Genomic DNA, 57,378 nt, shown 5'->3' with positions numbered 1-57,378 from the left:
GCGACGAAGACAGCCGCCAAGCCAAAGACCAAGGCATCTGCGAAGGCGAAAGCGCCCGCGAAAACGAAAAAGAGCTGACTGTGAGCAAGGCCCCGCGCGAAAGAACGAACACCATGGGCAGACGCCCGGGCAAGATCGGCCGCGCAGACCAAGATGGCGCGGTCGTCGAACCGCTGAACATCGTGCATGGCGCATTGCCGTCTCGCGAAGTCATCCTGCGTTTCATCGCCGATCATCCGCAACAGGCCTCCAAGCGGGAAATCGCCAAGGCTTTCGGGCTGAAGGGCGACAACCGCGTCGAACTCAAGCATCTGCTGCGCGATCTCGAGCAGGAGGGCATGCTGCAGAAGACGCGCAAGTCGCTGATCCGGCCGGGCGCGCTTCCGCCTGTTACCGTTCTCGACATCACCACGCGCGACAAGGACGGCGAACTGATCGGGCGGCCGGCGGAATGGCCGGACGATCAGGGTGTTGCGCCAGCGGTCGCCATCCGCCAGTCGTCACCGGCAGGACGCCAGGGCAAGGGCAAGGCGCCCGTTGCCGGAATGGGCGACCGCGTCGTAGCGAAGATCTTCCCGGCCAAGGACCGAGGCGGCCCCGCCTATACGGCGCGCATCATCAAGATCATCGAAAAGCGCCGCGGCGCGAGCATGGGCGTCTTCCGCACGGCGCCCGGCGGCGCGGGACGGCTGCTGCCGATCGAGAAGCGCGGCGAGGAAATGGTGATCGATCCGGATTATACCGGCGGTGCCAAGGACGGCGACCTGGTCGAAGTCGAGATCGCCCGCCTGGGACGCTTCGGCCTGCCGCGCGCAAAAGTGCTGTCGGTCGTCGGCTCCGTCGGCTCCGAGAAGGCGATCTCGATGATCGCGATCCACGCGCACGGCATCCCGCATGTGTTCCCGCCGGCAGTCATCGACGAGGCCGAGGCTGCGAAGCCCGCGACCATGTCGCATCGCGAGGACTGGCGCGATGTGCCGCTGATCACTATCGACCCGGCCGATGCAAAGGACCACGACGACGCGGTCTATGCCGAGCAGGATCCCTCGCCCGATAATCCCGGCGGCGTGGTCATCACCGTGGCAATCGCCGATGTGTCCTACTATGTGAGGCCCAATTCGGCACTTGACCGCGAAGCGCTGAAGCGCGGCAACTCGGTCTATTTCCCCGACCGGGTGGTGCCGATGCTGCCGGAGCGTATTTCCAACGATCTCTGCTCGTTGAAGGAAGGCGTCGACCGGCCGGCGCTTGCCGTTCGCATGGTCTTCTCGAAGGAAGGCCGAAAGATCGGGCACACGTTTCACCGTGTGATGATGAAGAGTGCCGCGAAGCTCGCCTACAGCCAGGCGCAGGCGGCAATCGACGGCAAGCCGGATGACAAGACCGGGCCGCTGCTGGAACCGATCCTGAGGCCCCTTTGGCAGGCCTATGAGATTATAAGGCGCGGCCGCGACAGGCGTCAGCCGCTCGAGCTCGACATGCCCGAGCGGAAGATCCTGTTGAAACCGGACGGCACCGTCGACCGCGTCTTCGTGCCGCCGCGGCTCGACGCCCACAAACTCATCGAAGAGATGATGATCCAGGCCAACGTCTGTGCCGCCGAAACGCTTGAGAAGAAGCGTCAGATGCTGATCTATCGCATCCACGATGGGCCGACCCTCGCCAAGCAGGAGATCCTGCGGGAATTTCTGGCAACGCTTGGCATTTCGCTTACCAAGGGCGGCAGCGTGCGGGCGAACAGCTTCAACGGCATCCTCGCCAAGGCCGAAAACACACCGCATCAGACCATGGTCAATGAAATGGTGCTCAGGTCGCAGAGCCAGGCGATCTACAGTCCGGAGAACATCGGCCATTTCGGGCTGAACCTCATGAAATATGCCCACTTCACATCGCCGATCCGCCGATACGCGGACCTGATCGTCCATCGCGCGCTGGTCGGCTCGCTCGGTCTTGGCGAAGGCGGCATCACGCCGGAGGAAGAAGCCTCACTTGACGATATCGCCGCCGAAATCTCGACCTTCGAGCGCCGCGCGATGGCGGCGGAGCGTGAAACGGTCGATCGCCTGATCGCCCATCACCTCAGCACGCGCGTCGGCGAAGAATTCGAAGGACGCGTTTCCGGTGTCACGAAATCGGGACTATTTGTCGCTCTCCCTGAATATGGAGCCGATGGCTTCATACCTATATCAACGCTCGGTACGGACTATTTCATCTATGACGAGGCGCATCAGGCGCTGTCGGGTGAAAGGACCGGACTGGGGTACCGTCTCGGGGACGACGTGACCGTAAAGCTCGCTGAAGCGATCCCGCTTGCCGGTGCGCTTCGTTTCGAGATGGTAAGCGAAGGACGCAAGATGCCGACGGCGGTGCGCTCCTTCCACAAGGCTGGCCGCCGCGACAACCGGCAGGCCCGCAACAAGGCCGGGACAAGGCCGCCCAGAGGGCGGCGGTAGAGCATCCTTCCGGGGTGCTCTGCATTTGAAGTGAAGAGCGTCCCTTGTCCGCGCAGCGGGCTGGCGGCGCCCATGCGTGTAGGGACGCAGGAAGGAAGACCATGAGCACCGCCTCCAACGAACAATCGACCCGTTATGGAGAAGCCGAAAAGACCGAACGTCCGCTTGGCCGCTCCATCATGCGCGGCATGCAGAACCGCTGCCCGCATTGCGGCACCGGCAAGCTTTTCAGGGCTTTCCTGAAGCCTGTCGACAATTGCGCCGTCTGCGGCGAGGCGATGTATCACCACCGTTCCGACGACCTGCCGCCTTACCTCACCATCGTCATCGTCGGCCACATCGTCATCGGGGGCTACATGATGACCGACATGGTTTGGCCAATGTCGCTGTGGCTCACCTTCGCCATCTGGACACCCATTACCCTGCTGGCCGCGCTGCTGATAATCCAGCCGATCAAGGGTGGCGTGATTGGCCTGCAATGGGCGCTTCGTCTGCACGGCTTCGGCGGGCACGGCGACGATCACGACGAATACGAGATCCCCGGCCGTCGCCGCTCAATGTAAGCGAACCTTCACGGTCAAGACATATTTCGCATGTAGTGGGCAACGCTTATCGGCGCTGCGGGGTTATCTATGCCTTCAGCGCCGGTCCGGCCAAGTGAATGGTAAAGCGTTTCTAAATGAACATCTTGCCTGATCTATTGCCATCGGCACCGGACTTTCCGTAAACAAAGTCCGTCACTTAGATTTGGTACGCATGTGCCTTTCTATGTGTCACAAAAAACGGGCGATTCGCTTTAGTCACTCAAGGATGAATTAATGTCTCAGCCGAGAAACGGCACAGCGGGCGATGTCGAAGAAATCCATTGGCCGTCGCTGGTTGCCGCGATCTCGTCGATTTCCGCCGTGGGAATCGCAATCGGCCTCGGACTTCCGCTTCTCAGCATCATCCTGGAAAAGCGCGGCATCCCCTCAACGCTCATCGGCCTGAATACCGCCATGGCGGGGGTCGCCGCCATGATCGCAGCACCGATCACGACGAAACTCGCGCATGAATTCGGCGTCGCATCGACCATGCTCTGGGCGGTGGTGATCGCGGCTCTCAGCGCGCTCGGATTTTATTACGCGGAGAATTTCTGGCTCTGGTTTCCACTGCGCTTTGCCTTCCACGGCACGACGACCACCCTCTTCATCCTCTCCGAGTTCTGGATCAACGCGGCCTCGCCCCCTTCAAAACGCGGCTTCGTACTGGGCATCTACGCGACGGTGCTTTCAATCGGTTTCGCCGCCGGCCCCCTGCTCTTCTCCATCCTCGGCAGCGACGGCATAATGCCGTTTCTCGTCGGCGCGATTGCGATCCTGCTTGCAGCGATTCCGATCTTCATCGCCCGGCATGAAAGCCCCATCCTTGACGAGAAGCCGGAGCTGCATTTCATGCGCTACGTCTTCCTAGTGCCGACGGCGACCGCAGCTGTCTTTATTTTCGGCGCCGTCGAGGCGGGTGGGCTTTCGCTCTTTCCGATCTACGCGATACGCGCGAACTTCACCGAAACGCAGGCGGCACTGCTGCTGACGGTCATGGGTGTCGGCAACGTCATCTTTCAGATTCCGGTCGGGCTGCTCTCCGATAAGATTTCCGACAAGCGCCCGCTTCTCGCCGGGATGGCCTTCATGGGCCTTATCGGCTCACTGATGCTTCCGGTCCTCTCCCATAGCTGGATCATGATGGCGCTGGTGCTGCTTTTCTGGGGCGGTTGCGTCGCCGGCCTCTACACCGTAGGCCTCAGCCATCTCGGCTCACGCCTGACAGGCTCCGATCTTGCCGCGGCAAATGCCGCCTTCGTCTTCTGCTACGCCGTCGGCACTGTTGCCGGTCCACAGGTGATCGGTGCGGCAATCGACGTTGCCGGAAACAACGGCTTTGCGTGGTCAATCGCCTGTTTCTTCGGCCTTTATGCCATACTGGCCGGCATAAGGCTGCTTTTCCTCCGAAAGCGGGCTTGACTTTTCGGGCGGGATTCGTAGTTTCGCGCCAGAATTTGCCGTGGAGCCCATCCGGCTTTCCACGGCTTTCATTTTCTTAAAGGCAGGACGACCATGGCCAAGGCTACCACAATTAAGATCAAGCTGCTGTCGACGGCCGACACCGGTTTCTTCTACGTCACGACGAAGAACAGCCGTACGATGACGGACAAGATGACGAAGACCAAGTACGACCCGGTTGCTAAGAAGCACGTCGAGTTCAAGGAAACCAAGATCAAGTAATTCTTGATTTCGGGTTGATTCAAGGAGCGCGCGCCATCCGGTTGCGCGCTTTTTTGTGCCTTGCGCGCCAGTTGCCACCATGTCAGCGCAAACAGAAACGCCGTCCTTCCGCAAGGGGAAGGACGGCGTTTCTGTTGAATTGGGGGCCGGCCAGCAGGCAACGCGGCACGAGGAACCGCTTGAGTTGCGTGCTAGCCGGCCGACCCCACGACCCAGGAGATGCGGCGGACCTGAGCATCATGGGGTATGACGGCGCCTCCAAAAGGAGCGCTTTCTCTATGAGCCGATAATTTGCGCAAAAATGAAAGAAAATCAACAAATTCTTAATCGCCGGAATTCCTAGCATGCTCCTATGGTTAAAAGTCCAACTTCGGGACAGCCGGGTGCTAGCCGATTGATCTCTGCAGCCATAAAATGAAATAGTTTCGGCCAAGAAACCACTCGATATATCGCAGTAGCACTATGGATGCTGACCTTACGTAAGACATCGGACACTTCGATTGCACCAATAGCACCCTCTCCGAAGCTGCCCCTCAAAACGTGCTATTCTTATATGGCAGCGCTGCTGTTCTTATCCCCACTCGCGATATTTCCAGAAATGGCCTCTTATATTTAGAGATCCACTTCCAAGCGGCACTGTCTGAAGACTGGGCCGTTTCTCCGACGCCTTTATTACAAATGTTTAAGGATTAGCGTTTTCCGGTGGAAAACTACTCTTTCGATCCGTTGTGAAGTCGAATTTGATCAGGCGGCAGCAGCAACAACGCGGTTTCGACCGGTGTTCTTTGCTTCGTAAAGAGCAAGATCTGCCTGCTTCATAAGCTGGTCGGGCGTGAGGACGGAAGACAGGCGCGATGAAATGCCGAAGGAGGCGGTGACGTTCAGCGCCTGCTCTGCCGATTTCAGCTGGAAGGGAATGCTCTCGACCGCTGCCCGAAGCCGCTCGGCAACCGCAGCAGCCACTTCAGGCGAGGTATCCGGCATCACGACAACGAATTCCTCGCCGCCATAGCGGCACGCGAGATCGGCGCCGCGCACCGTCGAGCGGATGCGGTTGGCAAATTCCTTGAGCACCTGGTCGCCGGCATCGTGGCCGTGCGTATCGTTGACCTGCTTGAAACGGTCGATGTCGGTAATCAGCACGGAAAGCGGCCGGCCTCGCGCCATCGAACGGCTGAAGAGAAGGTTGAGATGATTGTCGAGATAGCGGCGGTTGTTGAGGCCGGTCAGCGGATCGGTGACTGCAAGCTCGATGGTCTGCTTAACGCTGGCGCGCAGACGGTCGTTGTAACGCTTGCGGCGGATCTGCGTCAGGCTGCGAGCAATGAGCTCATTCGTATCGACCGGGCGGATGATGTAGTCGTTGACCCCGAGATCGAGCGCCCGGATGACCATGTCATCGGCGCCCTGCTCCGTGATGATCAGGATCGGCAGGAAGCGGGTGCGCTCAAGGGAGCGGAACTGCGAGCAGAGCCGCAACGGATCATAGTCGTCGAAATTGGCGTTGACGATCACCAGCTCAAAGGCGTTTTCGGCCGCTTCGAACAATGCTGCCTGCGGATCGGAAATGGCAGTCGCTTCGGCGATCGGCCTCAGCGCCTTGATGATGCGCTCCTGCGAGTTGGCGCGGCTGTCGACCAGCAGAATCTGGCCGGCCTCTTCCGCGCGCCCTTCATTGCCTCGCAGCATGTCTTCGATGCCCATCGTCTGCGCTGTCTCGGCGCGGATGCGCAGTTCATCGCTCAACGTCTTCAGGCGCAGGAGGCTTTTCACGCGGGAAATGAGTTGGAGGTCGTTGACCGGCTTGGTGAGGAAATCGTCGGCGCCCGCCTTCAGGCCGCGCACGCGATCGGCTGGCTGGTCCAGTGCCGTCACCATCACCACCGGAATATGCGATGTTCTGGCGTTCGCCTTCAGCCGCGCGCAAACCTCGAAGCCGTCGAGCCCCGGCATCATCACATCGAGCAGGACGAGGTCGACCTGGTTGCGCTCGCAGATCGCCAGCGCCTCATAGCCATCGGCGGCCGTCAGCACGTCGAAATATTCCGCAAGAAGCCGCGCTTCTAGCAGCTTCACGTTCGCCGGAATATCGTCAACCACCAATATGCGCGCAGTCATAAACGTCTTTCAGATGCGCTAGGCATCGCCGAGATAGGTCTTGATCGTTTCGATGAACTTCGGAACCGAGATGGGCTTGGAGACATAGGCTTCGCAGCCGCCCTGGCGGATGCGCTCCTCGTCGCCCTTCATTGCAAAGGCCGTCACTGCAATCACCGGGATGACGTGCAGCTCGTCGTCTTCCTTCAGCCACTTGGTGACTTCCAGACCGGAAACTTCCGGAAGCTGGATATCCATAAGGATCAGATCAGGTCGGTATTTGCGAGCAAGATCAAGCGCTTCCATGCCATTTCGGGTTTGAATCGTGGTATAGCCGGACGCTTCGATGAGGTCGCGAAAGAGCTTCATGTTGAGCTCGTTATCTTCTACAATCATCACCTGTTTGGGCATGGCACGCTCATCCTTACGTCCCCTTGCTGCCGCCCGCGCCGTGACGGAAAATCTGCGGGCGCGCGATTCAAGGAAACCGATAGCTGCAAACTACCGGTATTTGGTTGAAAAAAAGGTAACTCACCCAGCGAAATGCAAAGCAACTTCAAGACTTCCAAACAATTAGCGAAAGACCCGCAGGAAACCGCCATCGCTGTTCTCGGCTGGCTCGCCAATGAGCCGGACCTGTTCTCGCGTTTTCTAGCGCTGACGGGCGTCGAGCCGGCCCAGGTCCGCAACGCCATCAACGACCCGGGTTTTCTCGCCGGCATGCTCGATTTTCTGATGCAACACGAGCCGACGGCAATGGCTTTCTGCGAAGCGAGCGGCACGACGCCCGAGACCCTCAGTGCCGCATGGCGGCATTTCTCCTCCCCCGGCCTCGATTCGGGAGAATACTGAGCGTGATGGAGGCCGAAACGCTCGATATCACTCACGTGCGGTTGGGCGACCGGCCGCTGATCGTCTGCGATGTCGATGACGTCGTGCTGCAGTTTATCGATCCTTTTCAGCGCTTCCTTCTGAGCGAAGGCCATGAGCTTTTGCCGCGTTCCTTTCGCCTGCATGGCAACATCGTCTCCAGAGATGGCGTTGCGCTGGAGGATATCCATGTCAGCCGGCTGATCGACACCTTCTTCGAACGGCAGGAAAAGTGGCAGTTGCCGCTTTCGCTCGCCGTCGAGACACTCGGCCGGCTCGCCGCCGATGCTGACATCGTTTTCCTCACGGCAATGCCGCCGGTCTATGCCGACCGGCGGCGGCGGCTGCTCGATCGGTTCGGCCTCGCTTACCCACTGCTCGCGACCCGTCAGCCGAAGGGCCCGGTGGTGAAGACCCTGCACGGCACGCGCGCCCTGCCCGTCGTTTTCATCGACGACATGGCTATGAACCTTCATTCGGTGCGCGAACATGTCGAGAGCTGCCTTCTACTTCACATGATGCCGGTTTCCGAAATCCATCGTTTCGCGCCGGCGGCCATGGATGGCATTCCACGCATCGCCACCTGGGACGAAGCCGCGTCCCTGATCGGCCGGCATTTCGACGACGCCAACGCCGCGCGAAGCCTCACTGCTGCAAATCCAGCCGCATGAGCGGCCTTCCGTCCTTTCGCCTCGCCACAGGCGCGAAGCCCGCGGCATCGAAGATCGCCGTCGAACCGATGCAGAGCGTCACCGATTTCGATTGCTTCGTGTGGTCGATGGGACAGCCTTCCAGATAGCGCGCGCCGTTTTGCTTCGCGTGGTCGATGGCGGCCCGCAGCAGATGGTGACTGAGGCCCTTGCCGCGCAACGGCGCCGAAAGAAAGAAGCAGCTGACCGCCCATACCGAGGGGTCCAGAGCGTCGCCATCCTCCAGCGGGCGCGAAACGGTGCGTGGCGAGTTGAACTGCGGAACGTCATGCCGCGGCCCCACCTGCACCCAGGCCACTGGCTGGTCTTCCGCATAGGCGAGAATACCCGGCGGCGGACCGGCGGCGATGCGGGTCTTGATATGCGCCTTCCGCTCATCCGGCCGCATTTTTGTGCGCGCCGCATGCGGCAGCCTGAGGGCCACGCACCAGCAGTCGCAGAAGGCGCCGCGCGGGCCGAAAAGCGTTTCGAAATCTGCCCAGCGCCCGGGCGTCACCGGCTCAAAACGCAGCTCGATATCCAAGGTCAATTCTCTCCCGTCTCTTGAGACTCAAAAGCTTAAAGCGTAATCTGCGGATGTTCAATCTTTGTTCCCACCACGATGATGCTCAAGCCAGACAAGACACCCGGCTTCTGTCGCGACTGCCTTGCCGAGCAGAAGAGCGAAGCGCGCCGTTGCGCGGCCTGCGGCAGCCCTCGCCTCGTCCGGCACAAGGAACTCTATGACCTGACGCTCGCCCATATCGACTGCGACGCCTTCTATGCGGCCGTCGAGAAGCGCGACAATCCGGACCTTGCGGACAAGCCGGTCATCATCGGCGGCGGCAAACGCGGCGTCGTCTCCACCGCCTGCTATGTCGCCCGCATTCACGGCGTTCGCTCCGCCATGCCGATGTTCAAGGCGCTGGAAGCCTGCCCGCAGGCGATCGTCATCCGCCCTGATATGGAGAAGTACGTCAAGGTCGGCCGTGAGGTCCGCGCCCTGATGCAGGAACTGACGCCGCTGGTGCAGCCGCTTTCGATCGACGAGGCCTTCCTCGAGCTCGGCGGCACCCAGCGCCTGCATCACGATCCGCCGGCGCGCACGCTCGCAAAATTCGCGCGCCGCGTCGAAAAGGAGATCGGGATCACGGTTTCCGTCGGGCTTTCCTATTGCAAGTTCCTCGCCAAGGTGGCCTCCGACCTGCAGAAGCCGCGCGGCTTTTCCGTCATTGGTCGTGAAGAGGCCGTCGAGTTTCTGGCGCCGCGGCCGGTCACCATGGTCTGGGGCGTGGGCAAAGCCTTCGCGGCGACGCTCGAAGCAGACGGCATCCGCACGATCGGCCAGCTTCAGACAATGGAGGAACCGGACCTCATGCGTCGCTACGGCAGCATGGGCCAGAGGCTTGCGCGCCTTTCGCGCGGCATCGACGACCGCGAGGTGCACCTCAACGATCCGGCCAAGAGCGTCTCTTCCGAAACGACCTTTTTCGACGACATCTCCCGCTATGACGAACTGGTACCGATCCTGCGCAACCTCTCTGAAACAGTCTCCTGGAGGTTGAAGAAGAGTGGCATCGCCGGGAATACCGTCGTCCTGAAGATGAAGACGGCAGACTTCAAATCCCGTACCCGCAACCGGAAACTGGAAGACCCGACGCAGCTCGCCGACCGGATTTTCCGCACCGGCATCGAACTTCTGGAGAAAGAGACGGACGGAACGAAATTCCGCCTGATCGGCATTGGCGTCACCGACCTTTGCGACCCGGGACGCGCCGACCCGCCGGATCTCATCGACCAGCAATCCACGCGGCGCGCGGCGGCGGAAGCCGCCATGGACAGGCTGCGCGACAAATTCGGCAAGAAAACCGTGGAGACTGGCTATACGTTCGGCGGCGGCAAGCGCGACGGATAGTCTGCCAACCACGCCGCCGGAGCGGCCTCAAAATCACCAATGCGTGAGGACCGCTTTGAGCCACGAATGCTCAAGGCTTCCTTAAACATCGTGCCATACTGTCCCGGACAAGTATTGCGTATTGGTTGGATAACATGTTCTCGCGTTTAGTTTTCGGCCTCGGCTTGCTGTCGGCGACCGCACTCGTGCATCATGCAGCGCTTGCGGCCGACGCTCGCACCCTGCAAATCTTCGTTTCAAAGAACAAACAGTCGCTTACGGTCTATGACGGGGCGGAAGTGGTGGCGACGTCGAAGGTTTCGACCGGCAAGGCTGGGCACACGACGCCGAGCGGCATCTTCTCCGTTCTCGAGAAGCAGAAGTATCACGAGTCCAACCTCTATTCGGACGCTCCCATGCCCTGGATGCAGCGGCTGACCTGGTCCGGCATCGCGCTCCACGAATCGAATTCAGTGCCGCGCTATCCCGCCTCGCACGGCTGCGTGCGCATGCCTGCCGCCTTTGCCCGGGAACTCTATAAGATGACGGACCTGAGCGTGCCGGTCATCATCAGCGATGCCGAAGTTGCGCCGGAGCCGATCGTGCATCCCAATCTTTTCCATCCCGAAGTGCCGGAGCCGCCACTGCTGCTCTCGGATGTGCAACTGCGCCCTGCGATCGGCGACACCGGCGGGAAGTCCGTTCAACTGGCGATGAACACGGTCGGGCCTCAGCCTGTAGCGGCCATCGTGGCACCTGAGAACACCGATCCGATCCGCATTCTGATCACCCGTCGTACGCAGCGCGAGACCGTGCTCGATATTCAGACCTATCTCAACCAGCTGGGCTTTTCGGCAGGCAAACCCGACGGCCTGCTCGGCACGGCGACCATTCAGGCCATCAACCTTTTCAAAGCTTTGCGACCGGCGCTTTTCAGGGGCGACAAGGCCCTCGTCAGCGATACTCTCCTAAGGGAAGTTTATGCTGCGGCAGGCAAAGGCGAACCGCCGAACGGCGTCATCATGGTGCGTCAGGATTTCAAACCCGTGTTCGAGGCGCCGCTGACCATCGAAAATCCGCGGCTCGCACTTGGCACGCATTTTTTCACGCTGCACGCTGTTGATGCCGAGAGCGGCACGGCCAACTGGCTGGGCGTGACGCTCAAGAATGATCTCTACCGGGAGACGATGAAGCGGCTCGGAATTGCAAACCAGGAAAGCTCGATCGTAACGGGCACGCCGATCGCCAACGCGCTGTCGCGCATCTCTCTCCCGGACCAAACGCGCCGGAGGATCGACGGCATGCTGGCAGCCGGTTCGACTTTGACGATCACCGACAGCGGCATCGGCCCCGAGACAGGCGCCGGCACGGATTTCATCACGATCACGCGATAAAGCTGATCTCACAGGTCTTGAACCTGGCGTGTCAGTTCCTGGATTTTGGGAATCAGGATAATCGATCAATGCAGCGGTGGCTTGATCGAAAATGGGAATGCTGACGCATGTACGTCCTGAAGCCCGGCATCAAGAAAAATCCCGAAAAGCGGTGGGCGCTGCCTGACCGTATCTTCTTCGGCTATGGCGCGTGCCATATCCTCGCAGGCGTCTTCCTTCAGTGCCCGCCTCTTGAAGGCTTCCATGCTGAGCGCATCATTCCGCATGAAAGCTTTTGGGGAGGACATATGTATGTGACGAACGGCATCATCGCCTTCGATTACCACGGCTACTCCGGGCGCGAACGGCTCCTGGAACACCATCGGAAGGGCTGGGCTTCTCATAGTCCGGGGTGGGGCTGTGCGATCGAGCGAGTCGATTTCGATCCGCTCAATACGGCCGAGCTCAATCAACGGAAGATGCGCGGGCCCGATCAATATCTGCATGATCCAATCCCCCGGGCACGCAACTTCATTGAGCGTAGAAACCATGCGAGGGATGCGGCGAAGGCGCTCGAAACGACCTTCGCTTGAATTCAAAGCAACTGCGGAAATCTTGAGGAGCTAGACCAGCTCGACATCGATGATACCGGGTGCGGCGCGCAGTGCGGCAGCAATCTCGGGCGTGATGCGGTATTTCTGCGGCAGCTCGACTTCGACCTCGCGCTTGCCCTCTTCCTTGATGACGATGAAGGAAACGAGGCCGTCGCCCTTGGCGTTGAGATGCGCCGCAACGGCGCGCAGCGGGCCCGAATCGCGGACATAGACGCGCAGCGCCTTTTGCATCTGCAGCGACTTTTCCTCGAGTGACTGGATCGTCTGCAAGCGCAGCCCGACGCCCTCCGGCCGCTCTTCGCCGGTGGCCGTGAGCACGAAGGATTTTCCAGGCTCCAGCACATCGCGGTACTGATTCAGCATTTCGGAGAACAGAACGGCTTCGAACTGCCCCGACGAATCCGAGAAGACGATGATGCCCATCTTATTGCCGGTGCGCGTCTTGCGCTCCTGCTTCGAAATGACGGTCCCGGCAAGGCGGGCATTGGTTGCCCCTTGCTTCACCGCGGTCGAGAACTCCGCAAAGGTCTGGACACGCATCTTCTGCAGGATGCTGTTGTAGCTGTCGAGCGGGTGAGCCGTCAGATAAAAGCCCAGCACCTGGAACTCCTTGAGCAGCCGCTCGGACGCGAGCCAGGGCGCAAAGGGCGGCAGCGCAATCTTCTCCGGCCCGGATGACAGCGCACCGCCGAAGATATCTGACTGGCCGCTTAGCTTGTTTTCCTGCGCGCGCTGCGCGTAGCCCATGATGCGATCAAGGCCGGCTGCGAGCTGCGCACGGTCCTGGCCGAAACAATCGAAGGCGCCGGCATAGATCAGGCTTTCCAGCACGCGCCGGTTGACCTGGCGCGGGTCGATGCGCAGGCAGAAATCCTCGATGCTTGCAAACACCGTGTCGCCGCGCACTCCGACAATGTGATCGACGGCATTTTCGCCGACGCCCTTGATGGCTGCGAGCGCAAAGTAGATGCGGTTGTCGCCGGTTTCGAAATGACGGAAGGAGGTCTGGACGGAGGGCGCGATGACTTCGATGCCGAGGCGCTTGGCATCCTGACGGAAGTCGTTGACCTTATCGGTGTTCGACATGTCGAGCGTCATCGACGCGGCCAGGAACTCGACCGGGTAATGCGCCTTCATGTAGGCGGTCTGGTAGGAAACGATGGCGTAGGCGGCGGCGTGCGATTTGTTGAAGCCGTAGTTTGCGAACTTCGCCAGCAGCTCGAAGATGTTGTCGGCCTGCGGCTTCGACACGCCGTTCTTGACGGCACCGTCGACGAAGCGCTCGCGCTGCTGGTCCATCTCGGCCTTGATCTTCTTACCCATGGCGCGGCGCAGAAGATCGGCTTCGCCGAGCGAATAGCCGGACAGGACCTGGGCGATCTGCATCACCTGCTCCTGGTAAACGATGACGCCCTGCGTTTCCTTCAGCAGATAGTCGATCGTCGGATGGATCGACTCGACCTCCTCCTCGCCATGCTTGCGGGCATTGTAGGTCGGGATATTCTCCATCGGGCCCGGGCGGTAGAGCGCCACGAGCGCGATGATGTCCTCGATGCAGTCCGGCTTCATGCCGATCAGCGCCTTACGCATGCCGGCACTTTCAACCTGGAACACGCCGACCGTTTCGCCGCGCGACAGCATCTCGTATGTCTTCGTGTCGTCGAGCGGGATCGAGGCAAGGTCGACATTGATGCCGCGCTTGGCGACGAAATCGACCGCAACCTTCAGCACCGTCAGCGTCTTCAGGCCGAGGAAGTCGAACTTGACGAGACCGGCCTGCTCCACCCACTTCATGTTGAACTGGGTGACCGGCATGTCGGAGCGCGGATCGCGATACATCGGAACCAGCTTCGAGAGCGGACGGTCGCCGATGACGATACCAGCGGCATGCGTCGAAGCGTGGCGGTAAAGGCCTTCGATCTTCTGGGCGATATCGAGAAGCCGCGCTACGACAGGCTCCTTCGCCGCCTCTTCCTGAAGCTTCGGCTCCTCCTCGATCGCCTTGGAGAGCGGCGTCGGATTGGCCGGGTTGTTCGGCACCAGCTTGCAGATCTTGTCGACCTGGCCGTAAGGCATTTCCAGCACGCGGCCGACGTCGCGGAGGGCGGCGCGCGCCTGCAGCGAACCGAAGGTGATGATCTGGGCCACCTGCTCGCGGCCGTATTTCTTCTGAACGTAGCGGATCACCTCTTCGCGGCGGTCCTGGCAGAAGTCGATGTCGAAGTCGGGCATCGAGACGCGTTCCGGATTGAGGAAGCGTTCGAAGAGCAGCGAGAAGCGCAGCGGATCGACATCGGTGATCGTCAGCGCATAGGCGACGAGCGAGCCGGCGCCCGAACCGCGGCCCGGGCCGACCGGAATATCATGCTGCTTCGCCCATTTGATGAAGTCGGCAACGATCAGGAAGTAGCCCGGGAACTTCATGCGCTCGATGACGCTCAGCTCGAACTCGAGCCGCTCCCGGTAATCCTTTTCCTCGTAGCCCGCAGACATGCCGAGCGTCGCAAGGCGCATGTCGAGCCCCTCTTCCGCCTGGCGGCGGAGTTCGAGCGCCTCAGCGCGTTCCGCCTCCTCGGCATCCGCCGTTGCGCCGGTAAAGCGCGGCAGGATCGGCTTGCGGGTCTTCAGAATGAAGGAGCAGCGGCGGGCGATCTCGACCGTGTTTTCCAGCGCTTCCGGCACGTCGGCAAAGAGCTTTGCCATTTCGGCGCGGCTCTTCAGGTAGTGATCGGGCGTCAGGCGGAAGCGGCTGTCGTCGGAAACGATGGAGTTGTGCGCAACGGCCATCAAGGCATCATGGGCATCGTAGTCGTCACGCGTCGGAAAGAATGCCTCGTTGGTTGCCACCAGAGGCAGGTCGTGATCGTAGGCAAGCCCCACGACCCTTTGCTCATGGCGCTTGTCGTAGGTTCCGTGGCGCTGCAGCTCGACATAGAGCCTGTCTGCGAAGAGGCGCTTCAGGGTGAGCAGCCGGCTCTCGGCCTGCGCAGCGTGGCCGTGCTTCAGCGCCATGTCGATGGGACCGCCGAGCGCGCCCGTCAGCGCGACCAATCCCTCGGTGCCGGCCTCCTCCAGCCAGGACGCCCGGATATGGATAGCCTGGTTGTCCTCGCCGCCGAGGTACGCGCGGCTGACGAGATCGACGAGCCGCTCGTAGCCTGCGGCGGTCGCGGCAAGCACGACGATCGACGGTGGCTTGAGCAGCGCCTGCTGACCGCCGCGCTTTTCGGTCTCCAGGCCGTCTTCCATGTCGATCGACAGCTGGCAGCCGATGATCGGCTGCAGCCCCTCCTCCATCGCTTTTTGCGAAAACTCGAGAGCGACGAACAGGTTGTTGGTGTCTGTGATGGCGATCGCCGGCTGGCTGTCGCCGGAGGCCTTGTAGAGGATTTTCTTCAGCGGCAACGCGCCTTCGAGGAGCGAGTAGGCCGAATGGACACGCAGATGGACGAAACCCGGCGTACCGCCGATGATACCGCTCTCTGCATCCGCCATGTCATGCCCTTTCAATCGCTCGAATGAATCGGCTGCATTGTCGAGGTTGCCGGCAGCGATGTCCAGAAGTAGTCCCCTATTCGGACTGTATGACGCTATACAGTCCCCTCAAAAATTACATTGACATCAGAATCAGCGAGAAGCTGGCTACGAACATTGCGATGGAGGTGAATGCTGCGATATCACGGATCAGGTCAGTCATTTGGCTCTCCTTTACTTGTTATGTTTTTACTTTGTTCCGCTATTGTTCTGGTGTCAACAGGAATCTCTTCCGTTTGGTTAACGACGGAAAGCTGGAGAACAAATCATGAAGATTGTAGTTACCATTCTTTGCTGGGCGTTCCTTGGGACTGCCGCCTCGGCTGAAACAATCGATCCCGCACGCATCGTCGATGCCGCCACGGGTGACTGGGATCAGGATGGCCTGCAGGACCTCGCAGTCCTGGCGGCACCGGCGGAAGACGGCGGCGAGATCGGCATCTACATCTATCTTCGAGACCAGGATCATCATCTCCTGCGGCTTGCCGTGAGCGCGCCCGGCAAGATCCGGGGCAGTACCGACGCCGATGGCGTGTTCGGGCAGGAACCGTCTATCAAGGCAGCCGGCAAGTCGTCGATTGCGATCTACTCACAGAACAGCGCGATGGGCCGCGACCGTTGGGATCAGACATTGACGCTTGCCTATCGAGACAAGCAATTCATCGTCGCCGGCTACACCTATACGCATTATGACACGCTCGATCCCAATGCCGGCGGTTCCTGCGATTACAACGCCCTGACCGGAAGCCTGCAGAAGGACGGCAAGAGCGTTAAGGCCGCGCCGAAGACAATCGCCATACATGACTGGACCGACGAGACCGGTCAGGCGATCTGCGGAAAGTAGCCTTGCTGCGCGTCTCTCAGAACTCGACGAGCTTGCCCTCGCTGATGGTCACGCGGCGGTCCATGCGGCGGGCGAGTTCGTGATTGTGCGTGGCGATCAGTGCCGCGAGTCCGGACTGTCGGACGAGCGCCTCGAGGGCGTCAAAGACGTAGCTTGCGGTTTCGGGATCGAGGTTCCCGGTCGGCTCGTCGGCCAAAAGCAGCGCCGGCGCATTGGCGACGGCACGCGCAATCGCGACGCGCTGCTGCTCGCCGCCCGATAGCTCGGCTGGCCGATGAGTGCCGCGATGGCCGATGCGCATATAGTCGAGCAGCTGCGCTGCGCGTTCAGCGGCCTCCTTGCGCGGAAGGCCGGCGATCATCTGCGGCATCATGATGTTTTCGAGCGCCGAGAATTCCGGCAGGAGGTGGTGGAACTGATAGACGAAGCCGATCTCGCTACGGCGGATCGCGGTGCGCTTCTCATCCGACAGTCCTTCGCAGGCATGGCCGTTGATCATGACTTCGCCGGCATCGGGATGTTCCAGCAGCCCGGCCACGTGCAGCAGCGTTGATTTGCCCGTCCCCGATGGGGCAACCAGTGCAACGATCTCGCCGCTATGGAGGGCAAAATCGGCGCCCTTGAGAATGCTAAGCAGCGTTTCGCCCTGGCCATAGTGACGCTCGACGCCGGAAAGCTTGAGAACGACGTTCCGATTCATTGAAATCTGCATTCCTTATTCGTAGCGGAGCGCCTGCACCGGATCGAGCCGAGATGCTCGCCAGGCCGGAAAAATGGTCGCAAGGAAGGAGAGCGTCAGCGCCATGATGACGACGGAAAGCGTTTCACCGAGATTCATCTCCGCCGGCAGCTGGCTGAGGAAATAAAGCTGCGGATCGAAAAGCACCGTGCCCGAGACCCAGGAGAAGAACTCGCGGATCGATTCGATATTGATGCAGACGATCACGCCGAGCAGCACGCCGGCAACGGTGCCGACGATGCCGATCGCAGCACCGGTCATGAAGAAGATGCGCATGATCGAGCCGGAAGTCGCACCCATGGTGCGAAGGATGGCGATATCGCTGCCTTTGTCTTTCACCAGCATGATCAGGCCGGAGATGATGTTCAGCGCCGCAACGAGGACGATCAGCGTCAGGATCATGAACATGACGTTGCGCTCGACCTCAAGGGCGGAAAAGAACGTCTGGTTACGCTGGCGCCAGTCCGTGATCGCGATCTGGCGGCCAGCCGCCGCCTCCACCTTCGGACGGAGATTGTCGATATCATCAGGATTGTTTGCGAAGAGCTCGATCGACTGAACGAGCCCCTCGGCATTGAAATAGAGCTGCGCCTCTTCGAGCGGCATGTAGATGATCGCCGCGTCATATTCCGACATGCCGATCTCGAAGATGCCGGAAACGGTATATGACTTGACGCGCGGATTGATGCCCATCGGCGTCACGTCGCCTTCCGGCGAGATCAGCGTGATCGTATCGCCCGGCTGCAGGCCGAGCTGCGTTGCCATGCCGGAACCGACGAGAACGCCCTGCCCGGAGGCGAAGCCCACCATGTCCCCGGACTTGATGTTATCGGAAACCGTCTTGAGCTTGGTAAGGTCTTCCGCACGAATGCCGCGCACCAGCGCGCCAGTTCCTGCACCCGCCTGCCCTGAGGCCAGCGTCTGCCCCTCGACCAGCGGCAGCGCCATCTTGATGCCCGGCACTGCTGCAAACTTGTCAGTCAACGCCGCATAGTCGTTAAAGGGACCGTCCACCGGCTGGACGATCATATGGCCGTTGATGCCGAGAATGCGCGAGATCAGCTCGGTGCGGAACCCGTTCATCACCGCCATGACGATGATCAGCGTTGCGACGCCGAGCATGATGCCGACGAAGGAAAAGCCGGCGATGACAGAGATGAAGGCCTCCTTGCGGCGGGCGCGCAAGTAGCGCCACGCCACAAGGCGTTCGAAGGCAGAAAATGGGCTGCTTGCCGGACCAAAGCCAGATTTCGAACCCCGCTGGTCCACCGCCGCTTCTGCCATTTCGCCTCCGTTCAGCCTTACGCCAAGAGCTTGTTGATCGCCGCGTCGATGGTCATCGTTTCGCGGGCACCGGTCTTGCGGTCCTTCATTTCCACTTCGCCGTTCGCGACCGCGCGCGGACCGGCGATGATCTGGACGGGCACACCGATCAAATCGGCCGTGGCGAACTTCGTTCCGGCGCGATCGTCGGTATCGTCGTAGAGAACGTCCTTGCCTGCATTCGACAGCGCTGCGTAAATCTTGTCGCAGGCAGCGTCGCAGGCGTCGTCGCCCGCCTTCATGTTGATCACGATCGCATCGAAGGGAGCGACGGAAGCCGGCCAGATGATTCCGTTCTCATCATGCGATGCTTCGATGATGGCGGGAACAAGGCGCGTCGGACCGATCCCGTAAGAACCCATGTGAACGGCGTGTTCCTTGCCGTCCGGACCCTGCACCTTGGCGCCCATCGGCTCGGAGTATTTCGTACCGAAATAGAAGATGTGCCCGACCTCGATGCCGCGAGCGGAGAGACGGTCACCCTCCGGCACCGCGTTGAAAGCGGCTTCGTCATGCATTTCGGACGTTGCAGCGTAGAGCGAGGTCCACTTGTCGAAGACGGCCTTCAGGCCCTCGACGCTGTCGAAGTCCGTATCTGCAGCCGGAATATCGAAATTGACGAAATCCTTGTGGCAGAAGACTTCGGATTCGCCAGTATCCGCTAGGATGATGAACTCGTGGCTCAAGTTGCCGCCGATCGGGCCAGTGTCGGCGCGCATCGGAATGGCGCGCAGGCCCAGGCGGTCGAAGGTACGCAGGTAGGCCGTGAACATCTTGTTGTAGGAATGCTCGGCACCTTCGCGCGTCAGGTCGAAGGAATAGGCATCCTTCATCAGGAATTCGCGCGAGCGCATGGTGCCGAAGCGCGGGCGGATCTCGTCGCGGAACTTCAGCTGGATGTGATAGAGGTTGAGCGGCAGGTTCTTGTAGGACTTGACGTAGGAGCGGAAGATATCCGTCACCATTTCCTCGTTCGTCGGTCCGTAAAGCATCGGCCGGTCCTGCCGGTCCTTGATGCGCAGCATCTCCTTGCCATAGGCGTCATAGCGCCCGCTCTCCTGCCAGAGCTCGGCGGACTGGAGCGTCGGCATCAGAAGCTCGGTGGCGCCCGCGCGGTTCTGCTCCTCGCGGATGATGTTGTTGACCTTGTCGAGAACCCGCTTGCCGAGCGGCAGCCAGGAATAGATGCCCTGAGACTGCTGGCGGATCATTCCGGTTCGCAGCATCAGCCGGTGAGAGACGATTTCCGCCTCCTTGGGGTTTTCCTTAAGGATGGGCATAAAATAGCGGGACAGACGCATGACGGATTCCAGAGCAGTTGGGGATTCCGCATCTCATACGGAATCGACGGCGATCATTGGTATTGGGAGCGTTCATAACCGCTTCGCGGCCGGAAAGAAACCCGCGTTGGGCGCAGGCGCCCTTCCGTAGCCGCAAGTTTACCGTCAAAAGATGCCCCTGTTGGAAAAAGCGGGCTTTTTGAACGGCTTGCGTCAAAATGTCATCAACAGGAATTTTCTTCTCAACTGTAGCAAAAATGCAAAAAAAGCTGGTGACAAAGCCCATTCTTTGAGCTAGCTTTAGCTTACAAAACAGGCAGGGAGTTCAATCCCTGCCGAATTTCGCGGTCAAGTCTTGGGAGGATCAGATCTTAGGCGCGTTCATCGCAGCCCCGGCAACGGTACAGATCACGCGATACTTGAAAACAAGGCTTTCAGCCTTGTTTTTTTTTGGTTTTTTATCAGCCATCACCTGCAGAAAGCCGCTTCTGACGCAACGGTAAGGCCTCATGCCGTTGCGTGAGTTCTCTGCCGCACTTTTGTGACGCGCGTATGACAGGGATTTTTAATTAGAACAACGGCATATGCTCAAAGATCGAGCAAAAGCCCCAATTATTGGAAATGGGGGCCGATCTGCGGGAGGGCATCGAACCCCCAGCCGAAATAAGTCGACGAAACATACCAGGCGACATAGACGACCGCCGAGATGATCGTCGTCAGCGAGAAGGTGAAAAGCGCCCGAAACCGCGTCGGCGCGCTCGGCACGGTGCCGAGAACGACCTCGTTGTCCTCCGCTTGGGTACGCAGGCCGATGGGCAACACCGCAAAGAGCGTGATCCACCACACGATGAAATAGACGGCAAAGCCCTGTAGAAAAATCTGCAGCATTCTTGTGTCCCGAGGCGCGGCTGCGAACATCGCAACAGATGTGTTTATAGAGCGGAATGACGGAGACCTCAAACGGTCTTCCGGTTCTTCTGCTCCGGCGGACCAGCTAGACCTGTTCCAGCTCGATCAGAGTACCAAAGAAATCCTTCGGGTGCAGGAAGAGGACGGGCTTGCCATGGGCACCGGTCTTCGGTTCGCCGCTGCCAAGCACCCTCGCCCCGGCATTCACAAGGTGGTCGCGCGCCGCAAGAATATCCACGACCTCGTAGCAGATGTGGTGCATGCCGCCGGATGGACTCTTTTCCAGGAAGGCGGCGACGGGCGAATTTTCACCGAGCGGCTCCAGCAGTTCCATTTTCGTGTTCGGCAACTCCACGAAGACGACGGTAACGCCATGCTCAGGCAGAGGCAGTGGCGCGGAAACCTTCGCACCGAGCGTATCGCGATAGCTTGCCGTTGCTGCAGCAAGATCGGGAACGACGATGGCGATGTGGTTCACGCGGCCCAGCATCGGATCATACCTTTGTAATGAACGCCGTCACGACCGGCTTCTTGCCCCAGATCTGGTTCGCCGCGGCGCGGACCGCCCGGCGCACTGCCTCCTGCAGCATATTAAGGTCCTTGCGGCGGGCGCGCGGAATGCTTTCTATTGCGCCGACGACGGCGTCAAAGAGCGCGTCTTCCATGTCGTCGCCCTCGTCGTCAAAGACCGGAAGCCCGACCGCAACCAGGTCAGGGTCGCCGATGATGTCAAAGCGGCTGTCGATCACGACGTTGACGGCGACATGGCCGACATAGGAAAGCTTCTTGCGCTCGCCAATGCCCATCTCGTCGAAATCGCCGATAAGCAAGCCGTCCTTGTAAATCCGCCCGTGCGGGGCCTCGTCGATAACTTCGGCCGGACCAGGCGCCAGGCGCAGCATGTCGCCGTTACGCACGCGCGGAACCATGCTGATTCCGGATTGCTCCGCCAGCTCCTTGTGCGCGGTCAGGTGCGTTGCCTCGCCGTGCACCGGCACGACGACCTTCGGCCGCGTCAACTCATACATCTTCTGCAGTTCATTGCGGCGAGGATGACCGGAGACATGAACCAAGGCCTCGCTGTCGGTGATGACGTGAACGCCCTGTTCGATGAGGCCATTCTTGATGTCCTGAATCGCCTTCTCGTTTCCGGGTATGGCGCGCGACGAGAAGACAACGATATCGCCGGCGGAGAATGCGACGTTGCGCATTTCGTCTCGCGAAAGCTTGGCGAGTGCGGCGCGCGGCTCGCCCTGGCTGCCGGTCAGGATAACCACGACCTTGTCACGCGGAATATAGCCATACTCGTCTTCCGCGATGAACGGCTTGATACCTTCCATCAGCCCGATATCGCGCGAGACGTCGACGACGCGCTTCAGCGAACTTCCAAGCAGCAGGACTTCACGGCCAGCAGCCTCCGCGGCCTCGGCAATGGTGCGGATGCGGCCGACGTTGGAGGAGAAGGTGGTAACCGCCACCCGGCCTTCGGCATCCTCGATGATCTTGGCAAGGCTTTCCGAAACGTCTTTCTCGGACGGCGACACGCCGTCACGCAGCGCATTGGTGGAATCGCACATCAGAGCCAACACGCCTTCATCGCCGAGTTGGCGGAAGCGGGTCTCGTTGGTGAGCGGCCCAAGCGAAGGCTCGTGGTCGATCTTCCAGTCGCCGGTATGAATGACGTTCCCCAGAGGCGTGCGGATCATCAGCGACATCGGCTCGGGGATCGAGTGGTTGACGGCGACGCCCTCGATGCTGAACGGACCGACATTGATGGTATCGCCGGCCTTGAAGATTGTGACCGGCACCTCGCCGATTGCGTCCTTCTCGAAATTGCGCTTGGCTTCCAGCAGCCCTGCTGTGAACGGCGAACCGTAGACGGGAACATTCAGGCCCGGCCAAAGGTCGGCCAGCGCGCCGTAGTGGTCCTCATGCGCATGTGTGATGATGATCGCCTTGAGGTTCTTACGCTCCTTGGCGAGATAGCCGATATCCGGCAGCACCAGATCGACGCCCGGCAGGTCCGGGCCGGGAAAGGTGACGCCGCAGTCAACCATGATCCACTGGCGGTTATCCGCCGGGCCATAACCGTACAGCGCGAGATTCATTCCAATTTCGCCGACGCCGCCCAGAGGCAGAAATACCAGTTCGTCCTGTTTTGCCATAAGCTCAGCTATCCAAAAAACACATCTCCGGCGGCAATCTGCATCATCTTGCCCGCGCCGGTTTTAAGCATCAACAAGCCATTATCATCAATTCCGACGAATTGCCCGGAAATCGAACGGTCCGGCAGATTGACCGTGATCTTCTCCCCGATGCCGCAAGCGACATCGCGCCAGCGGGCGGCAATCTCGCGAATGCCGCGCCCCTCGCTCCAGATGTCGAGCACCTCTGCCATCGAGCGGAAGAGATGGGCAAAGAGCTCTTCCGGAGAGACAGCACTTCCATGCTCGCGCAGACAGGTGACCGGATAGAGCGGACTGTCCGGCATGACCGAGACATTGACGCCGATCCCGATGACCAAAGCCTGACGGCCATCGTCCAGTCGTTCGCCTTCCACGAGAATTCCACAGGTCTTCTTGCGGTCGATCAGGATGTCGTTCGGCCACTTTACCTCAAGCGGTGCGCTGCCCGGCGGCAGAACCATCCGGATCGCCTGATGCACGGCAACCGCGATCGCCAGCGGAAGCGACGCCAGGCGCTCCACCGGCGCCGGCTCGATCAAAAGAAGAGAAGCGTAGAGATTTCCCCGTTCCGACGCCCAGGCGCGGCCACGGCGACCGCGTCCGCTCGTCTGCCTTTCGGCGGTCACCCAGAGGAACCCGGGGTCGCCAGCCCGGGCTCGGGCAAGGCATTCGCTATTCGTGGATGACGTCTCAGACAGCGCCTCGTGCCGGAAATCGCCAAGCGATATCCGGCGCTGTGTGGGAGACGCCATCAAAAGAGAGTCGCCGCCGCAAGCTCGGTCGCAACACCGATCGGCCCGGCAAAAAAGATATACGCCAGAACGAATGCTCCAGAAAGGCCGAAGACCAAGCGAAGCGCGCCGGGCACGCGGCCGAACTCGTCCGTCGCTTCATCGAACCACATCAGCTTGATGATACGCAGATAGTAGTAGGCGCCGACGACCGATGACAGAAGGCCGATGAGGGCGAGCGCGTAAAGCTTGGCCTCGACGGCGGCCACGAAGACGAAGTATTTCGCGAAGAAGCCTGCAAGCGGCGGAATGCCCGCAAGCGAGAACATCAGGATTGTCAGGATCGTCGCCATGAAGGGGTTCGTGCTCGAAAGGCCGGCGAGTTCATCAACCGCTTCAACGACCGTGCCGTCCTTGCGGCGCATCGACATGATGATCGCGAAGCTGCCGAGGGACATGACGAGATAGATGAGCATATAAAGCATCACGCCGGATACGCCGTCTGGATTGCCGGCGGCGAGCCCAACCAGCGCAAAACCCATGTGACCGATCGAGGAATAGGCCATCAGGCGCTTAATGTTCCTCTGGCCGATTGCAGCAAAGGAACCGAGCACCATCGACGCGATCGAGACGAACACCACCACCTGCTGCCAGTCGGCGATGATCGGCTGGAAGGCAGTGATGACAATGCGCGTCATCATGGCCATCGCAGCAACCTTCGGCGCGCTTGCGAGGAAGGCGGTGACCGGCGTCGGGGCGCCTTCGTAGACGTCGGGGGTCCACATGTGGAAGGGAACGGCCGAAAGCTTGAAGGCGATGCCTGCGAGGATAAAGACCAGCCCGAAGATCAGGCCGAGCGACCGCGCGCCTTCGACGGAAAGCGCCTGGGCGATGGCGACGAACTGCGTGTGGCCCGTGAAGCCATAAACCAGCGACATTCCGTAAAGCAGCAAGCCTGAAGAAAGCGCACCAAGGACGAAGTACTTGAGGCCAGCTTCCGAGGACTTCAGGTTCTCGCGGTTGATTGCCGCGATGACGTAGATTGACAGCGACTGCAGCTCGAGGCCGAGATAAAGGGCGATCAGGTCGTTTGCCGAGATCATCAACAGGACGCCCAGCGTGGCGAGCACGACCAGGACCGGAAACTCGAACTTGTCGAGCTGATTTTCCCTTGCGTGGCCAATCGACATGAAGAGCGCCGCGAAGGAGCCGATAAGCGCCGTCACCTTCATGAAGCGGGAGAAGCCGTCCGCCCGGTAGACACCGCCATAAGCAACGCCTTCGGCCGGCACGAAGATCAGCCATAGCGCCGACGCGGCAAACAGGATCATCGCGAGCACGCTCACCATGCGCCCCGACCGTTCGCCCGCGAATACGCCGATCATGAGCAAGACAAGGGCGCCGACCGCCAGGATGAGTTCCGGCGCGGAAAGATGCAGGCTGGCAAAGAGTGTTTCAGCAGTCATTTCCAAAGTCCCGTCATCATTTCACAAGCAGTGCGGTGCTCGGCAGGGCGTCGACTGCCGCGCGGTAATTGTTGATTAGCAGATCCACTGAAGCAGCCGACGCATCAAAGACCGGAGCAGGATAGATACCGAAGAAGATGATCACCGCCATCAAGGGATAAACGATGAACTTCTCGCGGAAGGAGATATCCAGCAGCTCCTTGATCGATTGCCTTTCGAGCGCACCAAAGATGATGCGACGATACAGCCAGAGCATATAGGCAGCCGACAGGATCACACCTGAGGCCGCGAAAATTGCGACCCAGGTGTTGACGCGGAAAATGCCGATCACCGTCAGAAACTCGCCGACGAAACCGGATGTTCCCGGCAAGCCGACATTGGCCATGGTGAATACCATCAGAGCGGTGGCATACCGCGGCATCGTGCTGACCACGCCGCCATAGTGCGAGATGTCGCGGGTATGGGTGCGTTCATAGATGACGCCGACGCAGAGGAAGAGCGCGCCCGAGATGATGCCGTGCGACAGCATCTGGAAGATCGCACCATGAATGCCTTCCTGGTTCACGGCGAAGATACCCATCGTCACGTAGCCCATATGCGCCACCGACGAATAAGCGATCATCTTTTTGATGTCGGTCTGCATCAGCGACACCAGCGATGCGTAGATGATGGCGGTTACCGACAGACCGAAGATGAGCGGCGCGAAGTACTCCGACGCATGCGGGAACATCGGCAGGGAGAACCGCAGGAAGCCATAGCCGCCGAACTTCAGCAGCAACGCCGCAAGGTCGACGGAGCCAGCCGTCGGAGCCTCGACGTGCGCGTCCGGCAACCAGGTGTGGAAGGGCCACATCGGTACCTTGACGGCAAATGACGCGAAGAACGCAAGCCAGAGCCACGTCTGCATTTCCGGGGAGAAATGATGGCCGAGGAGTGCCGGGATCGACGTCGAGCCAACCTCGATATAGCACGCAATGATGGCGATCAGCATGAAGATGGAGCCAAGCAGCGTGTAAAGGAAGAACTTGAACGTCGCGTAGATGCGCCGAGGTCCGCCCCACACACCGATGATCAGGAACATCGGGATAAGGCTGGCTTCGAAGAACACGTAGAAGAGGACAATGTCCATGGAGGCGAAAACGCCGATGATCAGCGTTTCCAGGACCAGGAAGGCGATCATGTAATCCCTGGGGCGCAGCGTAATCGCATTCCAGCTCGTCAACACGCCGAAAGGCATCAGGAAAGTCGCGAGGACGACGAACAGAACTGAAATTCCGTCGACACCGACATGGTAGGAGATCCCGTTCGCCATCCAGGCGTATTGCTCCACCATCTGGTAGCTGGGGCTGTTACCATCGAAGCCGAACCAGACGACCAGAGAGAGAAGGAAGGTGACAATGGTCGTCACGAGCGAAATGATCATGACGTTCTGGCGACCGTGTGGGCCGTCGTCGCGCATGAACAACAACAGCAACACACCGACCATCGGCAAGAAGATGACCGTTGAAATGATAGGCCAATCGGTCATCAGATAGAACTCCCGAGCATCATCCAGGTAACGAGCGCCGCAATGCCGATCAGCATGGCGAAGGCATAGTGATAAAGGTAACCGGTCTGCAGACGGACCACGCGATTGGTGACGTCGAGGACACGGGCGGCAACGCCGTTCGGTCCGTAGGTATCGATGACGCCAATGTCACCCTTCTGCCAAAGGAAGCGGCCGAGGCCCTTTGCGGTACGGACGAAAAGAAAATCGTAAAGCTCATCGAAGTACCACTTGTTGAGCAGGAACCGGTAGAGCACCCGGTGCTGGTGCGCGAGCGTGCGCGGCGTCGACGGCGACTTGATGTACATGTACCAGGCCGTGACGAAGCCGATGAGCATCGCGATGAAGGGGCTGAGGCCTACCCAAACCGGAACGTGGTGGAATTCTTCCAGCAGTTCGTTCTCGGCGCTGGTGAAGAGCGCGCCCTTCCAGAACTCAGCATATTCCTCGCCATAGAAGCGGCCTTCGAACAGGACGCCGGCGAAGACTGCACCGATCGCCAGAATGTAGAGCGGCACGAGCATGACCTGCGGGGATTCGTGAACGTGGTGCATCACCTCATGGGAGGCGCGCGGCCGGCCGAAGAAGGTGAGGAAGATAAGGCGCCAGGAATAGAAGCTCGTGAACAGAGCCGCGATCACCAGCAGCGTAAAGGCGAAGCCTGCGGCCGGAGAGTGCGAGGCAAACGCAGCCTCGATGATCACGTCCTTGGAGAAGAAGCCTGCGAAACCGATCGGGGTGAAGGGAATGCCGACGCCGGTCAGCGCCAGCGTGCCGATCGTCATCATCGCGAACGTCATCGGGATGTGCCCGCGAAGGCCGCCCATGTGGCGCATGTCCTGCTCGCCATCGACGGCATGGATGACCGAGCCGGCGCCGAGGAACAGCAGTGCCTTGAAGAAGGCGTGCGTAAAGAGGTGGAAGATCGCCGCGCCATATGCGCCGACGCCGAGCGCCACGAACATATAGCCGAGCTGCGAGCAGGTCGAGTAAGCGATGACGCGCTTGATGTCGTTCTGCACGAGGCCGACGGTTGCCGCGAAGAAGGCAGTGATCGCGCCGATGACCGTAATGACGGTCAGAGCGTCCGGCGAAAGTTCAAAGAGCGGCGACATGCGAGCAACAAGGAAGACGCCTGCGGTCACCATGGTTGCGGCATGGATGAGTGCTGAAACCGGCGTCGGGCCTTCCATGGCATCCGGCAGCCAGGTGTGCAGCGGGACCTGCGCGGACTTACCCATGGCGCCCATGAAGAGCAGCAGGCAGGCCGCTGTCAGCGCATGCGACTTGTCGAGCTGCATGCCGAGGAAATTGAGAACGATCTGGCCGCCCTCACCTCCGCTTTCCGCAGGGGCGAAGCTCGAGGCGTTGCCGAAGATCGTATCCAGGCCGATCGAACCGAAAAGGTAGAACACAGCGGCAATGCCGAGAAGGAAACCGAAATCGCCGATGCGGTTGACGATGAAGGCCTTCATCGCGGCTGCGTTCGCCGACGGCTTCTTGTACCAGAAACCGATCAGCAGATAGGACGCGAGGCCAACGCCCTCCCAGCCGAAGAACAGCTGCAGCAGGTTGTCGGAGGTCACCAGCATCAGCATGGCGAAGGTAAAGAACGAGAGATAGGCGAAGAAGCGCGGGCGATGCGGATCATGATGCATGTATCCGATCGAGTAGATGTGTACCAGCGACGAGACCGTGTTGACGACGATCAGCATGACGGAGGTGAGCGTGTCGATGCGCAGCGACCAGGAAGAATCGATGCCGCCGGACTGGATCCAGCGCAGTACTTCGACCTTGATCGGCCCACCATCGAGATGACCCAAGCCGACCGTGAAGAAGACGTACCACGAAAGGATGGCGGCGATGACCAGCAGACCGGAGGTGACGTATTCCGACGCCTTGGCGCCAATCGCACGGCCGAAAAAGCCGGCGATGATCGCGCCGATCAGGGGAAGAAAGACAATAGCCTTATAGAGGAACATGAGCCACTCAGCCCTTCATCATATTGACGTCTTCGACCGCGATCGAGCCGCGGTTACGGTAGAAGACAACGAGAATTGCAAGACCGATCGCCGCTTCGGCCGCGGCAACCGTCAGAATGAATAGTGCGAAGACCTGGCCGACAATGTCGTTGAGGAACGACGAGAAGGCGACCATGTTGATGTTGACCGAGAGCAGGATGAGTTCGACCGACATCAGGATGATGATGATGTTCTTCCGGTTGAGGAAGATGCCGAAGATGCCGATCGTGAAAAGGATGGCGCTGACCGTCAGGTAATGGGAAAGACCGATGACCATGTTCTTTGTTCCTTGTCCTGCCTCAGACGCCCTGCCCCGGCTTGACCGTGACCACCTCGACGGCGGTCTCGGGCGTGCGGGCAACCTGTCTGGAAATATCCTGCCGGCGAATGTTGGTGCGGTGCTTGAGCGTCAGCACGATCGCGCCGATCATGGCGACGAGAAGAACAAAACCGGCGATCTGGAAGTAAAAGATGTAGTTCGTATAGAGCACGTCGCCGAGCGCGGCGGTATTTGTGCGCTCGGTAATGGCCGGGATCGGCATGCCGACGTTCTTTGCGACGGTGGGCGAGATCACGCTGCCGCCGGCGACGATGATCAGTTCGGCCGCAAGGATCAGGCCGATCAGCGCGCCGACCGGCGCATATTCGAGGACGCCCGCGCGCAACTCGGCGAAGTCGATGTCGAGCATCATCACCACGAAAAGGAAGAGAACCGCGACCGCGCCGACATAGACGACGAGCAGGATCATCGCCAGGAACTCAGCGCCCAAGAGCAGGAATAATCCAGCGGCATTGAAGAAGGTCACGATGAGGAACAGAACCGAGTGAACCGGGTTCTTTGCCCAGATGACCATGAACGCCGACGCTACCGCGACAAAGGCGAAAAGATAGAAAAATAGAGCCTGCAGACCCATGTTGGTGCCTTTTTCATCTTCCCCCGGGCAGCCGGGAGTTCCCTGCCCGATGGAGCCTCGCGAGCATCAAGCCAGCAACAGCTCCGGTGCATGTTGACCGCGCGAGGCAAGCGCCCGCTGCGCGGCATTTCAGATTCCGATCAACGGTACGGCGCATCTATCGCAATGTTGCGGGCGATTTCGCGCTCCCAGCGATCTCCATTGTCGAGAAGCCGCTGCTTGTCGAAATAAAGTTCTTCGCGGGTTTCCGTGGCGAACTCGAAGTTCGGGCCCTCGACGATGGCATCGACCGGGCACGCTTCCTGGCAGAAGCCGCAATAGATGCACTTCACCATGTCGATGTCGTACCGCACGGTGCGGCGTGTGCCGTCGTTGCGGCGGGGACCCGCCTCGATGGTGATGGCCTGAGCTGGACAGATCGCTTCGCAGAGCTTGCAGGCGATGCAGCGCTCTTCACCGTTCGGATAGCGGCGCAACGCATGTTCGCCGCGGAAGCGCGGGCTGACCGGATTCTTCTCGAAGGGGTAATTGATCGTCGCCTTCTGACGGAAGAAATAGCGCATCGACAAGAAGAATGCGCCGACGAATTCCTTGAGGAACAGCGAGTTGACGGCGTTAGACAAGCTAGCCATCTTCAACCTCCAAATTTGCTGGAAACAACGGCGGACATCATCATGCCCATCCCGTCAGTTTCAGCACGAATGCAACGATGACGACCATGGCGAGCGACAGCGGAAGGAAGACCTTCCAGCCGAGGCGCATCAGCTGGTCGTAGCGGTAGCGCGGCACGAAAGCCTTAACCAGCGCGAACATGAAGAACACCAGGCAGGCCTTCAGCGTGAACCAGATGATGCCCGGTACCCAATTCAGGAACCAAACGTCAACCGGGGGCAGCCAGCCGCCGAGGAAGAGAATGGTCGTCAGCGCGCACATCAGGCAGATGGCCGCGTATTCGCCGAGCATGAACATCATGTACAGCGAGGAGCCGTATTCGACCATGAAGCCGGCAACCAACTCCGATTCCGCTTCCGGAAGGTCGAAAGGCGGACGATTGGTTTCAGCCAGAGCCGAGATGAAGAAGACGATGAACATCGGGAACAGTGACAGCCAGTGCCAGTCGAGGAACGACGGCGGCAGGCCGAGCTTGGTGCCGAGGCCCGTCTGCTGCGAAAGAACGATGTCCGTCAGGTTCAGCGAACCGACGCAGAGGAGAACGGTGACGATCACGAAGCCGATCGAGACTTCGTAGGACACCATCTGCGCCGCCGAGCGAAGCGCGCCAAGGAACGGATACTTCGAGTTCGAAGCCCAGCCGCCCATGATGATGCCGTACACTTCGAGCGACGAAATCGCGAAGATGTAGAGAATGCCGACGTTGATGTTGGCGATGACCCAGCCATCCGCCAGCGGTACGACAGCCCAGGTGGACAGCGCCAGAAGCACGGTGACGAGCGGTGCGAGCAGGAACACGACCTTGTTTGCGCCCGCTGGAATGACCGGCTCCTTGAAGACGAACTTCAGTAGGTCCGCGAAGGACTGGAACAGGCCGAAAGGACCGACGACGTTCGGTCCGCGGCGAAGCTGAACCGCTGCCCAGACCTTGCGGTCAGCAAGCAGGACATAGGCGATGAATACCAGAAGGCATACCAGCAGGAGAAGCGACTGGCCGACCATGATGAGGCCGGGCCAGACATACGTGGAAAAGAATGAGTCCATAGTCCCCTGCCCTTATTCTGCCGCGACTTTGAAGTTGTTGCGGGCCAATGCGGAGCACTCGGCCATGACAGCCGAGGCACGCGCTATCGGGTTCGTCAAATAGAAGTCTTTGACGGGTGAAGCAAACCCGGATTTGTTCATCTTCCCGGCTTTTTTGGCCAGTGCGGCAATTTTGGCGCTGTCTGGTTGTGCGATCTCGTCGAGGGCCGCGAAATGCGGGAACGCGGCATAGAGTTTCGAGCGCAGTTCGGCAAGCGAGTCGAAGGGAAGCTTCTTGCCGAGGACGTCGGAAAGCGCGCGCAGGATCGCCCAGTCTTCGCGAGCGTCGCCGGGTGCGAAACCGGCACGGTTGCCCATCTGGACGCGGCCGTCGGTGTTGACCCAGGTGCCCGACTTTTCGGTGTAGACGGCGGCCGGCAGAATGACATCGGCATTGTGCGCGCCGTTGTCGCCGTGCGAGCCGATATAGACCGTGAGCTTGGCAGCCTTGCGCGTGAAGTCGAGCTCGTCTGCGCCAAGCAGGAAGAGCACGTCCATCGAGGCGAGCATCTCAGCGGCATTGACGCCCTTGGCGCCCGGCACGAAACCGAGATCGAGGCCCCCGACGCGCGAAGCCGCCGTATGAAGCACCGCAAAGCCGTTCCAGCCGTCCACAACAGCACCGACAGCGTCCGCGAGCTTTGCAGCACTTGCGAGCACACCGGCACCATCGCCACGCGCCAGAGCGCCCTGCCCGATGATGATCAATGGCTTCTTGGCCTCGGTCAGGACCTTGGCGAAGGCATGGTTGCCGTCAACCAGCTCCTTCAGCGTGTCCGGGCCGGAGCCGAGATATTCGTACTGATAGCGCAGGTCGGCGGCTTCGCCGATCACACCGATCGGGAAACCACCCCGGCGCCAGCGCTTGCGGATGCGGGCGTTGAGCACCGAGGCTTCGTAACGCGGATTGGCGCCGATGATGAGGAGTGCGTCTGCTTCTTCGATGCCCTGGATCGTCGGGTTGAAGATGTAGCTTGCGCGGCCGAGCGACGGATCAAGTGCCGTTCCATCCTGGCGGCAATCGAGGTTCTCTGAGCCGAGCGACTTCACCAGTTCGGAGAGCGCGTACATTTCCTCGACGGAAGCGAGGTCGCCGGCAATCGCGCCGATCTTGTCGCCGGTCGTTGCGGCTACGGCAGTCTTGATGGCGCCGAAGGCTTCGGCCCAGGTCGCCGGCTGGAGACGGCCATCCTTGCGAACGTACGGACGATCGAGGCGCTGCGTCTTCAGGCCGTCCCAAATGAAGCGGCTCTTGTCGGAGATCCACTCTTCATTGATCGCTTCGTTGACGCGCGGCAGGATACGCATGACCTCGCGGCCGCGGGTATCGACGCGGATCGCCGAACCAAGCGCGTCCATGACGTCGATCGATTCCGTCTTGTTCAGTTCCCACGGGCGGGCCGTGAAGGCGAAAGGCTTCGAGGTCAGCGCGCCGACCGGGCAAAGGTCGACGATGTTGCCCTGCAGCTCGGAGGTCATCGCCTGCTCGAGATAGGTGGTGATTTCGGCGTCTTCACCACGGCCGATCAGACCGAGCTCCGAGATACCGGCAACTTCCGTCGTAAAGCGGACGCAACGCGTGCAGTGAATGCAGCGGTTCATGACCGTCTTGACGAGCGGGCCGATGTACTTGTCTTCGACGGCGCGCTTGTCTTCCTGATAGCGGGAGGTATCGATGCCGAAAGCCATCGCCTGGTCCTGCAGGTCGCATTCGCCACCCTGGTCGCAGATCGGGCAATCGAGCGGATGGTTGATCAGCAGGAATTCCATCACGCCTTCGCGGGCCTTCTTGACCATCGGCGTGTTGGTGAAGACTTCGGGCAGTTCGCCGTTCGGGCCGCCGCGGATGTCGCGTACGCCCATGGCGCAGGATGCCTGCGGCTTCGGCGGGCCGCCCTTCACTTCGACAAGACACATGCGGCAATTACCGGCGACCGACAGCCGCTCGTGGAAGCAGAAGCGCGGAACTTCAGCACCGGCTTCTTCGCATGCCTGCAGCAGCGAAAAATGATCCGGGACTTCGATCTCGTTGCCGTCAATCTTCAGTTTTGCCATCGTCACTCAGTCCTGTTTCCTGTTCGCCGGATGGCGGCAAACAAACCCATTCTGCAACATTTGCCGCTGCCAGGCAGGATTTTGTCCCCGCAGGCACCGGTGTCGCCCAAATTCTCTATCCGGCTTCAGCAACCGAAACCGGGTCCGCGGCTGCCTTGCGGCAGCCGCAAAAGATCAAGTCCGCTTGCGGCCCTTCGCAACAAGCGCCTTCGCCTGACCCGTCCAATCGTCACGGGCGATGCGGCCGTCGAAACCGAGTTCGGCGTCGATCTTGGCGATATCCGCATCCGTCCAGGCCGCGATCTCGGCAAAGGTCCGAATGCCCCTTGCATTCAAAACCTGCTCAAGCTTCGGCCCGATGCCGGCAATCCGCTTCAGGTCGTCGGCCTTCTTTGCGCGTACCGCCGGCTTCTTTGGGGCCGCAGGTTGCCTCAGAGCCGGAGCCTTCTGCTCAGCGACCGGGACAATCGCAAGCTTAGCCTTCTTCACCGCTGCCGGCCGGATATGCTCCGGCTTGATCCGCACTTCCGGCTTAGGCTCTTCCGGCGGCGTGTCGTCGAGCGCTTCCGCCAGTCTGTGCGTAGCCTCGAACGCACCCTGCATCGCGCCCAGAAATGCGCCCGCCATCTGCGTCGAGAAGCCGAAACCGATCGCGGTCACGGCCGCCATCGCGGCGACGGGCGGCGCCATCAGCGGATGCACCGGCAAAGTACGCTCCAGCATCTCGACAGCAAGCCGGCCGAAGTCGGCCGAGAGATCGGGCGCGCCTTCCTTCCATGCACTGTGAGATGCCTTCATCTTTCTACTCCGCAGCTTCGAGGACCGCGCCGTGATCCAGTGCGCTCGCCGTGTACTGGTCGATACGCGCCTCGATCTCAGGACGGAAATTACGGATCAGACCTTGCACCGGCCATGCGGCGGCGTCGCCGAGCGCGCAGATGGTGTGGCCTTCGATCTGCTTCGTTACCTGGAAGAGCATGTCGATCTCGCGCTTGTGGGCATTGCCCTTGGCCATGCGCTCCATCACGCGCCACATCCAGCCGGTGCCTTCGCGGCACGGCGTGCACTGGCCGCAGCTCTCGTGCTTGAAGAACGCGGAGATGCGGGCGATCGCCTTGATGACATCGGTGGACTTGTCCATGACGATCGCGGCGGCCGTACCGAAGGACGAACCGACTGCACGCAGACCGTCGAAATCCATCGGGCAGTCGATGATGTCCTTAGCCGGAACGATGGGGCACGATGCGCCGCCCGGAATGACGGCAAGCAGGTTGTCCCAGCCGCCGCGGATGCCGCCGGCATGACGGTCGACGAGTTCGCGGAAGGTGATGCCCATTTCTTCTTCAACGGTGCACGGCTTGTTGACGTGGCCGGAGAGCATGAAGAGCTTGGTGCCGACATTGTTCGGACGGCCGATCGAGGAGAACCAGGCTGCACCACGGCGAAGGATCGTCGGCGCGACGGCGATCGACTCGACGTTGTTGACCGTCGTCGGGCAGCCGTAGAGACCCATATTGGCCGGGAATGGCGGCTTCAGACGAGGCTGGCCCTTCTTGCCCTCGAGGCTTTCGAGCAGCGCGGTTTCTTCGCCGCAGATGTAAGCACCGGCGCCGTGGTGGACGAAAATGTCCATGTCCCAGCCGAGCTTGTTGTTCTTGCCTAGCAGACCGGCATCATAGCACTCGTCGATCGCGGCCTGCAGCGCTTCGCGCTCACGGATATATTCGCCACGGACATAAATGTACGCGGTATTGGCACCCATCGCGAAGCTCGCGATAACGCAGCCTTCGATCAGCGTATGCGGATCGTGGCGCATGATGTCGCGGTCCTTGCAGGTCCCCGGCTCCGACTCGTCGGCATTGACGACGAGATAGTGCGGGCGGCCATCGCTTTCCTTCGGCATGAAGGACCACTTCAGACCAGTCGGAAAGCCTGCGCCACCACGGCCGCGAAGGCCGGAGGCCTTCATCTCGTTGACGATCCAGTCGCGGCCCTTTTCCAGGATCTGCTTGGTGCCGTCCCAATGGCCGCGGCTCATCGCGCCTTTCAGGGATTTGTCCTTGAGGCCGTAGATGTTGGTAAAGATGCGGTCTTTATCTTGTAACATGCTTCACCTCTTACCGCGGCTTCTTACCGAAGACCTTGATATATTCCGCTTCGCCGCCCTTGGCGAGCGCCTTGGCCTGCTTGACCCAGTCGTCGCGCTCGATGCGGCCCTTGAAATTCAAGTATCCGTCGACCCATTCGCGCTCGGCCTTCTTCCAGCCTGCGACCTGTGCGTAGGTGAAGATGCCGAGTTCGTTCAACGTGCTTTCGATCTTCGGACCGACGCCCGAGATCAACTTGAGATCGTCCGGAGCTGCCGGCTTTTCGATGCCAGCCGGGCGGTTCTTGTCGGTCAGCGACGGCTTTGCAGCAACCGGAGCCCCCTGCCCCTTGCTGCCCGGCGTCTTCGCTTCGGAAACGCTTGTGGCCGTTCCGGAAAGCGGCTGCGTTTCCGCAGCTTTCGCATTCTTCGCCGCGGACCTGGGCGCCGTGTGGGGCGTCTTCAGCGCCGGATTGGTTTCAGCGTCCGTGCTCTTCGGCCGGCCTGCTTCGGCGGGAGGCAGGCTTACAGCATCTTCCGCGGGCTGCTTGGCGGAGGTCTTCGCCTTCGGCTTTGGGTCCGCCGTCAGAAGCGTCGTCGGGCCACCTGCGGGCGACGAGAAATGACGGTCGATCTGCGGGCCGGGCGTGATGCTTGCGCCAATGCCGGCATCAAAGGAATGGATGATCTCTTCCAGGCGCTCCGGCGTCAGGTCCTCGTAGGTGTCCTTGCCGATCATCACCATCGGCGCGTTGACGCAGGCGCCGAGACATTCGACCTCCTCCCAGGAGAGCGTGCCCTCGGCGTTCCTCTCGAAGGGATGATCGTGAATCTTGCTCTTGCAGACCTTTATCAGACCTTCGGCGCCGCGCAGCATGCAAGGCGTGGTGCCGCACACCTGAACGTGCGCGCGCGTTCCGACGGGAGCAAGCTGGAACTGCGTGTAAAAGGTCGCGATCTCGAGGACGCGGATATAGGCCATGCCCAAAATGTCGGCGACCTTCTCGATCGCCGCGCGGGTCACCCAGCCCTCCTGCTCCTGCGCCCGCATCAATATCGGAATGACTGCCGATTGCTGACGGCCCGCGGGATATTTCTTGATCGTCTTGTCCGCCCAAGCCGCGTTCTCGTCATTGAAGGCGAATGCGGCAGGCTGGAATTGATCTTCGGCTAGTCGACGAACAGACATTCTTTCTCACGCCTTGTCAGTTTAGGGTCCCACACCGGGAGGCAGTCAGAGACTGCATCTCGCAGGCATAGGCCGACTGGTCTTTCTGCATAAACACAACGAACTTGTTGCCGTTTGGAACGGCAGCCTTGATTTCATAGCCCTGGGACAACAGCACGCTCATGGAGGTGTTCGCGGCCGGAGGCGGCGCTACTTCGGGCGCGCCCAGCTTCTGTCCGAATCCCTGATTGTCCTGAGCTGACGCTCCGGATGCCAACAGGAACAAGACTGCTGAAAGCGCGGCAAGCTGCATCAGCGGTCCACCTCGCCGAACACGATGTCGAGCGAGCCGAGAATGGCCGAGACGTCAGCCAACAGGTGTCCCTTGCAAAGGAAGTCCATTGCCTGCAGGTGGGCGTAACCCGGTGCACGGATCTTGCAGCGGTAAGGCCTGTTGCTACCATCGGCGACGAGGTAGACGCCGAATTCGCCCTTCGGTGCTTCGACCGCCGCATAAACTTCGCCGGCCGGAACACGGTAGCCTTCGGTATAGAGCTTGAAGTGGTGAATCAGCGCTTCCATCGACCGCTTCATCTCGCCGCGATTCGGTGGAACTACTTTACCGTCGATCGACGAAACCGGGCCGGTCCTGGCGTCACCCATCAGGCGCTCGACGCACTGCTTCATGATGCGGACGGACTGACGCATTTCGATCATGCGGATCAGGTAGCGGTCGTAGCAGTCGCCGTTCTTGCCGATCGGAATATCAAACTCGAGATCGGAATAGCACTCGTAGGGCTGCGAGCGGCGCAAATCCCAGGCAGCGCCCGAACCGCGAACCATGACGCCCGAGAAGCCCCACGACCAGGCGTCCGCCAGAGACACCACGCCGATGTCGACATTACGCTGCTTGAAGATGCGATTGCCCGTCAGCAGGCCTTCGATATCGTCAAGAACCTTGAGGAATGGGTCACACCACTTTCCAATGTCCTCGACGAGCTCCGGCGGAATGTCCTGGTGAACGCCGCCCGGGCGGAAATAGGCCGAGTGCATACGCGCACCACAGGCACGCTCATAGAATACCATGAGCTTTTCGCGCTCTTCGAAGCCCCAGAGCGGCGGAGTCATGGCGCCGATGTCCAGCGCCTGCGTCGTCACGTTCATGATGTGCGACAAGATTCGGCCAATTTCGGAGTAGAGAACGCGAATCAGCTGACCGCGAATCGGAATTTCGAGCTTCAGCATCTTTTCGACGGCGAGCGCGAAAGCGTGTTCCTGATTCATCGGCGCCACGTAGTCGAGGCGGTCGAAATAAGGAACGGCCTGCAGATAGGTCTTCGTTTCAATGAGCTTCTCGGTACCGCGATGCAGCAGGCCGATATGAGGATCGGCGCGCTCCACAATTTCGCCGTCAAGCTCAAGGACAAGACGAAGAACACCGTGCGCAGACGGGTGTTCCGGTCCGAAGTTGATCGTAAAGTTGCGAACGTTATGTTCAGTCATAGCGAAGCGCTCCGCGCTGGCAATTGGCATGAGACGGCAAACCGATGGGCTTCATGAAAATCAAGCCCCATCTTCACTTCGCCGCCTTCTCGTCTCCCGGCAATACGTACTCCGTGCCTTCCCATGGCGACAGGAAGTCGAAGTCGCGGAATTCCTGCTTCAGCTCAACAGGCTCGTAAACGACCCGTTTTGCGGTATCGTCGTAGCGTACTTCAACGTAGCCTGTCGTCGGAAAATCCTTGCGCAGCGGATGACCTTCAAAGCCGTAGTCGGTGAGAAGGCGGCGCAGGTCGGCATGACCGGAGAAGAAAATGCCGTACATGTCCCAGGCTTCGCGCTCGAACCACTCGGCACCCCTGTAGACGGCGGTTGCCGACGGCACCGACTCACCGTCAGCCACGGCGACCTTGATGCGGATGCGCAGGTTCCGCTTCGGCGACAGGAGGTGATAGACGACGTCGAAACGCTTCTCGCGCTGCGGCCAGTCGACACCGCAAATATCGATCATGCTGACGAAGCCGCAGCGCGCGTCGTCGCGCAGGAACGTCAGCAGCGCCAAAATCGTTTCCGGCGTTGCAGTTACGTTCAGCTCATCGTAGCTGATGGATGCATCGAGAAAAAGATCGCCGCGCATTTCGCGGAGATATGAAGACAGTTCGCTCAATGCTTCAGTCATGACAGTCCTCCGCCCTTAGCGCTCGATCGTTCCGGTGCGCCGGATCTTCTTCTGCAGAAGCAGCACCCCGTAAAGCAGAGCTTCTGCCGTGGGAGGACAGCCCGGCACGTAGATATCGACGGGAACGACACGGTCGCAACCACGCACAACCGAATAGGAGTAGTGGTAATAGCCGCCGCCATTGGCGCAGGATCCCATCGAGATGACGTAACGCGGTTCCGGCATCTGGTCGTAGACCTTACGGAGCGCGGGCGCCATCTTGTTGGTGAGCGTGCCGGCAACGATCATGACATCAGACTGACGCGGCGAGGCACGAGGGGCAACACCGAAACGCTCCAAGTCGTAACGCGGACCCGAGACCTGCATCAGGCCTTCGACGGCGCAGCAGGCGAGACCGAACTGCATCCACATCAGCGAGCCCGTGCGAGCCCAAGTGATCAGATCGCGGGTCGAGGTAACGAGAAAGCCCTTGTCGGCCAGTTCATCGTTGACTTCGCCGAAGAACGCGCTGTCGTTGCCGATCGGCTTGCCCGTTACCGGATCAATGACGCCTTTCGGATGCGGCGCGACGAGCGCCTTGTCGCTTGGGGCTACTCCCATTCCAGGGCTCCCTTTTTCCATTCATAGATAAAGCCGATGGTCAGCACCAAGAGGAAGACCATCATGGACCAGAAGCCGAACCAGCCGATGGCGCCGAAGGAAACGGCCCAGGGGAAGAGGAAGGCGACCTCGAGGTCGAAGATGATGAAGAGAATCGAAACGAGATAGAATCGGATGTCGAACTTCATGCGCGCGTCATCGAATGCATTGAAGCCGCATTCGTATGCGGAAAGCTTTTCCGAATCCGGCGCCTTGAAGGCCACGGCAAAGGGCGCAATGAGAAGCGCCAGGCCGATAACCAAGGCGATGCCGATGAAAATCGCGATCGGAATATAGGAACTGAGAAGTTCAGTCATCATGTTCATCCCTACTTGCCGGTGCGCCGGGCGGCGCAACGGGCAAATGCCCCGAGCAAGCGTACGTGCGTTGCAACACGCCGTGGTTAGCGCAGGCAGCGCCGTGGTGCAAGACTTTTAGAAAGCCAATTGGCACTGTCACGAGGCGACCTTATACAGCCGTGAGAAATCCATACAAGTTGCGACGGCCGCATGGCAGCAAACCGAGAGGCGCACGGCTTGGAAAGAATGGCGCGAGTGACGGGGCTCGAACCCGCGACCTCCGGCGTGACAGGCCGGCACTCTAACCGACTGAGCTACACCCGCGCATCGTGGAGGAAAGGCCGGAACGCCTTGCGGCACATCTCAAAATGGCGCGAGTGACGGGGCTCGAACCCGCGACCTCCGGCGTGACAGGCCGGCACTCTAACCGACTGAGCTACACCCGCACTTCATTTCAAGTCATCCGGAGCTTTCGCATCCTTATCGAAACGGGCTGGCCGCTTCGATGAGCGGCTAACTAAGGGGTTCGCCTTTTAGTGTCAAGCAGGTTTGGAGACAAAACCATGACAGTCCGGAAATTGTTTTCAAAGCAAAGCCCAGAGCCCAGCGAGAGCGGCGGGCAGCGAGGCTCAGGACCCTGGCCGTCCGCCGCATTTTACTAACGCTGGCAGCTGGTCAGGCCCGTCCGGCGTATTGCTCGTCGCTGACCTGCTCCATCCAGTCCGCAACGCTGCCGTTGAGTGATTCTTGGATCGCGATATGCGTCATAGCCGTTTCCGGGCTGGCGCCATGCCAATGCTTTTCACCGGGCGCGAACCAGACGGTGTCGCCCGGGCGAATCTCCTGAATTTCTCCTCCCCAGCTTTGAACGAGCCCCTTGCCTGACGTAACGATAAGCGTCTGCCCCAAGGGATGCGTATGCCACGCGGTGCGCGCTCCCGGCTCGAACGTGACATGGGCGGCCCTCACCCGCGCCGGGTCCGGTGCTTCGATCAACGGATCGAGCCGCACGGAGCCGACAAAATAGTCGGAGGAACCTCTTGCCGAAGGCCGGGAACCGGCTGTCTTGATTTCCATGATGAGTCTCTCTTCGTTGATTGATCCGCCGCTTCTGCAGAACCTAGGTTATCGATGACCTCATTTGAAGTGTAGCAGGGAAGCCTTGCGCGCCGGTTTGTCTTGCCCTCCCCTTGTCCACCGACCGCGTTCTCGAAGAAGCAAGCCGCCGCCCTATTTTCCGGCGTGCGCGCTTGTCGGGTCGGTGTCCGGCTGATAGTCGCCGTGCAAGCTTTTTATTACGAATGGAGGATTCCCATGAAACAGCATTCTTTCGGCCGTATGCCGTTTTCGGTAAGCAATGTCGGCTTCGGCGCGTGGCAGATCGGCGGTTCCTGGGGCGATGTCAGCGAGGCTGATGGACGGGCCGCACTCAATGCCGCGCTCGACGCCGGCATGACCTTCATCGACACAGCCGACGTTTACGGCGACGGCCGATCGGAAAAGATCGTCGCCGATGTCCTGAAGAGCCGTGGCGGCGTGCGCCCAATGGTGGCCACAAAGGCCGGGCGCCGGCTCAACCCTCATGTCGCCGACGGCTACACGAAGGCCAACCTCGAAAGCTTCATCGACCGCAGCCTGAAGAATCTGCAGGTCGATAGTCTCGATCTCGTGCAGCTTCACTGCCCGCCGACCGAAGTGCTTTACCGGCCGGAGGTGTTCGAGGGCCTGAACGAATTGCAGAAGGCCGGCAAGATCAAGGGCTACGGCGTCAGCGTCTCGACGGTCGAGGAGGGATTGAAAGCGATCGAATTTCCGGGCGTCGAAAGCATCCAGATCATCTACAACATCTTCCGCCAGCGTCCGGATCATCTGTTCTTCCCGGAAGCCCGTCAGAGGAACGTCGCCGTGATCGCGCGCGTGCCGCTCGCAAGCGGTCTGCTCTCCGGCAAGATCACCCGCGACACTAACTTCGCAAGCGACGACCACCGCAACTTCAACCGCCACGGCGAAGCCTTCGATGTCGGCGAGACCTTCGCGGGCGTGCCGTTCGAAGTTGGCTTGAAGGCTGTCGAGGAGGTGCGCAAACTGGTGCCGCAGGGTGCCACCATGGCGGCCTTCGCGCTCCGGTGGATCCTCATGAATGATGCGGTCACCGTAGTTATCCCGGGCGCGCGCAACGCCGAACAGGCGAAGGCCAATGCGGCGGCGGCCAGCCTCGCGCCGCTGTCTCATGATGTGATGGATGCCACCCGCGAAATCTACGAGCGGCTGGTTGCGCCGCATGTCCACCAGCGCTGGTAGGCTGAACGGAAGGCGGCTGACCACGCCCACTCCGTCATGCTCGGCCTTGTGCCGAGCATCTAACTACTCACGGCCAGCAGATCCTCGGCACAAGGCCGAGGATGACGGAAATCGGGCTCGCAACAAAGCAAAGGCCGGGCTTTCGCCCGGCCTTCTTATTTCGTCCGGTCGATGACGGCTCAGTTCGTCGCGGTCAGGGTGACCGGGAAGAACAGCGTCTCTCCGGAAGAATCGCTGACGCCATCGTTATCGGTGACGGCATAGGCCTTGCCTGACGCGTCGAAGGTGAAGCCTTCGAGCTTGTCGAGCACGTAACCGTTGGTCGCAGTCTTCAGCTCGTTGACGAAGTCGTGGGCTTCGGTCTTCTTGACGACCGGCAGCTCGCCACCGAGCTTGGCGGGCTTCAGGTCTGATATGGCGACCTTGTAGAGCTTCTTCAGCTTGGCTGCATCGCCGACGAGGTTATCGCGCTCGATGATGTAGACGCTGTCGCCATGGGCGGAGATTTCCGACAGGCCGACCCAGCCGTTCTCGGACTTATCGAGCGGGTAGCGCACGGCGCCCCATTCCTTGCTCTTCGGATTGTAGGAGACGAGCTTGACGAAGCCCTTCTCGTCATCCTTCCACTCGCGCTGAACCGCCATCCACAGCGTTGCATCGTCGCCGGAACCGATGATCGTCACACCTTCGAAACCGTAGCGGATCTCATTGTCCGTCAGTTCCTTCGGCAGCGCGATCTCTGCCTTGATCTCACCCTTCGGGTTGACGTGGTAGAGCGCATGCGGCAGCAGCTTCTCGGTGTTGCCTTCCGAAGCGAGCCAGAACCAGCCCTTCTCGTCGACGGCAACGCCTTCGATGTCGAGCTTCTGGGCAGCCGCGCCGTCACGCTTGACGACGAGCGCATCGGTGATGACGGCCGGCTTCTGTGTCGCGTCGATCGTATAGATCGTCGGCTGCATACCGAGCACGCTGTCGCTGACAGCGAAGAGCTGGCCAGCCTTTTCCGGAACGGCGGCGAGGCCCGAGAGCGCTGCGAAGCCGATCGGATTGCCGTCCTTCTCCGCGGTGACGATCTGCGGATAGGCCTTCTCGCCTTCGGCACGCTCATAGATCATGACGTGCGAGCGCGGGCCGCCATCTTCGCCGAGATCGGTTTCGTTGGCGGTGGCGAAGAGGTTGCGCTGCGGGATAGCGATCGCACCTTCGGGACCAATGCCCGACGGCAGAAGCTGAACGAGCTGCGGCTCGGCGCCGGTGTCCTTGTAGACGCCGACGACCGAAGCGCGTTCGGCGAGAAGGAAGAAGTACTGGTCGCCCCCGAACTTCGCGAGCTCCAGGCCCTCCGGCTCGACGCCCTTGGCCGAGGAGCGGCCTTCCGGATAGTGGCCGGTCGTGGCAACGGCGCGCTCGAAGGAAGCGCCGGATTCGTAGAGGACCTTGCCGGTCTTGTCGAAGATGGTGAAGCCCCGCGAGCCGCCTTTATAATCGCCTTCATTGGCGACGACGAGACGGTTGTCGTCCAGCCACTTTACGGCGTCGGGCTCGCGAAGCACGCCCTTCAGTTCGCCGGTGAACTTCAGCGCGCCGTCCTTCTTCGTGTCGATACCGGAAAGGTCCGTGCTGCCGGCAGAGAAATGCGTCTTCACCGTGCCGGTCTTGCCGTCGATGATGACGATCTCGTTGTTTTCCTGCAGCGTGAGCGCAATCTCATCCTGGCTGTTGAACGAGACGAATTCCGGCTCCGGATCTTCCGGGGCAACGCCGGCAAGGCCAGTCAGCGTCACATGCTTGATCGTGCCGCAATCGACGGTGCCGTTCTTGACCTGGAAGATCACGAGGTCGCCGGCCGGCATCTGCGGGATCTTTCCGTCGTCAATGTCTTCGTCACGCTCGTTCTCGATGGCGATGGTGCCGAGCGTCTTGTCCTTGTTCAGAGCGATCGAATCCGGCTGACCGCCGAGATCGCAGGTGTTTTCAATCTTCTTGGTCGCAACATCGACGATCGCCAGGCGGCCCGACGGATTCTGCTTGCTCTCGCCGGTGTTGACGGCGACGAGCGCCTTGCCCGCGGTTGAGGTGACGGAGGTCGGCTCTCCGTCCATCATCAGCGTACCGAGCGCCTTCGGCGCCTTGGCGTCGGTGATGTCGATGAAGCCGATCGCACCGAGCGGGCTGTCGCTGTAGATCAGCGTGTTGCCGTCATCGGTTGCGGTGATGATCTCGGCAGAGGTCGTCGACAGCTTGTCCTTGTCGGACGGCAGGTTCGAGGCGACCGGGAAGGACGCAATACGATTGAATACAGGCTCTGCAGCCGCCGGAAATGCAACGGATGCGAGGAGCACGGCAGCCAGCGCTGCCTTGCGCGATAGAATAGTCATGAAAACCCCCATGTATCGAATATTCGAAACCTGGGCTTTCTGCGGGACCGCCGTGACAGGCAGATGACAACCGCGCGTTTTCCACTCGTCTGCGCCGCCATTCAGACGCGAGTTCTCGCGATCGCCCCAACGTAAGAAGGGCCCGGCTTGCGCCGAACCCTTCAAAACCTGGACTGCCGGTCTCGTTACCCGGCGGCCAAGCAAATCTGATTAGCCGTTGACGGCGTCCTTCAGGCCCTTGCCGGGCGTGAACTTCGGCACGTTGCGAGCCGGAATATCGACTTCGGCGCCGGTGGACGGGTTGCGGCCCTTGGTAGCAGCGCGATGAGAAACGGTGAAGCTGCCGAAACCGGCGAGACGAATGTCGCCCTTGTTCTTCAGTTCAGCCTGGACAACGTCGAAAACAGCGTCGACCGCGGAAGCAGCGTCAGCCTTGGTGAGGCCAGCCTTTTCGGCAACTGCGGACACGAGTTCATTCTTGTTCATGTTTCCACCCCTTTCAATGGTTCGAAACGACTCAATCTGTAAGCCAGGCACAGAATAAGTTTCATCAGGCCCGCCGCAACCCAAAAGCCCTGCAAATCAAGGAAAAGCAAGCGCCTCCGTGAGGTTTTCACAAAAAAGGCTGGCGTTTTGCGCCAGCCTTTTCCCAGTTTTGCAGCAATTAGACGTCAATGTGGCAGATCGCCCTCAGTGAGCGATGGTTGTACCTGTGTCTTCGACGCCGTCGACCGTTGCGATGACCGGCGTTTCAACCGTTCCATCCCATTCGATCGGCTCCGGTCTGCGGACCAATGCATGCTTGATCACCTCACCCATGCGGGATACCGGAATGATCTCCATGTTGTTCTTCACGTTGTCCGGAATCTCAGCCAAATCCTTGGCGTTTTCTTCCGGAATGAGCACCTTCTTGATGCCGCCGCGAAGCGCCGCGAGCAGCTTTTCCTTGAGACCACCGATCGGCAGGACGCGCCCGCGAAGGGTGATTTCACCGGTCATGGCCACATCCTTGGAAACCGGGATGCCGGTCATGATCGAGACGATCGCAGTCGCCATCGCGACACCAGCCGACGGACCATCCTTCGGCGTCGCGCCTTCCGGCAGGTGCACGTGGATGTCGCTCTTGTCGAAGCGCGGAGGCTCGATGCCGAAATCGACGGCACGCGAGCGGACATAGGAGGCCGCCGCCGAGATCGATTCCTTCATGACGTCCTTCAAGTTGCCGGTGACGGTCATGCGACCCTTGCCCGGCATGATCACGCCCTCGATCGTCAACAGTTCGCCGCCGACTTCCGTCCAGGCGAGACCGGTAACGACACCGACCTGATCCTCGCGCTCGGCTTCGCCGTGGCGGAAGCGTGGAACGCCCAGATAGTCGTCGATGTTCTCGGCCGTCACGTGAACGGACTTCGTCTTACCCTTGATGATCTCGGTGACCGCCTTGCGGGCGAGCTTCATCAGTTCGCGTTCGAAGTTACGAACACCGGCTTCACGGGTGTACTGCTGGCTGATCGCCATCAGGGCATCGTCGCTGACCGAGAATTCACTCGGCTGCAGCGCATGTTCCTTGATGGCCTTCGGCAGCAGGTGCCGCTTGGCGATCTCGCGCTTTTCGTCCTCGGTGTAGCCGGCGATACGGATGACTTCCATGCGGTCCATCAGCGGGGCCGGAATGTTCAGCGTATTCGCCGTCGTGATGAACATCACGTCCGACAGGTCGTATTCGACTTCCAGGTAGTGATCCATGAAGGTCGAGTTCTGAGCCGGATCCAGCACCTCGAGCAGAGCCGAAGACGGGTCGCCACGGAAGTCCTGGCCCATCTTGTCGATTTCGTCGAGCAGGAAGAGCGGATTGGACTTCTTCGCCTTCTTCATCGACTGGATGACCTTGCCGGGCATCGAGCCGATGTAGGTGCGGCGGTGACCGCGGATTTCGGCCTCGTCACGGACGCCACCAAGCGCCATGCGGACATACTCGCGGCCGGTCGCCTTGGCGATCGACTGTGCGAGCGAGGTCTTGCCAACGCCCGGAGGTCCGACGAGGCAAAGAATCGGGCCCTTGATCTTGGTAGCGCGGGCCTGCACGGCAAGATACTCGACGATGCGTTCCTTGACCTTGTCGAGACCGAAGTGATCCGCTTCAAGGATCTTTTCGGCGTTGTTGAGGTCGGCCTTGATCTTCGACTTCTTGTTCCACGGAATGCCAAGCAGCCAATCGAGGTAGTTACGGACAACAGTCGCTTCGGCAGACATCGGGCTCATCTGCCGCAGCTTCTTCAGCTCGGCGTCCGCCTTTTCGCGCGCTTCCTTGGACAGCTTGGTCTTGGAGATGCGCTCCTCCAGTTCGGCCATCTCGTCGCGGCCTTCTTCGCCGTCGCCGAGCTCCTTCTGGATCGCCTTCATCTGCTCATTCAGGTAGTATTCGCGCTGGGTCTTCTCCATCTGGCGCTTGACGCGCGAGCGGATGCGCTTTTCGACCTGCAGAACCGAGATCTCGCCTTCCATGAAGCCGAGCGCCTTTTCGAGGCGGGTCTTGACGCTGGTGGTTTCCAGCATCTCCTGCTTCTCGGTGATCTTGATCGACAGGTGCGAGGCAACCGTATCGGCGAGCTTCGAGTAGTCGTCGATCTGGCTGGCGGCGCCGACCACTTCCGGCGATATCTTCTTGTTGAGCTTCACATAGCTCTCGAACTCGGACACAACGGAGCGGGACAACGCTTCCAGTTCGACCGGATCGTCGTGCGGCTCTTCGAGCACGTGACCGAGGGCTTCGTAAAAATCCTCGCGGCTTGTATAGGTGTCAATCTCGGCGCGGGCGCGGCCCTCGACCAGCACCTTCACGGTGCCGTCAGGCAGCTTCAACAGCTGCAGAACGTTTGCAACCGTGCCGACATTATGAATAGCTGAAGGATCCGGATCGTCGTCGCTAGCGTTGATCTGGGTGACCAGCATGATCTGCTTGTCGGAGCCCATGACCTCTTCCAGCGCACGGATCGACTTTTCCCGTCCGACGAACAGCGGCACGATCATATGGGGGAAGACCACGATGTCGCGCAGAGGCAAAACTGGATAGGCGGTGCTGCTCGCTACAGACGTTTTCTTCGTCATTCTTATTTCCTTTCCATCGTCCCGTTTCCGGGCTCTCTGGCACGGCCGCATGCGACCGGCCTGTGCTCTCACTTGGGTTACAAGTGGAGGCTCGGACTACGCTTTTCAAGCCACGCTAACGTCTGCATTCCACGGTTGTGATCAGGTCATGGAACGCCACAAGGAAGCGCATAACCGGGCCGGCACCTACTGCTTCCGGACCAGTTCATACAAGGCCGGGAACCGCTGCGGAATCATTCCATCATTGCCAACGACTGCACTTTACGCAACGTCAGCAAGCGCGTTTTTCAACCCTATCAGTAACTATTAACAGGAGCGCCGACCGTTTTTCAAATAGAAAGAGGCCTGCCGACGGCAAGCCCCTAAATCTACCCGAAGGAAACAGCAGTCATCAGGCCGAGGCGTTTGCCTTTTCGTCCTGCCGATCCGCATAGATGTACAGCGGACGGGCGGAGCCGCGGGCGACTTCCTCGGAAATGACGACCTCCCGGACGCCTTCCAGCGCCGGCAGTTCGAACATCGTATCGAGCAGGATCTTCTCCATGATCGAGCGAAGGCCGCGGGCACCCGTCTTGCGGATGATTGCCTTGCGGGCAATCTCGCGCAGGGCGTCCTCGTGGAAGGTCAATTCCACATCCTCCATCTCGAACAGGCGCTGATACTGCTTGATGAGCGCGTTCTTCGGTTCCGACAGGATCTGGATCAGCGCATCCTCGTCGAGGTCTTCGAGCGTTGCCAGAACCGGCAGACGGCCGATGAATTCCGGGATAAGGCCGAATTTCACCAGATCTTCGGGCTCGAGTTCGCGCAGCACTTCACCGACGCGGCGGTCGTCCGGCGCCTTGACGGTCGCGCCGAAGCCGATCGAGGTCTTCTCGCCGCGGGCGGAGATGATCTTGTCGAGGCCTGCGAAGGCGCCACCGCAGATGAACAGGATGTTCGTCGTGTCAACCTGCAGGAACTCCTGCTGCGGATGCTTACGGCCGCCTTGCGGCGGGACGGAGGCAACCGTGCCTTCCATGATCTTCAGAAGCGCCTGCTGGACGCCCTCGCCCGACACGTCGCGGGTGATCGACGGATTGTCGGACTTGCGGGAAATCTTGTCGACTTCGTCGATGTAGACGATGCCGCGCTGGGCGCGCTCGACGTTGTAATCGGCGGCCTGCAGCAGCTTCAGGATGATGTTTTCGACGTCCTCACCGACATAGCCGGCTTCGGTCAGCGTCGTGGCATCGGCCATGGTGAACGGAACGTCGATGATGCGGGCGAGCGTCTGGGCAAGATAGGTCTTGCCGCAGCCGGTCGGGCCGACCAGCATGATGTTCGACTTCGCCAGTTCGACTTCGCCGTTCTTGGAGGCGTGTGCCAGGCGCTTGTAGTGGTTGTGGACGGCGACCGACAGGATCTTCTTCGCCTGGCGCTGGCCGATCACGTATTCATCGAGAACCTTGATGATGTCCTGGGGCGTGGGAACGCCATCGCGGGACTTGACCATCGAGGATTTGTTTTCCTCACGGATGATATCCATGCACAGTTCGACGCATTCATCGCAGATGAAGACGGTCGGTCCGGCGATTAGCTTCCGGACTTCGTGCTGGCTCTTTCCGCAGAACGAACAATACAGGGTATTCTTGGAGTCGCCGCCGTTGCTGCCGCTGACCTTGCTCATATCACTTTCCTTCCAGCACGCCGCATTTCAAGGTGAAATCGCGGTCCACTCAATGGCCCGCCGGCCTGCTCCCACCGGAGCATCAGCCGGCCAAGGCTTAAGGGGGTAAGAACCGGTACCAAACCAAGCCGGTTCCGGCGGCAACGAACTCCCCTTCGAATGCCGAATGCTATGTCATGAAACTTCAACATAGCATTAATCGCCACTATTAGCGTCTTCGCTACCAGATGAAACCCTTAGTTCGATCACAATTGGGATAGAACTGTGGCAGCAAAAACACCATCCCTATTAATTACTATCCGTCTCACCTTCCATTTCGATGCGCGACGTCAAGACCTTGTCGATCACGCCCCAGCTTTGAGCTTCGTCGGCATCCATGAAGTGGTCGCGGTCGAGCGTCTTTTCAACTTCCTCGTAGGTGCGGCCCGTGTGCTTCACGTAAACCTCGTTCAGGCGGCGCTTCATCTTCAGGATGTCGCGCGCATGGCGTTCGATATCGGACGCCTGGCCCTGGAAGCCGCCGGACGGCTGGTGAACCATGATGCGGGAATTCGGGGTCGCAAAGCGCATGTCCTTGTGGCCCGCCGCGAGAAGCAGGGAGCCCATCGAAGCTGCCTGACCGATGCAGAGCGTCGAAACGGCAGGCTTGATGAACTGCATCGTATCGTAGATCGCCATGCCGGCGGTGACGACGCCACCCGGCGAATTGATGTAAAGCGCGATTTCCTTCTTGGGGTTTTCTGCCTCGAGAAAGAGCAGCTGGGCGCAAACGAGCGTCGCCATATGGTCCTCGACCGCGCCCGTCAGGAAGATGATGCGTTCCTTCAGCAAGCGGGAATAGATGTCGTAGGAGCGTTCACCGCGATTGGTCTGTTCCACAACCATCGGCACGAGGGCCATAGCGGTATCGACTGGGTTTCTCATGTGCGTCCTTTGTCAACGTCTTGCCGGCAGGCGCCGGGAATCAAAGAAAATTGCCTCATCCCTACATAGAGTGTCCCTGCCCTCTTCTTCAAGACGCGCATAAGGATAACGTTAAGAAGCGGACCGAAGACAGGAAGAACGTATAGGGGCTATCTCCTAACCGCCGCTTCACCGCGAGAGCCCGGCAAGAGCCAACACAGCTTTTGTCCGCGACATGATTAACGAACCCCCAACGCGCTTCGGGCGCTTACCTTTTGGAAAGCCTAATGGCGAATATAGGGCAAACGATGCCCGCAATTAATCAACTGGCGACCTCCGGATGCGACAATGCCCCGCATTTAAGAGGTTTGCCGTGTTTAATGTCGCTACAGGATTATCGATCTGGTGTTCGGAAGCCATGACGCTGGCTTTGCTGCTGTTCATGGCATGGCGTCAAAACACCAGTAACAAAGCCTATCTTTATTGGGGCCTCGGCTTTCTGCTGAGCGGCAGCGGTTTTGCCTTGGTTGCGCTGCGCGGCGAAATTCCCGATATCCTATCGATCGACGCGGGCAATGCGATCGCACTACTTGGCCAGAGCGCCTGGATCGCGGGCTTCATGGCGCTCGACCGCAGGAAGATCGAATGGTGGGCGCTGCTGCCGCCCGCAATCTGGCTTGCCGGCGTGTATCTGCCATGGGTCTACGATGACTACGGCAATCGCGTCATTCTCTACAATCTTGCGTCGGCAACCGGCGCCACCGGCCTTGCCTTGGCCGTCTGCTTTCCCGGCGCGCGCGTCGAACGCACGCGTCACAAACTTGCGGCTGTTTTCATCATCCAGGCATGCCTCTGCTTCGCCGGGGCTGTGACGATCGCGGTGAGCGGAGCAAGCGACATGCAGGCGATCAACTACGGCGGCGCGGTTGCTATGGCGAGCGCTTTCCTGCTGACCATGGCCTTTGCATTGACCTGCCGCATGATTATGGACCGTTCAGAGAGGCATTTGCGCACTTTGAGCCTCACCGATTCACTGACCGGCGTCTGGAACCGCCGCGGGCTCTTCGCTCACTTCGACGCACTGCAGCAGCGGGCCCTTGCCGCGGAGCGCCAGATTGCCGTGCTGCTCTTCGACCTCGATCACTTCAAACGCATCAACGACCGCTTCGGTCACCAGGCAGGCGATGCCGTCCTTTCCGCTTTCGCCAGAACAGCGCGCCAGTTCGTGCCGAACAAGGTCTTCGGCCGCATGGGCGGCGAAGAATTCGCGGCCTTCGCGATGGTTTCGGACCAAACGGAAGCCGAAGCGCTTGCCGAGTCCATCCGTGCCGAATTCTGCCGTTTGCCGATTACAACCCCCGAGGCGATCGTGCCAGCCACCGTCAGCATCGGCATTGCGATCAGTTCCGCCGCCGACGCCAACATGGACAGGCTGATCTCCGCCGCCGACCGCGCGCTTTATGCGGCGAAAGCTGCCGGCCGCAACTGCAGCGTCGTTTTCGGCGCCGAGGAAGCTGCCGCCCCTCCTTCGGCGGAAACGGACAAGAACGCCGGCGAATTGGTGCCGACGGTGGATGACCAGGTAGACGCGCTTCGGCGGATAGGTGCGTTCGCCCGGGCCGGCTGATATCTGGCTTTCTGATCCATCTTTCCGGGGCCATGCAAATCCGATAAGCCTCGCAACATGATCATAGCGCCTTTCCTCTCGATCGATCCCGTCACGCGCCGCGTCTCGCTCGACAGCAGCGATCCGGCTTTCTATGGCAATCCGAACGCGGTCTATGCGGCGCTTCACAGCCATTGCCCGACCTTCTACTGGGAACAGCAAAAGCAGTGGTTCTTCACCGGCTACGACCATGTGAACGGATTGCTGCGCGACCGCCGCTTCGGTCGCCAGATCCTGCATATTGCGACACGCGACGAACTCGGCCTTCCCGAGCCTGAGCAGCATCTCTCCAACTTCGATCTCGCGGAGCGCTACTCGCTGCTCGAACTCGAGCCGCCGGAGCACACGCGGCTTCGCACACTCGTGAACCGCGCCTTCGTCTCGCGCCATGTCGAGAAGATGAAGCCGAAGCTTGCGGAACTCGCAAACAAGCTCATCGACGACTTCAAGGACAAGGGCGAGGTCGAGCTGCTTTCCGCCTTTGCCGACATCATCCCCGTCACGATGATCGCCCGCATGATCGGCATCCCGGAAGAGATGGGGCCGCAGCTTCTCGCCTGGTCGCACGCCTATATCCGCATGTACTTGTTCGGCCGCACGCGCGAGGATGAGGACGGCGCCGAGCGGGCCGCCAAGGAATTTTCCGACTACGTGAAAACGGTGATCGCCGAACGCCGTGCCGAACCGCGCGACGATCTGCTGACGCACATGATCCACACGGAGCACAAGGGCCAGTATCTGACCGAGGACGAGCTCGTCTCGACCACGATCGTGCTGCTCAATGCCGGGCATGAGGCGACCGTTCACCAGATCGGCAACTCGGTCCGCGTCATCCTGGACAGCGGCTATGATCCCGCCGAACTGTTCAAGGATGAAGTGACGACGGAGCGCACTGTCGAGGAAACACTTCGCATCTGCGCGCCGGTTCATATCTTCCAACGCTGGGCATTGGAGCCAACCGAGATCGACGGGATCTCCTTCAAGCGGGGCGACAAGGTGAGCATGATCCTCGCCGCCGCCAATCTTGACCCGTCGAAATTCAGTGATCCGCTGACCTTCAAGCCAGATCGAAACGAGGCAGCGAACCTTTCATTCGGCGCCGGCATCCATTTCTGCATCGGCGCACCGCTGGCAAGGCTCGAACTCAATGTCGTGCTGCCGATCCTTTTCGAGCGGCTGCCAGGCCTCAGGATGGCTAAGCCACCGACGGTGAAAGATGTCTACCACTTCCACGGGCTGGACCGGCTGGACCTTGCCTGGTGACATCTGCCTAGTCCGCGGCCGCTGCGACTTCACTGGAGTTCGAGATTTCGCGCAAAAGCTTGCGGTAGATCGCCGCCGAATATTGCTCCGGCGCGGCGACCGCCTCTGCAAAAGCGCCCGGCCCACCGATCACCTCACGCCTGAAATAGGCAATCAGGTCCTCCGGTGCGATGGCCTCCTCCTCTCCGCCCTGCATTGCGTCATACACAATGGGCAGCGCATTTATGGTGATGCCGTTCGCGAGCACGCCGGCGCGCACGGGTTCGACTTCGAGTCCCTTGTTATTCACCCCATCGCCGGAGATGTTGATGAGTGAGCGTGTCGCGTCGAAACCGCTGAAGCGGATCAGATAATCGGCATAGGAGAGTATGCCGCTGATGGAGGTGCCCTGGCGTATCTTCGCCGGCGAGTTCGCTTCAAGCTTCAGCGAGAATAGCCAGGCGTCCGCCTCGTTGGCGATGATCGTCCAAGGCACGACGACCCTCCTTTGCCCGTCGCCGCCCCACTCGACATAGGTGACCGCGATCCGGCCATTCCTGCCTCCTGTGATCGCCTCGATGATTTCCGGGCGGCGGAAGGCCTTGGCGAAGCCCTGCTGCTGCAGCGCTTTTTCCTGCGCGTCCATCGATGTCGATACGTCGGCAGCGATCACCAATTGCAAGTCCACGAGGTCGCCTGCCCGGGCGGGGAAACAACTCGCATTGGCAATCAGCAGACCGGCAAGCCACTTCGTAGCTATCCGGCGGCGTCCCCTGCATGCTCGCTTTCGAACCGGCATGTGACCCTCCCGAAATGCGTTTGTGAAATGCATGAAAAACGCGCACGAAAGACGTCCGGCGCGACGATCGCGCCGGCGACGGCTGTCTAAATGTTAGAAAAGCGACCCAGATTAAATTAGCTAAATATAATATAATCGGCAAGGACGATTTTCCTGCCGTCAACGCTGTACTACTCCAGAATTAGCTCGCCTGGATGGTAGAGACGCAAGAATCCTCCAGAGAAGTCTTGCGTTAACTACCCTTCGACAGCCTTTCCTCAACCGTAGCGGCCGGTGATGTAGTCTTCGGTGCGCTTGTTCTTCGGGGCCTGGAATATCTGCGACGTAGGACCGTACTCCACCAGCTCGCCGAGATACATGAAGGCCGTGTTGTCGGAGATGCGGCTCGCCTGTTGCATGTTGTGGGTGACGATGACGATGGTGAAATCGGTCTTCAGCTGCGCAACCAGTTCCTCGACCTTCGCCGTCGAGATCGGGTCGAGTGCCGAGGTGGGTTCGTCGAGGAGCAGGACTTCCGGCCGAAGGGCAACGGCGCGGGCGATGCAGAGGCGCTGCTGCTGGCCGCCGGAAAGGCCAAGGCCGCTTCCCTTCAGCTTGTCCTTCACTTCTTCCCATAGGGCAGCCTGCCGCAGCGCCTGTTCGACGCGCACGTCCATCTCCGCCTTGGAGATCCGCTCGTGGTGACGGATGCCATAGGCGATATTGTCATAGATCGACATCGGGAACGGTACGGGCTTCTGGAACACCATGCCGACGCGGGCACGCAGCTCGTTCATCGAGAAGCCCGGTTCGAGGATGTTGTGTCCGTCGAGCTTCACCGAACCGGTGGCGCGCATCTTCGGATAGAGCATGTAGATGCGGTTCAGGATACGCAGCAGCGTGGACTTGCCGCAGCCGGACGGGCCGATCAGAGCCGAGACCTGCCGCTCCGGAAAGTTGAGGCTCACATCGCGGATCGCATGCGTATCGCCGTAGAAGAAGTTGACGCTCTCCAGCGTGAGCTTGTCGGTTGCCAGCGGATTTGTTGCCCGGCGGGCGTCGAAGGATTGGGATGACTGCATCTTCATTTGCCACCTTTGCGATTCAGAACGGTGCGTGAGACCACGCTCAGAACAAGGACGATCGCCGTCATGACAAAGGCGCCGGCCCAGGCGAGCGCATGCCATTCGTCATAAGGGCTCATGGCGTATTGGAAGATGACGACGGGAATGTTCGCCATCGGCTCGGACATGTCCGTGCTCCAGTACTGATTGTTGAGCGCGGTGAAAAGGAGCGGCGCCGTTTCGCCCGAAATACGGGCGACGGCGAGCAGCACGCCGGTCAGGATGCCTGCGGCGGCGGCGCGATAGAGCACGTTGACCGTCACCTTCCAGCGTGGGATGCCGAGCGAAAGTGCGGCCTCGCGCATGACGTCCGGCACCAGCCGCAGCATCTCGTCCGTGGTGCGGACGACGACGGGCAGGAAGATGAAGGCGAGCGCGATGCCGCCGGCATAGCCCGAGAAATGCCCCGTCTGACGCACGACGACCTCATAAACAAAGAGACCGATGATGATCGACGGTGCGGAAAGCAGGATGTCGTTCACGAAGCGGATGAGGTCGCCGATCTTCTTGCCGCGGCTGTATTCCGCGAGATAAGTGCCGGCCAGAATGCCGATCGGCGTGCCAATGACGACAGCGAGCAGGACGATCATCAAGCTGCCCATGAAGGCATTGGCGAGGCCGCCGTCTTCGCCCGGCGGCGGCGTCATTTCAGTGATGAGCTTCGGGCTCAGCGCCTCCAAGCCATTGAGGAGCGTCGTCCACAAGATCCAGACGAGAAATACGAGGCCGATGAGCGTCGCAAGTATCGCAAGCGTCAGCGCGATTGCGCTCTTTGCTTGCCGGTAGCGATAGAGCGAGCTGGAAACGGCCATGCTCATTCCCCCTTCTGTTTTGCAAAGCGCAGCAGCATCAGCTTGGCTATGGCAAGGACAATGAAGGTGACGACGAAAAGGATGAAACCGAGAGCGATCAGCGACGACAGGTAGATGTCGGTATCGGCTTCCGTGAATTCGTTGGCGATCGCGGCGGCGATCGAGTTGCCGGGCTCCATCAGCGAGATGGCGATATTATGCGTGTTGCCGAGGACGAAGGTGACGGCCATGGTCTCGCCGAGTGCTCGGCCGAGGCCGAGAAAAATACCGCCGACAACGGCTGTGCGCGTATGCGGGATGACGATGTCGCGCACGACCTCCCACCGGGTCGAGCCGAGGGCATAGGCCGATTCCTTGAGTTGCGCCGGGACGACGAGGAAGACGTCGCGCATGACCGACGAGATATAAGGAATGATCATGATCGCCAGCACGATGCCGGAGGTCAGCATGCCGATGCCCATCGGCGCTCCGGAAAAGAGCAGGCCAATGACCGGCAACGGGCCGAGCCAGTCGATCAATGCCGGCTGGATGTAATCCGACATGAAAGGCGCGAAGGTGAAGAGCCCCCACATGCCGTAGATGATGCTGGGGATGCCGGCCAGCAGCTCGATTGCGCCGCCGATCGGGCCTCGCAGCCATCGCGGCGCGACTTCGGTGACGAACACAGCAATGCCGAGACTGATCGGAACACCGATGATCATCGCAAGCGCCGAAGTCACCAGGGTGCCGTAGATCGGCACGAGACCGGCGAAATGCTGCGCGACAGGATCCCATTCCGTGCCGGTGATGAAACCGAAACCGAAGGTTTGGAAGGCAGGAAGCCCGCCCCATGCCATGGAGATCGCCGCTGCCAGCAAGGCCGCGAGAACGAACAGGCCGCAGCCCATCACGATCCATGAGAAAATGCGGTCGCCGGTCCGGCCGTCACGCCGCTTCGCGCCCACGTTTGCCGCAGGCAGCGATGCCAATGCTTCGCTCATATTAACACTCGACTTGCTTTTGAGGGGGCTTCAAAGGCAATGGGGCGAGAGCCACGCTCCCGCCCCGATAATGGTCGGCTCAGCCCTTGAAGGAGGCAGTCCAGTAGTCTTCGATCTGCTTGACCAGGGTCGCCGGCAGCGGCACGTAGTCGAGCGAAGAAGCTTCCTTCTGACCGTTTTCAAGCGCCCACTTGAAGAAGGCGAAGGCAGCCTTGGAGCGAGCGGCGTCCTTCGGCTCCTTGTACATGATCGCCCAGGTGGTTGCCGTTACCGGCCAGGCCTTTTCGCCCGGAGCGTTGGTCATGATCAGGTAGAAGTCCTGAGCCTTGGCCCATTCGGCGCTGGCAGCAGCAGCCGAGAAGCTTTCAGCATTCGGCTTCGGGTACTGGCCGGCGGCGTTCTGAAGAAGAGCGTAGGGCAGCTTGTTCTGCAGGGCGTAGGCGTATTCGACGTAGCCGATCGAATCCTTGACGCGGGTCACGTAAGCAG

Annotated in this window: 52 protein-coding genes and 2 tRNA genes (2 of these 54 running past the window's edge); 14 read left to right on the top strand and 40 right to left on the bottom strand. The window is 60.2% G+C overall.

The window, feature by feature from the left end:
• From topA to rpmG, 5 genes are all read left to right on the top strand, one after another.
• On the top strand, window positions 1-78 hold the 3' end of the coding sequence (gene topA / locus HGP14_RS07515; protein WP_168829613.1) for a type I DNA topoisomerase. It extends 2,583 nt beyond the left edge of the window; only the last 78 of its 2,661 coding nucleotides appear in the window; its start codon lies off the left edge, out of view; the stop codon is at window positions 76-78.
• A gap of 2 nt (window positions 79-80) precedes the next feature.
• Window positions 81-2,453: a ribonuclease R gene (rnr, locus tag HGP14_RS07510; protein ID WP_168829226.1), complete on the top strand. Its 2,373-nt coding sequence runs from the start codon at window positions 81-83 to the stop codon at window positions 2,451-2,453.
• Between the two features lie 101 nt (window positions 2,454-2,554).
• Complete coding sequence (locus tag HGP14_RS07505; RefSeq protein WP_168829225.1) at window positions 2,555-3,016, top strand: DUF983 domain-containing protein; 462 nt, start codon at window positions 2,555-2,557, stop codon at window positions 3,014-3,016.
• Window positions 3,017-3,271: 255 nt separating this feature from the next.
• Entirely contained in the window at window positions 3,272-4,456 is a 1,185-nt protein-coding gene (locus HGP14_RS07500) for an MFS transporter (protein ID WP_168829224.1), read from the top strand.
• A gap of 93 nt (window positions 4,457-4,549) precedes the next feature.
• Window positions 4,550-4,717: a 50S ribosomal protein L33 gene (gene rpmG, locus HGP14_RS07495; RefSeq protein ID WP_003547442.1), complete on the top strand. Its 168-nt coding sequence runs from the start codon at window positions 4,550-4,552 to the stop codon at window positions 4,715-4,717.
• A 744-nt stretch (window positions 4,718-5,461) separates the two neighbouring features.
• Here the strand turns inward: rpmG and HGP14_RS07490 are convergent.
• On the bottom strand, window positions 5,462-6,835 hold the full coding sequence (locus tag HGP14_RS07490) for a PleD family two-component system response regulator (RefSeq protein ID WP_168829223.1): 1,374 nt from the start codon (window positions 6,833-6,835) through the stop codon (window positions 5,462-5,464).
• Between the two features lie 18 nt (window positions 6,836-6,853).
• The gene (locus HGP14_RS07485; RefSeq protein WP_010065708.1) at window positions 6,854-7,225 is read right to left on the bottom strand and encodes a response regulator; all 372 of its coding nucleotides are present in this window, start codon (window positions 7,223-7,225) and stop codon (window positions 6,854-6,856) included.
• Between the two features lie 132 nt (window positions 7,226-7,357).
• Between HGP14_RS07485 and HGP14_RS07480 the strand changes: the two genes are divergently transcribed.
• On the top strand, window positions 7,358-7,666 hold the full coding sequence (locus HGP14_RS07480; RefSeq protein ID WP_168829222.1) for a DUF3572 domain-containing protein: 309 nt from the start codon (window positions 7,358-7,360) through the stop codon (window positions 7,664-7,666).
• A 5-nt stretch (window positions 7,667-7,671) separates the two neighbouring features.
• Window positions 7,672-8,355 (top strand): hypothetical protein, encoded by a 684-nt coding sequence (locus tag HGP14_RS07475; RefSeq protein ID WP_168829612.1) that lies wholly within the window; start codon window positions 7,672-7,674, stop codon window positions 8,353-8,355.
• Here HGP14_RS07475 and HGP14_RS07470 read toward each other — a convergent pair.
• On the bottom strand, window positions 8,330-8,917 hold the full coding sequence (locus HGP14_RS07470) for a GNAT family N-acetyltransferase (RefSeq protein WP_168829221.1): 588 nt from the start codon (window positions 8,915-8,917) through the stop codon (window positions 8,330-8,332). The genes HGP14_RS07475 and HGP14_RS07470 overlap by 26 nt on opposite strands.
• 78 nt (window positions 8,918-8,995) lie before the next feature.
• Between HGP14_RS07470 and HGP14_RS07465 the strand changes: the two genes are divergently transcribed.
• The 3 genes from HGP14_RS07465 to HGP14_RS07455 all read left to right on the top strand — a co-directional run bounded on the left by HGP14_RS07465 (window position 8,996) and on the right by HGP14_RS07455 (window position 12,233).
• On the top strand, window positions 8,996-10,288 hold the full coding sequence (locus HGP14_RS07465; protein ID WP_168829220.1) for a DNA polymerase IV: 1,293 nt from the start codon (window positions 8,996-8,998) through the stop codon (window positions 10,286-10,288).
• 134 nt (window positions 10,289-10,422) lie between these two features.
• Window positions 10,423-11,661, top strand: coding sequence for a L,D-transpeptidase family protein (locus HGP14_RS07460; protein ID WP_168829219.1), 1,239 nt, complete (start codon window positions 10,423-10,425; stop codon window positions 11,659-11,661).
• A 107-nt stretch (window positions 11,662-11,768) separates the two neighbouring features.
• On the top strand, window positions 11,769-12,233 hold the full coding sequence (locus tag HGP14_RS07455; RefSeq protein WP_168829218.1) for a hypothetical protein: 465 nt from the start codon (window positions 11,769-11,771) through the stop codon (window positions 12,231-12,233).
• A gap of 30 nt (window positions 12,234-12,263) precedes the next feature.
• Here the strand turns inward: HGP14_RS07455 and dnaE are convergent, their stop codons facing one another.
• Window positions 12,264-15,749 carry a DNA polymerase III subunit alpha gene (dnaE, locus tag HGP14_RS07450; protein ID WP_168829217.1) on the bottom strand — a complete coding sequence of 1,162 codons (3,486 nt, stop codon included), beginning with the start codon at window positions 15,747-15,749 and terminating at the stop codon, window positions 12,264-12,266.
• 307 nt (window positions 15,750-16,056) lie between these two features.
• Here dnaE and HGP14_RS07445 point away from each other — a divergent pair, with 307 nt between their 5' ends.
• On the top strand, window positions 16,057-16,632 hold the full coding sequence (locus HGP14_RS07445) for a hypothetical protein (RefSeq protein ID WP_168829216.1): 576 nt from the start codon (window positions 16,057-16,059) through the stop codon (window positions 16,630-16,632).
• Between the two features lie 16 nt (window positions 16,633-16,648).
• Here HGP14_RS07445 and HGP14_RS07440 read toward each other — a convergent pair whose 3' ends face one another.
• The 26 genes from HGP14_RS07440 to HGP14_RS07315 all read right to left on the bottom strand — a co-directional run bounded on the left by HGP14_RS07440 (window position 16,649) and on the right by HGP14_RS07315 (window position 41,005).
• Window positions 16,649-17,332, bottom strand: a complete 684-nt coding sequence (locus HGP14_RS07440) for an ABC transporter ATP-binding protein (RefSeq protein ID WP_168829215.1) — start codon at window positions 17,330-17,332, stop codon at window positions 16,649-16,651.
• Between the two features lie 15 nt (window positions 17,333-17,347).
• On the bottom strand, window positions 17,348-18,655 hold the full coding sequence (locus HGP14_RS07435) for a lipoprotein-releasing ABC transporter permease subunit (RefSeq protein WP_168829214.1): 1,308 nt from the start codon (window positions 18,653-18,655) through the stop codon (window positions 17,348-17,350).
• A gap of 17 nt (window positions 18,656-18,672) precedes the next feature.
• Entirely contained in the window at window positions 18,673-19,995 is a 1,323-nt protein-coding gene (gene proS, locus HGP14_RS07430; protein WP_168829213.1) for a proline--tRNA ligase, read from the bottom strand.
• 591 nt (window positions 19,996-20,586) lie between these two features.
• Entirely contained in the window at window positions 20,587-20,862 is a 276-nt protein-coding gene (locus HGP14_RS07425) for a DUF1467 family protein (RefSeq protein WP_168829212.1), read from the bottom strand.
• A 106-nt stretch (window positions 20,863-20,968) separates the two neighbouring features.
• A complete protein-coding gene (gene mce / locus HGP14_RS07420) occupies window positions 20,969-21,373 on the bottom strand; it encodes a methylmalonyl-CoA epimerase (protein ID WP_168829211.1) in 405 nt (134 codons plus the stop codon).
• Window positions 21,374-21,377: 4 nt separating this feature from the next.
• Complete coding sequence (locus tag HGP14_RS07415; RefSeq protein WP_168829210.1) at window positions 21,378-23,048, bottom strand: ribonuclease J; 1,671 nt, start codon at window positions 23,046-23,048, stop codon at window positions 21,378-21,380.
• A gap of 8 nt (window positions 23,049-23,056) precedes the next feature.
• Window positions 23,057-23,821 (bottom strand): biotin--[acetyl-CoA-carboxylase] ligase, encoded by a 765-nt coding sequence (locus HGP14_RS07410; RefSeq protein WP_168829209.1) that lies wholly within the window; start codon window positions 23,819-23,821, stop codon window positions 23,057-23,059.
• Window positions 23,821-25,266, bottom strand: coding sequence for an NADH-quinone oxidoreductase subunit NuoN (gene nuoN / locus HGP14_RS07405; RefSeq protein WP_168829208.1), 1,446 nt, complete (start codon window positions 25,264-25,266; stop codon window positions 23,821-23,823). Before nuoN ends, HGP14_RS07410 begins: the two co-directional genes overlap by 1 nt.
• Before the next feature lie 16 nt (window positions 25,267-25,282).
• Entirely contained in the window at window positions 25,283-26,794 is a 1,512-nt protein-coding gene (locus HGP14_RS07400) for an NADH-quinone oxidoreductase subunit M (protein WP_168829207.1), read from the bottom strand.
• A complete protein-coding gene (nuoL, locus tag HGP14_RS07395; RefSeq protein WP_168829206.1) occupies window positions 26,794-28,794 on the bottom strand; it encodes an NADH-quinone oxidoreductase subunit L in 2,001 nt (666 codons plus the stop codon). Before nuoL ends, HGP14_RS07400 begins: the two co-directional genes overlap by 1 nt.
• A gap of 7 nt (window positions 28,795-28,801) precedes the next feature.
• Complete coding sequence (gene nuoK, locus HGP14_RS07390) at window positions 28,802-29,110, bottom strand: NADH-quinone oxidoreductase subunit NuoK (protein ID WP_168829205.1); 309 nt, start codon at window positions 29,108-29,110, stop codon at window positions 28,802-28,804.
• A 22-nt stretch (window positions 29,111-29,132) separates the two neighbouring features.
• On the bottom strand, window positions 29,133-29,747 hold the full coding sequence (locus HGP14_RS07385) for an NADH-quinone oxidoreductase subunit J (RefSeq protein ID WP_168829204.1): 615 nt from the start codon (window positions 29,745-29,747) through the stop codon (window positions 29,133-29,135).
• Between the two features lie 140 nt (window positions 29,748-29,887).
• A complete protein-coding gene (gene nuoI / locus HGP14_RS07380; RefSeq protein ID WP_168829203.1) occupies window positions 29,888-30,379 on the bottom strand; it encodes an NADH-quinone oxidoreductase subunit NuoI in 492 nt (163 codons plus the stop codon).
• A gap of 40 nt (window positions 30,380-30,419) precedes the next feature.
• Window positions 30,420-31,463, bottom strand: coding sequence for an NADH-quinone oxidoreductase subunit NuoH (gene nuoH / locus HGP14_RS07375; RefSeq protein WP_168829202.1), 1,044 nt, complete (start codon window positions 31,461-31,463; stop codon window positions 30,420-30,422).
• Window positions 31,464-31,475: 12 nt separating this feature from the next.
• On the bottom strand, window positions 31,476-33,557 hold the full coding sequence (gene nuoG, locus HGP14_RS07370) for an NADH-quinone oxidoreductase subunit NuoG (protein ID WP_168829201.1): 2,082 nt from the start codon (window positions 33,555-33,557) through the stop codon (window positions 31,476-31,478).
• 174 nt (window positions 33,558-33,731) lie between these two features.
• Window positions 33,732-34,355: a 5' DNA nuclease gene (locus HGP14_RS07365; protein ID WP_168829200.1), complete on the bottom strand. Its 624-nt coding sequence runs from the start codon at window positions 34,353-34,355 to the stop codon at window positions 33,732-33,734.
• A 4-nt stretch (window positions 34,356-34,359) separates the two neighbouring features.
• Window positions 34,360-35,664 (bottom strand): NADH-quinone oxidoreductase subunit NuoF, encoded by a 1,305-nt coding sequence (gene nuoF / locus HGP14_RS07360; protein ID WP_168829199.1) that lies wholly within the window; start codon window positions 35,662-35,664, stop codon window positions 34,360-34,362.
• Between the two features lie 10 nt (window positions 35,665-35,674).
• The gene (locus HGP14_RS07355; protein WP_168829198.1) at window positions 35,675-36,832 is read right to left on the bottom strand and encodes an NADH-quinone oxidoreductase subunit E; all 1,158 of its coding nucleotides are present in this window, start codon (window positions 36,830-36,832) and stop codon (window positions 35,675-35,677) included.
• A 16-nt stretch (window positions 36,833-36,848) separates the two neighbouring features.
• A complete protein-coding gene (locus tag HGP14_RS07350; protein WP_168829197.1) occupies window positions 36,849-37,124 on the bottom strand; it encodes a hypothetical protein in 276 nt (91 codons plus the stop codon).
• On the bottom strand, window positions 37,124-38,314 hold the full coding sequence (locus tag HGP14_RS07345; RefSeq protein WP_168829196.1) for an NADH-quinone oxidoreductase subunit D: 1,191 nt from the start codon (window positions 38,312-38,314) through the stop codon (window positions 37,124-37,126). The genes HGP14_RS07350 and HGP14_RS07345 overlap by 1 nt, the downstream gene beginning before the upstream one ends.
• Before the next feature lie 73 nt (window positions 38,315-38,387).
• Window positions 38,388-38,990, bottom strand: a complete 603-nt coding sequence (locus HGP14_RS07340; RefSeq protein ID WP_168829195.1) for an NADH-quinone oxidoreductase subunit C — start codon at window positions 38,988-38,990, stop codon at window positions 38,388-38,390.
• A gap of 15 nt (window positions 38,991-39,005) precedes the next feature.
• Window positions 39,006-39,590 (bottom strand): NADH-quinone oxidoreductase subunit B family protein, encoded by a 585-nt coding sequence (locus tag HGP14_RS07335; protein ID WP_168829194.1) that lies wholly within the window; start codon window positions 39,588-39,590, stop codon window positions 39,006-39,008.
• Entirely contained in the window at window positions 39,581-39,946 is a 366-nt protein-coding gene (locus HGP14_RS07330; RefSeq protein WP_008521906.1) for an NADH-quinone oxidoreductase subunit A, read from the bottom strand. The genes HGP14_RS07335 and HGP14_RS07330 overlap by 10 nt, the downstream gene beginning before the upstream one ends.
• 229 nt (window positions 39,947-40,175) lie before the next feature.
• Window positions 40,176-40,252: transfer RNA gene (locus HGP14_RS07325), tRNA-Asp, on the bottom strand.
• Between the two features lie 45 nt (window positions 40,253-40,297).
• A tRNA-Asp gene (locus tag HGP14_RS07320) sits at window positions 40,298-40,374 on the bottom strand.
• Between the two features lie 229 nt (window positions 40,375-40,603).
• A complete protein-coding gene (locus tag HGP14_RS07315) occupies window positions 40,604-41,005 on the bottom strand; it encodes a cupin domain-containing protein (RefSeq protein ID WP_205927059.1) in 402 nt (133 codons plus the stop codon).
• 237 nt (window positions 41,006-41,242) lie between these two features.
• On the opposite strand from HGP14_RS07315, the gene HGP14_RS07310 reads away from it, so the two are divergent.
• Window positions 41,243-42,229 (top strand): aldo/keto reductase, encoded by a 987-nt coding sequence (locus HGP14_RS07310; RefSeq protein ID WP_168829193.1) that lies wholly within the window; start codon window positions 41,243-41,245, stop codon window positions 42,227-42,229.
• A 179-nt stretch (window positions 42,230-42,408) separates the two neighbouring features.
• Here HGP14_RS07310 and HGP14_RS07305 read toward each other — a convergent pair whose 3' ends face one another.
• The 5 genes from HGP14_RS07305 to clpP all read right to left on the bottom strand — a co-directional run bounded on the left by HGP14_RS07305 (window position 42,409) and on the right by clpP (window position 50,308).
• Complete coding sequence (locus tag HGP14_RS07305) at window positions 42,409-44,607, bottom strand: esterase-like activity of phytase family protein (protein WP_168829192.1); 2,199 nt, start codon at window positions 44,605-44,607, stop codon at window positions 42,409-42,411.
• Between the two features lie 210 nt (window positions 44,608-44,817).
• Complete coding sequence (hupB, locus tag HGP14_RS07300) at window positions 44,818-45,093, bottom strand: DNA-binding protein HupB (RefSeq protein WP_168829191.1); 276 nt, start codon at window positions 45,091-45,093, stop codon at window positions 44,818-44,820.
• A gap of 204 nt (window positions 45,094-45,297) precedes the next feature.
• Complete coding sequence (gene lon, locus HGP14_RS07295) at window positions 45,298-47,715, bottom strand: endopeptidase La (RefSeq protein WP_168829190.1); 2,418 nt, start codon at window positions 47,713-47,715, stop codon at window positions 45,298-45,300.
• A gap of 391 nt (window positions 47,716-48,106) precedes the next feature.
• Window positions 48,107-49,384: an ATP-dependent Clp protease ATP-binding subunit ClpX gene (gene clpX / locus HGP14_RS07290; protein ID WP_018857068.1), complete on the bottom strand. Its 1,278-nt coding sequence runs from the start codon at window positions 49,382-49,384 to the stop codon at window positions 48,107-48,109.
• Between the two features lie 288 nt (window positions 49,385-49,672).
• Entirely contained in the window at window positions 49,673-50,308 is a 636-nt protein-coding gene (clpP, locus tag HGP14_RS07285; RefSeq protein WP_168829189.1) for an ATP-dependent Clp endopeptidase proteolytic subunit ClpP, read from the bottom strand.
• A 352-nt stretch (window positions 50,309-50,660) separates the two neighbouring features.
• On the opposite strand from clpP, the gene HGP14_RS07280 reads away from it, so the two are divergent.
• Entirely contained in the window at window positions 50,661-51,914 is a 1,254-nt protein-coding gene (locus HGP14_RS07280) for a GGDEF domain-containing protein (protein WP_168829188.1), read from the top strand.
• A gap of 57 nt (window positions 51,915-51,971) precedes the next feature.
• Window positions 51,972-53,216: a cytochrome P450 gene (locus HGP14_RS07275; protein WP_168829187.1), complete on the top strand. Its 1,245-nt coding sequence runs from the start codon at window positions 51,972-51,974 to the stop codon at window positions 53,214-53,216.
• Between the two features lie 7 nt (window positions 53,217-53,223).
• Here HGP14_RS07275 and HGP14_RS07270 read toward each other — a convergent pair whose 3' ends face one another.
• The 5 genes from HGP14_RS07270 to pstS all read right to left on the bottom strand — a co-directional run.
• Window positions 53,224-53,994, bottom strand: a complete 771-nt coding sequence (locus tag HGP14_RS07270; protein WP_168829186.1) for a DUF1194 domain-containing protein — start codon at window positions 53,992-53,994, stop codon at window positions 53,224-53,226.
• A 257-nt stretch (window positions 53,995-54,251) separates the two neighbouring features.
• On the bottom strand, window positions 54,252-55,055 hold the full coding sequence (gene pstB, locus HGP14_RS07265) for a phosphate ABC transporter ATP-binding protein PstB (RefSeq protein ID WP_168829185.1): 804 nt from the start codon (window positions 55,053-55,055) through the stop codon (window positions 54,252-54,254).
• 2 nt (window positions 55,056-55,057) lie between these two features.
• The gene (gene pstA, locus HGP14_RS07260; protein ID WP_168829184.1) at window positions 55,058-55,909 is read right to left on the bottom strand and encodes a phosphate ABC transporter permease PstA; all 852 of its coding nucleotides are present in this window, start codon (window positions 55,907-55,909) and stop codon (window positions 55,058-55,060) included.
• A 2-nt stretch (window positions 55,910-55,911) separates the two neighbouring features.
• The gene (gene pstC, locus HGP14_RS07255) at window positions 55,912-56,889 is read right to left on the bottom strand and encodes a phosphate ABC transporter permease subunit PstC (protein ID WP_168829183.1); all 978 of its coding nucleotides are present in this window, start codon (window positions 56,887-56,889) and stop codon (window positions 55,912-55,914) included.
• Window positions 56,890-56,968: 79 nt separating this feature from the next.
• A protein-coding gene (gene pstS, locus HGP14_RS07250; protein WP_168829182.1) for a phosphate ABC transporter substrate-binding protein PstS crosses the window boundary here: on the bottom strand, window positions 56,969-57,378 show its 3' end. It continues 613 nt past the right edge of the window; the window shows 410 of its 1,023 coding nt (coding positions 614-1,023); its start codon lies off the right edge, out of view; the stop codon is at window positions 56,969-56,971.

This window comes from Rhizobium sp. P32RR-XVIII, from assembly GCF_012641395.1.
Taxonomy (GTDB): domain Bacteria; phylum Pseudomonadota; class Alphaproteobacteria; order Rhizobiales; family Rhizobiaceae; genus Rhizobium.
Note: the sequence above shows the minus strand (reverse complement) of the source record. Positions and strands in the feature narration are given on the sequence as shown.

Excerpts from the sequence above, each read along its gene's own strand:
- HGP14_RS07505 (WP_168829225.1), top strand. The coding sequence starts at position 2,555 with ATGAGCACCGCCTCCAACGAACAATCGACCCGTTATGGAGAAGCCGAA.
- HGP14_RS07500 (WP_168829224.1), top strand. The coding sequence starts at position 3,272 with ATGTCTCAGCCGAGAAACGGCACAGCGGGCGATGTCGAAGAAATCCAT.
- rpmG (WP_003547442.1), top strand. The coding sequence starts at position 4,550 with ATGGCCAAGGCTACCACAATTAAGATCAAGCTGCTGTCGACGGCCGAC.
- HGP14_RS07490 (WP_168829223.1), bottom strand. The coding sequence starts at position 6,835 with ATGACTGCGCGCATATTGGTGGTTGACGATATTCCGGCGAACGTGAAG.
- HGP14_RS07485 (WP_010065708.1), bottom strand. The coding sequence starts at position 7,225 with ATGCCCAAACAGGTGATGATTGTAGAAGATAACGAGCTCAACATGAAG.
- HGP14_RS07480 (WP_168829222.1), top strand. The coding sequence starts at position 7,358 with ATGCAAAGCAACTTCAAGACTTCCAAACAATTAGCGAAAGACCCGCAG.
- HGP14_RS07475 (WP_168829612.1), top strand. The coding sequence starts at position 7,672 with ATGGAGGCCGAAACGCTCGATATCACTCACGTGCGGTTGGGCGACCGG.
- HGP14_RS07465 (WP_168829220.1), top strand. The coding sequence starts at position 8,996 with ATGATGCTCAAGCCAGACAAGACACCCGGCTTCTGTCGCGACTGCCTT.
- HGP14_RS07460 (WP_168829219.1), top strand. The coding sequence starts at position 10,423 with ATGTTCTCGCGTTTAGTTTTCGGCCTCGGCTTGCTGTCGGCGACCGCA.
- HGP14_RS07455 (WP_168829218.1), top strand. The coding sequence starts at position 11,769 with ATGTACGTCCTGAAGCCCGGCATCAAGAAAAATCCCGAAAAGCGGTGG.
- dnaE (WP_168829217.1), bottom strand. The coding sequence starts at position 15,749 with ATGGCGGATGCAGAGAGCGGTATCATCGGCGGTACGCCGGGTTTCGTC.
- HGP14_RS07445 (WP_168829216.1), top strand. The coding sequence starts at position 16,057 with ATGAAGATTGTAGTTACCATTCTTTGCTGGGCGTTCCTTGGGACTGCC.
- HGP14_RS07440 (WP_168829215.1), bottom strand. The coding sequence starts at position 17,332 with ATGAATCGGAACGTCGTTCTCAAGCTTTCCGGCGTCGAGCGTCACTAT.
- HGP14_RS07435 (WP_168829214.1), bottom strand. The coding sequence starts at position 18,655 with ATGGCAGAAGCGGCGGTGGACCAGCGGGGTTCGAAATCTGGCTTTGGT.
- proS (WP_168829213.1), bottom strand. The coding sequence starts at position 19,995 with ATGCGTCTGTCCCGCTATTTTATGCCCATCCTTAAGGAAAACCCCAAG.
- HGP14_RS07425 (WP_168829212.1), bottom strand. The coding sequence starts at position 20,862 with ATGCTGCAGATTTTTCTACAGGGCTTTGCCGTCTATTTCATCGTGTGG.
- mce (WP_168829211.1), bottom strand. The coding sequence starts at position 21,373 with ATGCTGGGCCGCGTGAACCACATCGCCATCGTCGTTCCCGATCTTGCT.
- HGP14_RS07415 (WP_168829210.1), bottom strand. The coding sequence starts at position 23,048 with ATGGCAAAACAGGACGAACTGGTATTTCTGCCTCTGGGCGGCGTCGGC.
- HGP14_RS07410 (WP_168829209.1), bottom strand. The coding sequence starts at position 23,821 with ATGGCGTCTCCCACACAGCGCCGGATATCGCTTGGCGATTTCCGGCAC.
- nuoN (WP_168829208.1), bottom strand. The coding sequence starts at position 25,266 with ATGACTGCTGAAACACTCTTTGCCAGCCTGCATCTTTCCGCGCCGGAA.
- HGP14_RS07400 (WP_168829207.1), bottom strand. The coding sequence starts at position 26,794 with ATGACCGATTGGCCTATCATTTCAACGGTCATCTTCTTGCCGATGGTC.
- nuoL (WP_168829206.1), bottom strand. The coding sequence starts at position 28,794 with ATGTTCCTCTATAAGGCTATTGTCTTTCTTCCCCTGATCGGCGCGATC.
- nuoK (WP_168829205.1), bottom strand. The coding sequence starts at position 29,110 with ATGGTCATCGGTCTTTCCCATTACCTGACGGTCAGCGCCATCCTTTTC.
- HGP14_RS07385 (WP_168829204.1), bottom strand. The coding sequence starts at position 29,747 with ATGGGTCTGCAGGCTCTATTTTTCTATCTTTTCGCCTTTGTCGCGGTA.
- nuoI (WP_168829203.1), bottom strand. The coding sequence starts at position 30,379 with ATGGCTAGCTTGTCTAACGCCGTCAACTCGCTGTTCCTCAAGGAATTC.
- nuoH (WP_168829202.1), bottom strand. The coding sequence starts at position 31,463 with ATGGACTCATTCTTTTCCACGTATGTCTGGCCCGGCCTCATCATGGTC.
- nuoG (WP_168829201.1), bottom strand. The coding sequence starts at position 33,557 with ATGGCAAAACTGAAGATTGACGGCAACGAGATCGAAGTCCCGGATCAT.
- HGP14_RS07365 (WP_168829200.1), bottom strand. The coding sequence starts at position 34,355 with ATGAAGGCATCTCACAGTGCATGGAAGGAAGGCGCGCCCGATCTCTCG.
- nuoF (WP_168829199.1), bottom strand. The coding sequence starts at position 35,664 with ATGTTACAAGATAAAGACCGCATCTTTACCAACATCTACGGCCTCAAG.
- HGP14_RS07355 (WP_168829198.1), bottom strand. The coding sequence starts at position 36,832 with ATGTCTGTTCGTCGACTAGCCGAAGATCAATTCCAGCCTGCCGCATTC.
- HGP14_RS07350 (WP_168829197.1), bottom strand. The coding sequence starts at position 37,124 with ATGCAGCTTGCCGCGCTTTCAGCAGTCTTGTTCCTGTTGGCATCCGGA.
- HGP14_RS07345 (WP_168829196.1), bottom strand. The coding sequence starts at position 38,314 with ATGACTGAACATAACGTTCGCAACTTTACGATCAACTTCGGACCGGAA.
- HGP14_RS07340 (WP_168829195.1), bottom strand. The coding sequence starts at position 38,990 with ATGACTGAAGCATTGAGCGAACTGTCTTCATATCTCCGCGAAATGCGC.
- HGP14_RS07335 (WP_168829194.1), bottom strand. The coding sequence starts at position 39,590 with ATGGGAGTAGCCCCAAGCGACAAGGCGCTCGTCGCGCCGCATCCGAAA.
- HGP14_RS07330 (WP_008521906.1), bottom strand. The coding sequence starts at position 39,946 with ATGACTGAACTTCTCAGTTCCTATATTCCGATCGCGATTTTCATCGGC.
- HGP14_RS07315 (WP_205927059.1), bottom strand. The coding sequence starts at position 41,005 with ATGGAAATCAAGACAGCCGGTTCCCGGCCTTCGGCAAGAGGTTCCTCC.
- HGP14_RS07310 (WP_168829193.1), top strand. The coding sequence starts at position 41,243 with ATGAAACAGCATTCTTTCGGCCGTATGCCGTTTTCGGTAAGCAATGTC.
- HGP14_RS07305 (WP_168829192.1), bottom strand. The coding sequence starts at position 44,607 with ATGACTATTCTATCGCGCAAGGCAGCGCTGGCTGCCGTGCTCCTCGCA.
- hupB (WP_168829191.1), bottom strand. The coding sequence starts at position 45,093 with ATGAACAAGAATGAACTCGTGTCCGCAGTTGCCGAAAAGGCTGGCCTC.
- lon (WP_168829190.1), bottom strand. The coding sequence starts at position 47,715 with ATGACGAAGAAAACGTCTGTAGCGAGCAGCACCGCCTATCCAGTTTTG.
- clpX (WP_018857068.1), bottom strand. The coding sequence starts at position 49,384 with ATGAGCAAGGTCAGCGGCAGCAACGGCGGCGACTCCAAGAATACCCTG.
- clpP (WP_168829189.1), bottom strand. The coding sequence starts at position 50,308 with ATGAGAAACCCAGTCGATACCGCTATGGCCCTCGTGCCGATGGTTGTG.
- HGP14_RS07275 (WP_168829187.1), top strand. The coding sequence starts at position 51,972 with ATGATCATAGCGCCTTTCCTCTCGATCGATCCCGTCACGCGCCGCGTC.
- HGP14_RS07270 (WP_168829186.1), bottom strand. The coding sequence starts at position 53,994 with ATGCCGGTTCGAAAGCGAGCATGCAGGGGACGCCGCCGGATAGCTACG.
- pstB (WP_168829185.1), bottom strand. The coding sequence starts at position 55,055 with ATGCAGTCATCCCAATCCTTCGACGCCCGCCGGGCAACAAATCCGCTG.
- pstA (WP_168829184.1), bottom strand. The coding sequence starts at position 55,909 with ATGGCCGTTTCCAGCTCGCTCTATCGCTACCGGCAAGCAAAGAGCGCA.
- pstC (WP_168829183.1), bottom strand. The coding sequence starts at position 56,889 with ATGAGCGAAGCATTGGCATCGCTGCCTGCGGCAAACGTGGGCGCGAAG.